At 40.4% G+C, this 44,262-nt stretch carries 39 protein-coding genes, 3 pseudogenes and 1 riboswitch (1 of these 43 cut by a window edge); of the genes and pseudogenes, 33 read left to right on the forward strand and 9 right to left on the reverse strand.

Annotation, left to right across the window (positions count from 1 at the left end; translation table 11 throughout):
- Positions 1–1,248 carry the 3' portion of a formate C-acetyltransferase gene (pflB, locus tag DSY56_RS05835; protein ID WP_000260631.1) on the forward strand. The gene continues 1,077 nt to the left of window position 1, outside the view, so only the last 1,248 of its 2,325 coding nucleotides appear in the window; its start codon lies off the left edge, out of view; the stop codon is at positions 1,246–1,248.
- Between the two features lie 330 nt (positions 1,249–1,578).
- Here pflB and DSY56_RS05840 read toward each other — a convergent pair whose 3' ends face one another.
- Both DSY56_RS05840 and trkA read right to left on the reverse strand, forming a co-directional pair.
- Complete coding sequence (locus tag DSY56_RS05840) at positions 1,579–3,018, reverse strand: TrkH family potassium uptake protein (protein WP_112444425.1); 1,440 nt, start codon at positions 3,016–3,018, stop codon at positions 1,579–1,581.
- Between the two features lie 3 nt (positions 3,019–3,021).
- Positions 3,022–4,371: a Trk system potassium transporter TrkA gene (trkA, locus tag DSY56_RS05845; RefSeq protein ID WP_112444427.1), complete on the reverse strand. Its 1,350-nt coding sequence runs from the start codon at positions 4,369–4,371 to the stop codon at positions 3,022–3,024.
- 188 nt (positions 4,372–4,559) lie between these two features.
- Between trkA and DSY56_RS05850 the strand changes: the two genes are divergently transcribed.
- The 13 genes from DSY56_RS05850 (at position 4,560) to DSY56_RS05910 (ending at position 15,623) form a co-directional block, all read left to right on the forward strand.
- Positions 4,560–5,408, forward strand: a complete 849-nt coding sequence (locus tag DSY56_RS05850) for an SAM hydrolase/SAM-dependent halogenase family protein (RefSeq protein WP_112444429.1) — start codon at positions 4,560–4,562, stop codon at positions 5,406–5,408.
- Between the two features lie 18 nt (positions 5,409–5,426).
- Positions 5,427–5,975, forward strand: coding sequence for an ECF-type riboflavin transporter substrate-binding protein (locus DSY56_RS05855; RefSeq protein ID WP_112444431.1), 549 nt, complete (start codon positions 5,427–5,429; stop codon positions 5,973–5,975).
- Between the two features lie 282 nt (positions 5,976–6,257).
- Entirely contained in the window at positions 6,258–7,940 is a 1,683-nt protein-coding gene (locus tag DSY56_RS05865; protein WP_112444433.1) for an ABC transporter ATP-binding protein, read from the forward strand.
- Positions 7,925–8,755 (forward strand): energy-coupling factor transporter transmembrane component T family protein, encoded by an 831-nt coding sequence (locus DSY56_RS05870; RefSeq protein WP_112444435.1) that lies wholly within the window; start codon positions 7,925–7,927, stop codon positions 8,753–8,755. Before DSY56_RS05865 ends, DSY56_RS05870 begins: the two co-directional genes overlap by 16 nt.
- Before the next feature lie 316 nt (positions 8,756–9,071).
- Entirely contained in the window at positions 9,072–9,584 is a 513-nt protein-coding gene (locus DSY56_RS05875) for a GNAT family N-acetyltransferase (protein ID WP_112444436.1), read from the forward strand.
- A gap of 283 nt (positions 9,585–9,867) precedes the next feature.
- Positions 9,868–10,371: a tRNA (cytidine(34)-2'-O)-methyltransferase gene (locus tag DSY56_RS05880; RefSeq protein WP_000181383.1), complete on the forward strand. Its 504-nt coding sequence runs from the start codon at positions 9,868–9,870 to the stop codon at positions 10,369–10,371.
- Positions 10,372–10,424: 53 nt separating this feature from the next.
- Positions 10,425–10,643: riboswitch (FMN riboswitch) on the forward strand.
- Between the two features lie 163 nt (positions 10,644–10,806).
- A complete protein-coding gene (locus DSY56_RS05885) occupies positions 10,807–11,370 on the forward strand; it encodes an ECF transporter S component (RefSeq protein ID WP_000185834.1) in 564 nt (187 codons plus the stop codon).
- Positions 11,360–12,010 carry a phosphatase PAP2 family protein gene (locus DSY56_RS05890; RefSeq protein ID WP_112444438.1) on the forward strand — a complete coding sequence of 217 codons (651 nt, stop codon included), beginning with the start codon at positions 11,360–11,362 and terminating at the stop codon, positions 12,008–12,010. Before DSY56_RS05885 ends, DSY56_RS05890 begins: the two co-directional genes overlap by 11 nt.
- Before the next feature lie 27 nt (positions 12,011–12,037).
- Entirely contained in the window at positions 12,038–12,457 is a 420-nt protein-coding gene (locus DSY56_RS05895) for a chromosome partitioning protein ParB (protein ID WP_112444440.1), read from the forward strand.
- A gap of 4 nt (positions 12,458–12,461) precedes the next feature.
- Positions 12,462–12,911 (forward strand): GNAT family N-acetyltransferase, encoded by a 450-nt coding sequence (locus tag DSY56_RS05900; protein ID WP_173233514.1) that lies wholly within the window; start codon positions 12,462–12,464, stop codon positions 12,909–12,911.
- 127 nt (positions 12,912–13,038) lie between these two features.
- Positions 13,039–13,626: a DNA-directed RNA polymerase subunit delta gene (gene rpoE / locus DSY56_RS05905; protein ID WP_173233508.1), complete on the forward strand. Its 588-nt coding sequence runs from the start codon at positions 13,039–13,041 to the stop codon at positions 13,624–13,626.
- A gap of 135 nt (positions 13,627–13,761) precedes the next feature.
- Positions 13,762–13,887 (forward strand): hypothetical protein, encoded by a 126-nt coding sequence (locus tag DSY56_RS12575; RefSeq protein WP_000693061.1) that lies wholly within the window; start codon positions 13,762–13,764, stop codon positions 13,885–13,887.
- 128 nt (positions 13,888–14,015) lie between these two features.
- On the forward strand, positions 14,016–15,623 hold the full coding sequence (locus DSY56_RS05910; RefSeq protein ID WP_112444446.1) for a CTP synthase: 1,608 nt from the start codon (positions 14,016–14,018) through the stop codon (positions 15,621–15,623).
- Between the two features lie 368 nt (positions 15,624–15,991).
- Here the strand turns inward: DSY56_RS05910 and DSY56_RS05915 are convergent, their stop codons facing one another.
- On the reverse strand, positions 15,992–17,623 hold the full coding sequence (locus tag DSY56_RS05915; protein WP_112444448.1) for a Na/Pi cotransporter family protein: 1,632 nt from the start codon (positions 17,621–17,623) through the stop codon (positions 15,992–15,994).
- Positions 17,624–17,926: 303 nt separating this feature from the next.
- Here DSY56_RS05915 and DSY56_RS05920 point away from each other — a divergent pair.
- Positions 17,927–22,943: pseudogene (locus tag DSY56_RS05920) on the forward strand (endo-beta-N-acetylglucosaminidase).
- Positions 22,944–23,021: 78 nt separating this feature from the next.
- On the forward strand, positions 23,022–24,230 hold the full coding sequence (locus DSY56_RS11860; protein ID WP_160109913.1) for a G5 domain-containing protein: 1,209 nt from the start codon (positions 23,022–23,024) through the stop codon (positions 24,228–24,230).
- Between the two features lie 54 nt (positions 24,231–24,284).
- Here the strand turns inward: DSY56_RS11860 and DSY56_RS05935 are convergent.
- Together DSY56_RS05935 and DSY56_RS05940 are read right to left on the reverse strand one after the other, a co-directional pair.
- Positions 24,285–24,797, reverse strand: a pseudogene (locus tag DSY56_RS05935) (transposase); the annotation flags it as partial.
- Positions 24,798–24,953: 156 nt separating this feature from the next.
- A pseudogene (locus DSY56_RS05940) lies at positions 24,954–25,475 on the reverse strand (biotin--[acetyl-CoA-carboxylase] ligase); the annotation flags it as partial.
- 211 nt (positions 25,476–25,686) lie between these two features.
- Here DSY56_RS05940 and DSY56_RS05945 point away from each other — a divergent pair.
- The 12 genes from DSY56_RS05945 to dnaJ all read left to right on the forward strand — a co-directional run bounded on the left by DSY56_RS05945 (position 25,687) and on the right by dnaJ (position 36,717).
- Positions 25,687–26,883 (forward strand): phosphoglycerate kinase, encoded by a 1,197-nt coding sequence (locus DSY56_RS05945; protein ID WP_049496377.1) that lies wholly within the window; start codon positions 25,687–25,689, stop codon positions 26,881–26,883.
- Positions 26,884–27,018: 135 nt separating this feature from the next.
- The gene (locus DSY56_RS05950) at positions 27,019–27,546 is read left to right on the forward strand and encodes an FUSC family protein (protein WP_054393254.1); all 528 of its coding nucleotides are present in this window, start codon (positions 27,019–27,021) and stop codon (positions 27,544–27,546) included.
- A gap of 76 nt (positions 27,547–27,622) precedes the next feature.
- On the forward strand, positions 27,623–27,979 hold the full coding sequence (gene glnR, locus DSY56_RS05955) for a transcriptional repressor GlnR (protein ID WP_112444452.1): 357 nt from the start codon (positions 27,623–27,625) through the stop codon (positions 27,977–27,979).
- A 36-nt stretch (positions 27,980–28,015) separates the two neighbouring features.
- Entirely contained in the window at positions 28,016–29,362 is a 1,347-nt protein-coding gene (glnA, locus tag DSY56_RS05960; protein WP_001122886.1) for a type I glutamate--ammonia ligase, read from the forward strand.
- A 120-nt stretch (positions 29,363–29,482) separates the two neighbouring features.
- Entirely contained in the window at positions 29,483–29,803 is a 321-nt protein-coding gene (locus tag DSY56_RS05965) for a PadR family transcriptional regulator (RefSeq protein WP_112444454.1), read from the forward strand.
- On the forward strand, positions 29,803–30,378 hold the full coding sequence (locus tag DSY56_RS12670) for a DUF2812 domain-containing protein (protein WP_200832377.1): 576 nt from the start codon (positions 29,803–29,805) through the stop codon (positions 30,376–30,378). The genes DSY56_RS05965 and DSY56_RS12670 overlap by 1 nt, the downstream gene beginning before the upstream one ends.
- A gap of 34 nt (positions 30,379–30,412) precedes the next feature.
- A complete protein-coding gene (locus DSY56_RS05975) occupies positions 30,413–30,916 on the forward strand; it encodes a DUF2812 domain-containing protein (protein ID WP_112444458.1) in 504 nt (167 codons plus the stop codon).
- Between the two features lie 160 nt (positions 30,917–31,076).
- Positions 31,077–32,111 carry a heat-inducible transcriptional repressor HrcA gene (gene hrcA / locus DSY56_RS05980; RefSeq protein WP_112444460.1) on the forward strand — a complete coding sequence of 345 codons (1,035 nt, stop codon included), beginning with the start codon at positions 31,077–31,079 and terminating at the stop codon, positions 32,109–32,111.
- 26 nt (positions 32,112–32,137) lie between these two features.
- Positions 32,138–32,662: a nucleotide exchange factor GrpE gene (gene grpE / locus DSY56_RS05985; RefSeq protein ID WP_112444462.1), complete on the forward strand. Its 525-nt coding sequence runs from the start codon at positions 32,138–32,140 to the stop codon at positions 32,660–32,662.
- Positions 32,663–33,029: 367 nt separating this feature from the next.
- Entirely contained in the window at positions 33,030–34,853 is a 1,824-nt protein-coding gene (gene dnaK / locus DSY56_RS05990) for a molecular chaperone DnaK (protein WP_112444464.1), read from the forward strand.
- Positions 34,853–35,308, forward strand: a complete 456-nt coding sequence (locus tag DSY56_RS05995; protein ID WP_050242236.1) for a hypothetical protein — start codon at positions 34,853–34,855, stop codon at positions 35,306–35,308. Before dnaK ends, DSY56_RS05995 begins: the two co-directional genes overlap by 1 nt.
- Positions 35,309–35,577: 269 nt before the next feature.
- Positions 35,578–36,717: a molecular chaperone DnaJ gene (gene dnaJ / locus DSY56_RS06000; RefSeq protein WP_112444466.1), complete on the forward strand. Its 1,140-nt coding sequence runs from the start codon at positions 35,578–35,580 to the stop codon at positions 36,715–36,717.
- A gap of 396 nt (positions 36,718–37,113) precedes the next feature.
- Here the strand turns inward: dnaJ and DSY56_RS06005 are convergent, their stop codons facing one another.
- Positions 37,114–37,401, reverse strand: coding sequence for a hypothetical protein (locus DSY56_RS06005; protein WP_112444468.1), 288 nt, complete (start codon positions 37,399–37,401; stop codon positions 37,114–37,116).
- A gap of 9 nt (positions 37,402–37,410) precedes the next feature.
- Positions 37,411–37,821: an HIT family protein gene (locus DSY56_RS06010; RefSeq protein WP_112444470.1), complete on the reverse strand. Its 411-nt coding sequence runs from the start codon at positions 37,819–37,821 to the stop codon at positions 37,411–37,413.
- Between the two features lie 67 nt (positions 37,822–37,888).
- Here DSY56_RS06010 and DSY56_RS06015 point away from each other — a divergent pair, with 67 nt between their 5' ends.
- Both DSY56_RS06015 and DSY56_RS06020 read left to right on the forward strand, forming a co-directional pair.
- Positions 37,889–38,620, forward strand: a complete 732-nt coding sequence (locus DSY56_RS06015) for an ABC transporter ATP-binding protein (protein WP_112444472.1) — start codon at positions 37,889–37,891, stop codon at positions 38,618–38,620.
- Entirely contained in the window at positions 38,617–39,666 is a 1,050-nt protein-coding gene (locus DSY56_RS06020; RefSeq protein ID WP_112444474.1) for an ABC transporter permease, read from the forward strand. Before DSY56_RS06015 ends, DSY56_RS06020 begins: the two co-directional genes overlap by 4 nt.
- A gap of 61 nt (positions 39,667–39,727) precedes the next feature.
- Here the strand turns inward: DSY56_RS06020 and DSY56_RS06025 are convergent, their stop codons facing one another.
- Complete coding sequence (locus tag DSY56_RS06025; protein WP_004257513.1) at positions 39,728–40,057, reverse strand: hypothetical protein; 330 nt, start codon at positions 40,055–40,057, stop codon at positions 39,728–39,730.
- Positions 40,058–40,352: 295 nt separating this feature from the next.
- Between DSY56_RS06025 and DSY56_RS06030 the strand changes: the two genes are divergently transcribed.
- From DSY56_RS06030 to DSY56_RS12730, 3 genes are all read left to right on the forward strand, one after another.
- Positions 40,353–41,090: a response regulator transcription factor gene (locus DSY56_RS06030; RefSeq protein ID WP_112444476.1), complete on the forward strand. Its 738-nt coding sequence runs from the start codon at positions 40,353–40,355 to the stop codon at positions 41,088–41,090.
- Positions 41,091–41,103: 13 nt separating this feature from the next.
- Positions 41,104–42,453, forward strand: coding sequence for a sensor histidine kinase (locus DSY56_RS06035; RefSeq protein ID WP_112444478.1), 1,350 nt, complete (start codon positions 41,104–41,106; stop codon positions 42,451–42,453).
- Positions 42,454–42,650: 197 nt separating this feature from the next.
- On the forward strand, positions 42,651–42,878 hold the full coding sequence (locus DSY56_RS12730; RefSeq protein WP_373455504.1) for a hypothetical protein: 228 nt from the start codon (positions 42,651–42,653) through the stop codon (positions 42,876–42,878).
- 445 nt (positions 42,879–43,323) lie between these two features.
- Here the strand turns inward: DSY56_RS12730 and DSY56_RS06045 are convergent.
- Positions 43,324–44,262: tyrosine-type recombinase/integrase (locus DSY56_RS06045; RefSeq protein ID WP_160109914.1), on the reverse strand; the 939-nt coding region annotated here is incomplete at its 5' end.

Consider the following 44,262-nt stretch of genomic DNA (forward strand, 5'->3'; position numbering starts at 1 on the left):
ATCGGTAACTCTCCAGAACCAAACTTGACAGTTCTTTGGACTGACAAATTGCCATACAACTTCCGTCGCTACTGTATGCACATGAGCCACAAACACTCTTCTATCCAATACGAAGGTGTAACAACAATGGCTAAAGACGGATATGGTGAAATGAGCTGTATCTCATGCTGTGTGTCTCCACTTGACCCAGAAAATGAAGAACAACGCCACAACATCCAGTACTTCGGTGCGCGTGTAAACGTATTGAAAGCCCTTCTTACTGGTTTGAACGGTGGTTACGACGATGTTCACAAAGACTACAAAGTATTTGACATCGAACCAATCCGTGACGAAGTTCTTGAATTTGAATCAGTTAAAGCTAACTTTGAAAAATCTCTTGACTGGTTGACTGACACTTACGTAGATGCTTTGAATATCATCCACTATATGACTGATAAGTACAATTACGAAGCTGTTCAAATGGCCTTCTTGCCAACTAAACAACGCGCTAACATGGGATTCGGTATCTGTGGATTTGCCAACACTGTTGATACATTGTCAGCTATCAAATACGCTACAGTTAAACCAATCCGTGACGAAAATGGCTACATCTACGATTACGAAACAATCGGTGAATACCCACGTTGGGGTGAAGATGACCCACGTTCAAACGAATTGGCAGAATGGTTGATCGAAGCTTACACAACTCGTCTACGTAGCCACAAACTTTATAAAGACGCAGAAGCTACTGTATCACTTTTGACAATCACATCTAACGTTGCTTACTCTAAACAAACTGGTAACTCACCAGTCCACAAAGGTGTATACCTCAACGAAGATGGTTCTGTAAACTTGTCTAAACTTGAATTCTTCTCACCAGGTGCTAACCCATCTAACAAAGCTAAAGGTGGCTGGTTGCAAAACTTGAACTCACTTTCTAGCCTTGACTTTAGTTATGCAGCTGATGGTATCTCATTGACTACTCAAGTTTCACCTCGCGCTCTTGGTAAGACTCGTGACGAACAAGTTGATAACTTGGTAACAATCCTTGATGGTTACTTTGAAAACGGTGGACAACACGTTAACTTGAACGTTATGGACTTGAACGATGTTTACGAAAAAATCATGTCAGGCGAAGACGTTATCGTACGTATCTCTGGATACTGTGTAAACACTAAATACCTCACTCCAGAACAAAAAACTGAATTGACACAACGTGTCTTCCACGAAGTTCTTTCAATGGATGACGCCTTGGATGCATTGAGCTAATCAAGTGTTTAAGTAATGAAATAAGGAACCCTCGGTCAGTCGACTGAGGGTTGTTTTTTGGGATCTTAAATTCCTTAAGTCAGGTACTGAAATGTCTGACCGGGATTCAAAGATACTTGTTGAGTTGCGGGAGGTATTTGATACTCAATGAAAATCAAAGAGCAAACTAGCCGCAGGTTGCTCAAAGCACCGCTTTGAGGTTGTAGATAAGACTGACAAAGTCAGTCACACATATACGGCAAGGCGAAGCTGACGTGGTTTGAATTTTATTTTCGAAGAGTATGAAAATAAAAACACCACACTTTGTAAGACACAAGGTGTGGTTGTATTTTATCTCTTAGACCAAGTTCTCTTCATAAAGAGAAGGAGGATTGGGTAAATCTCCAAACGACCTGCAATCATTGCAAAGGAGAGGAGAATTTTTGAGATGGGACTAAAGATTGAGAAACTAGAAGTGGTTCCTAGGATAGGCCCGATATTATTGAAGCAGCTAAAGACAGCACTGGTAACGACTAGGAAATCATTGCTATCTAGGCTGACAATAAAGATAAGTGCTAGCAAAATCATAGCATAGATGACAAAGTACTTGAGAATCTTATGCTGGGTATCTTTATCAATCACCGTTTTATTAACATGGAGGGTCAAAACACGGTGGGGCGATAGGATTGACAAAATCTGGTTTTTGGCAATTTTTGAAAGGATGAGGCCTCGAATAACCTTGAGTCCACCTGCGGTTGATCCAGCAGAGCCACCGATTGCCATGAGAAAGAGGAGGATAAACTGGGAGAAGAGGGGCCAGTTGGTAATATCTCCATATCCAAAACCAGTTGTTGTAATGATGTTGGAAACTTGGAAGAAGGCCATTTCAAAGCTCTTTGAAAATCCTGGGTAGAGATAGAGGGTATTAAGGCTAATCAAGCCTGTAGAAACCAGCACGATGACCAAGTAAGCCCTAAGCTCTTCATCTCTAAAGAAGGCCTTGATGCGACGGAGCATAAGGAAGTAGTAGAGATTGAAATTTACCCCAAAAACTAGAACTCCTATACTAACTAGATAGGTAATCAGTGAGCTACCATAGTGAGCAATTCCGTCGTTATAGACGGTAAATCCTCCTGTACCTGCTGTTCCCATGGCAATGACAAAACTATCAAATAGGGGCATGCCAGCCAGATAATAGATGATGACAAAGAGGGAGAAGAGAGCTAGATAAAGGAGATAGAGAATCTGGGCAGTATTTTTTAGCTTGGATACTACTTTACCGAAAACAGGGCCAGGAACCTCAGCCTTCATCACCTCTAGGTGGCTATTTTTGGCATTATCCATAATAGCAAGTGCAAAAACAAGCACTCCCATCCCTCCAATCAAGTGGGTAAAACTTCGCCAGAAGAGGAGGGAACGACTGAGAACCGAAACGTCGTTCAAAATAGTTGCTCCAGTAGTTGTAAAGCCAGAACTGATTTCAAAAAAGGCATCGATAACGCTGGGAATTTGTCTAGCAAAGACAAAGGGGAGACCACCAAAGAAAGACCAAAGGATCCAACAGAGGGCCACAATCAAGACTCCCTCCTTGGCATAAATCCGTTGATTTTTGGGCTTTTGTAAAATTCCTGAACCGCCTAGTAATACGAGAATCCCAATCGTTGTAAAGAGAGCTGTAAAGACTTGGCTCGATTCACGGTAATAGATAGCGACAGACACAGGAACCAAAAGAAGAACAGCTTCAATCAAAAGTAATTTTGAAAGGAGGTAACGAATCATACTTTTATTCATTTCTTACCTCGCGATCAAGTCATAAATCTTGGTGATGTTTGGCAACAAGGTTGTTACTAGGAGCTTGTCTCCAACTTCCAACATATCCTCCCCGGTAGGGAAAATAGTCTTGCCCTTTCGAATGATGGCTGCAATAAGAACCCCTTTTTTCAATTTCAGTTGAGAAAGAGGTTTGGCAGTCATCTTATTAGCTTCCTTGATATGGAATTGCAGAGTTTCGATTTGACCATTGGCTAGATGGTGCATGGCTTGAAGGTCTGAATACTGGGCATTAACCCGACCACGAATAAAGTGCATGATTGTATCTACAGCGATGCTTTTAGGTGTGATGATACTTGAAAAATCAGGCGCATTGATAATCTCGAGTAGACTGGTTCGATTGACCTTGGTAATATTTTTCTGTACACCTACTCTGTCAAGGAACATCGAAGTAATCAGATTTTCCTCATCGACTCCTGTTAGAGTCGCAACGGCATCATAGTGTTGAGCACTTTCTTCTAGCAGGATATCTTTTGCAGTACCATCTCCTTGGACGATATGAAGATTTGGAAATTTCTCGCTAAAGAAGCTAGCGATTTCAGGATTGATTTCAATAACCTTGGTATCGATACGACTGTCTTTGAGGATACCTAGTAGATAATAGGCAATTCTACCAGCTCCAACAATGAGAAGGCTCTTCACGGCACGAGACTTGAAATAATTATGGAAGAGCATCATGTCAACACGGTTACCAGTGACAAAGATTCTATCTTTATCCTGTACAGTCATGTCACCGCTTGGAATGATAATTTGATGATCCCTCTCTATCGCACATACAATGACATTGCCAAATTTTTTCCGAAAATCAGAAATGGGCATTTGGCAAAGACCACTGGAAGATTTTACAGTGAATTCCATCAAGCTGACCCGTCCCCCAAAGAAACGTTCGACAGATAGGGCGTTGGGGAAGTCAATGATATTCGCGATAGCGCGGGCAGCCAAGAGCTCAGGGTTAACGATAAGAGAAAAACCGAGAATATTCTTTTCCTTGAAATAAGAGTTAGAATATTCAGGGTTCCGCACCCGAACGATGGTCTCTTTAGCTCCCATTTTTTTGGCTAGAACGGCTGCAATCATGTTCACTTCATCGTATTCAGTCAGGGCGATAAAGATATCACAATCCTGGACACTGGCTTGCTCAAGGATGGTAAAATCGGCCCCGTTACCAAGGATACCCATGATATCAAAGCGATTAACAATATGATTGAGGACAGCTTCGTCTTGCTCAATCAGCAAAACATCATGCTTTTCTGCAACCAAGGAGCGACAGAGGGCAAAACCAACTTTTCCCCCTCCGACAAGGATAATTTTCATAATAAAACCTACTTTTTCATGATGTAACTATCATACCTTTTTTCAAGAAAAAATGCACCTACTAGCTAATCACCAGAGTTTTTAGTAGGAAATTTGCTATAAGGTAAAACTATACCCTAATCAATTGAAATAGCTATTAGCACCTTTCTCTGAAATATGGTATGATAAAGGATATACAAGGAGATAAAATGAATAATAATTTACTGGTATTACAATCAGACTTTGGTCTGGTTGATGGTGCGGTATCGGCTATGATTGGAGTGGCTTTAGAAGAGTCTCCAACCTTAAAAATCCATCACTTGACGCACGATATCACGCCTTATAATATTTTTGAGGGGAGCTATCGTCTCTTTCAGACGGTGGATTACTGGCCTGAGGGAACGACTTTTGTATCGGTTGTCGATCCAGGTGTCGGCTCGAAACGTAAGAGTGTGGTTGCCAAGACTGCAAAAAATCAATACATTGTCACGCCAGATAATGGAACGCTTTCTTTTATCAAGAAACACGTTGGCATTGTAGCTATTCGTGAAATTTCTGAAGTGGCCAATAGACGTCAAAACACAGAGCATTCTTATACCTTCCACGGTCGTGATGTTTATGCTTATACTGGTGCTAAACTGGCCAGCGGTCACATTACTTTTGAGGAAGTGGGGCCAGAGCTCAGTGTAGACCATATTGTAGAGCTTCCAGTCGTAGAGACCATCATTGAAGATCATTTGGTGAAGGGAGCTATTGATATTCTGGATGTGCGTTTTGGTTCGCTTTGGACCTCTATCACGCGAGAAGAATTTTACAAACTGGAACCAGACTTTGGTGACCGTTTTGAAGTGACTATCTATCACGCTGATATGCTGGTCTATCAAAATCAGGTTGTTTATGGCAAATCATTTGCGGATGTGAGAATTGGGCAACCCATCCTTTACATCAACTCTCTCTATCGTTTAGGTCTGGCTATCAACCAAGGTTCTTTTGCCAAGGCCTATAATGTGGGTGTCGGTTCATCTTGGACCATTGAAATAAAGAAAATAGAAGGATAAAATAGGAGAATAAATAGTATGGAAATCAAATTTACAATTAAACAAGTTGTTGCTGTCGGAATTGGCGCTGCCCTCTTTGTCGTCATCGGGATGATCAACATTCCGACCCCTGTTCCCAATACAAGCATCCAGCTTCAGTATGCGGTACAAGCGCTACTTTCTATTATTTTTGGACCGATTATCGGTTTGCTTGTCGGGTTGATTGGTCATGCAATCAAGGACTCTCTTGCTGGCTACGGTCTTTGGTGGACTTGGATTATTGCTAGTGGTCTCTTTGGTCTAGCTGTCGGACTCTTTAGAAAATACATTCGAGTAACACAGGGTGTTTTTGAGTTGAAGGATATTGTCTTCTTTAACCTCATTCAGATTGTTGCAAATGCCCTTGTTTGGGGTGTCTTGGCACCACTTGGAGATGTTGTGATTTATCAAGAAGCGGCAGAAAAAGTATTTGCCCAAGGGATTGTTGCTGGAATTGCTAATGCTGTAACTGTAGCTATTGCAGGTACCCTTCTCTTGCTAGCTTATTCACGTACGCAGACTCGTTCAGGAAGTTTGAAAAAGGATTAACATAAAGGAAAAGGCTGGGCAACCAGTCTTTTTCGATGTTTATAGACTAGTCAGGCAAGCAAGCTGGGATAGGAATCTTTTTGGCGCTAAGTTTTTAAGAGAAGAGTCTGCAAGAAGGGTTCGATTTATGATAAAATAGAAGTCTAATACTCTGCGAAAATCTCTTTAAACCGCGTCAGCTCTATCTGCAACCTCAAAACAGTGTTTTGAGCAACCTACGGCTAGCTTCCTGGTTTGCTCTTTGATTTTCATTGAGTAGAAGAAGCGAATGAAGAGAGTAAGATGAAAGAAGCTATAATTGAGTGGAAGGATTTCTCTTTCCAGTATGAAACGCAACAAGAACCAACCTTGCAAGGGGTGGACTTGACCATTTATAAGGGAGAGAAAGTCTTAATTGTTGGGCCATCTGGGTCAGGTAAGTCGACCTTGGGTCAATGTTTGAATGGGATTATTCCCAATATTTACAAGGGTCAGATGTCTGGAGAATTTTTGATCAAGGGGCAAGCAGCATTTGATATGAGCATCTATGATAAATCTCATCTAGTCAGCACAGTTTTGCAGGATACAGATGGGCAGTTTATCGGGTTATCCGTGGCAGAGGACTTGGCTTTTGCTCTAGAAAATGATGTAACAGCACTAGATGAGATGAAAAATCGTGTTCATAAATGGGCTGAAAAGCTGGACCTTCTTGATTTACTAGCTCAGAGACCTCAGGATTTGTCTGGTGGACAAAAGCAGCGAGTTAGTCTAGCTGGTGTCTTGATTGATGAGAGTCCGATTCTTTTGTTTGATGAGCCACTCGCCAATCTGGATCCCAAGTCAGGTCAGGATATTATCGAATTGATTGACCAGATTCATAAGGAAGAGGGGACGACGACTCTTATTATCGAGCACCGTTTGGAGGATGTTCTGCATCGCCCTGTGGATCGGATTGTCTTGATTAATGATGGTCATATCCTATTTAATGGGAGCCCTGATCAGTTACTAGCGACTGATTTATTGACACACAATGGAATTCGGGAACCCCTTTATCTAACCACTCTCCGTCAATTGGGTGTGGATTTAGTCAAGGAAGAACAATTAGCAGATCTGGATAACTTGTCTATCTCAAAAGGTCAGGTTCAGTTGCAGAATGAACTGGCAAAAGAAACCGTAGAATTGCAGTCACTCTTTAAATTAGAGGATTTGTCTTTTTCTTATGATGATAGACCGATTTTAAAATCCATTTATCTGGATATTAAAAAGGGCGAAAAGATTGCCATTGTCGGGAAAAATGGAGCAGGGAAATCAACCCTAGCCAAGGCCATAAGTAGCTTTATCCAGACGGAAGGTCGCTATCTGTGGGAAGGGCAGGAGATCAAAGAAGATTCTGTTGCAGAGCGGGCGGAACGAGTAGGCTATGTGCTGCAAAATCCTAATCAAATGATTTCAACCAATATGATTTTTGATGAGGTGGCTCTGGGACTTCGTTTGCGAGGTGTGGACGAGCAGGAAATTGAAACGAGAGTCTATGAAACTTTGAAAATCTGTGGTCTTTATGAATTCCGTAATTGGCCTATTTCTGCCCTTTCGTTTGGACAGAAAAAACGTGTCACTATTGCCTCGATTTTGGTTTTAGGAGCTGAAATTATCCTCTTAGATGAACCAACTGCAGGTCAAGACCAGAAGAACTATACTGAGATTATGGAATTTCTCGAAGAGTTGCATCAACAAGGGCATACCATTGTCATGATTACCCATGATATGCAATTGATGCTGGATTATTCAGACCGGGCCTTTGTCATGGTGGATGGGGAACTGATTGCCGATACCGATCCAGCTAGTTTGTTGAGCAATCCTGAGCTGTTAGTAAAAGCCAATCTAAAAGAAACTTCTATCTTCAACTTGGCTAAGAAACTCGACGTGGATCCACTTGCTTTAACGGCATTTTACAAAGAAAGGAGAGAAGGATGCAAGCAAAATTAATTGGTTACCAGCATAGAGATACTGCGATTCATCGCTTGTCAGGAGCTGGTAAACTCCTCTTTTTCATCCTCGTGTCATTGGCGGCCATGATTAGCTATGATACCAGACTGCTTGTTCTGATTGCTATCTTTTCGGTCTTTTTCCTCTATTTGTCAGAAATCCGTTTTAAAGATGTTTCCTTTGTGGCCGTTTTTGCGACGGTATTTGCGATTTTGAATGTCTTGATGGTCTATCTCTTTTCTCCCGAGTATGGGGTTGGACTTTACGGAGAGAGAAGTGTGATTTGGCAGGGAATCGGAGCCTACACTCTGACCAGCCAAGAGCTCTTTTATCTTCTAAATCTAGCCATTAAGTATCTTTGCACCATTCCTCTGGCTATTATCTTTTTGATGACAACTCATCCTAGTCAGTTTGCTTCTAGTTTAAATCAAATTGGTGTGCCTTACAAGATTGCCTATTCAGTCAGCCTGACCTTGCGCTATATTCCAGATTTGCAGGAAGAATTCTTTACCATCAAGATGTCTCAGGAAGCGCGTGGGATGGAATTATCCAAGAAGGCTTCTCTTATGCAACGAATCAAAGGAAATCTGCGCATTATTACACCCTTGATTTTTAGCTCGCTAGAACGCATTGATACCATTGCTACAGCTATGGAGCTTCGACGCTTTGGGAAAGAGAAAAAACGGACTTGGTATAGTTATCAGGCCTTGAAAAAAGGAGATTATATTACCTTGCTCTTGGCAGCTGCTTTTTTAGTAGCTAGTTTACTACTTATCTTGCAGAATCAGGGACGATTTTACAACCCTTGGAAATAATATTGTCAAAGTTTTTATTAGATAAGTGAAGAGAAATTATTCTATAACTTTTTATTGATAGATTGTATGAGAAATAAAGTTAATAATTGTATGCTTGAAACTTTTTGATAAAATATGAATTAGTTTGTACACTTTATAGTAGAATTTACACTACAAAATCAAAGTTATTCAAATATAATCATTTTTAACTAAGTTCAGTGTCACAATGTAGAGACGATATAAAATAGTAAAAGTATTTAATTTAAATCGTGTTAATTTCATTTTGTATAAACATGGGAAAATATTGAATGTATATAATGACGGGAGATGATTTACAATGATAAGTTTAGAGCTGTTGTCTGAAGAAAATAGTTTAGACGTCTATTTTTTTGAAAAAGAGAATCAAGAGTATTTTGAGCGGAATTTACCTCCTAGACCAGCTAACTATTTTGATTTAGAAGGTTTTAAAGAAATTACGAGGGAATTGTTAAGGGAACAAGAGAATCATGATGTCTACATGCATCTTATTAGAGATGCACAAGGAGTTATGGTCGGAAGAATCAATTTAAGTGTTTTAGAGAATAATCGAAAAACAGCAGAGCTTGGGTATAGGATTGGGGAAAATGTTAGCAATTTAGGTTATGCCAGCGAAGCGGTTAAACTCGTTTTAGAAAAATCCTTCACGACTTATGGTTTCAATAGAATCATTGCAGGAACGGCAACAGGTAATCTAGCCTCTCAGAAGGTGCTTTTAAAAAATGGCTTCATCTTTAGTAGGGTTATAGAAAATGACTTACAAATTCATAATGAGTGGCTTCATACAGCAGTATTTGAAATAACGAGGTCATAATATCATCATTCCCAGTCCACAGATAGGTATAAAAGAGTAAGCAATTTTTGCAGATATTTAAGAATTTTCTCCTAGAACCCCCAAGAAATAGCTTGAAAAAATTGAAAAAATCAAGTCGTTTCTATTGACAATGATTCTGAAAGTGTTATACTAAGAAAGTAGTTTCGCTGATTTACTTCAAACCTGTTGTGAGGTAAGTTAACGATGCCTTAACCACGCTGTTTGCTGAGCTTGACTCCGGGCAGTGTGGCTATTTTTTTGCAATGGTGAAAGGAAGCAAGTCATGACAAATCACATTGTATTATTTGAACCACAAATTCCACAAAATACAGGCAATATCGCGCGTACTTGCGCTGCGACCAATTCTCCCCTCCACATCATCAAGCCAATGGGCTTTCCTATTGACGACCGCAAGATGAAGCGAGCTGGATTGGATTATTGGGATAAGCTAGAAATTTATTTTTACGAGAGTTTGGAGGATTTCATGTCTCAGATGAAGGGCAAACTTTATCTGATTTCTAAATTTGCTGAGAAAGTGTATTCTGATGTGGATTTATCGACTAACGAAGACCATTATTTTCTCTTTGGACGTGAAGACAAGGGTTTACCTGAGGACTTTATGCGAGAACATCCTGAAAAGGCTCTCCGTATTCCTATGAATGATGAACATGTCCGCAGTCTCAATGTGTCTAATACCGTCTGCATGATTGTCTACGAAGCTCTTCGCCAGCAGAACTTTGCAGGTCTTGAGCTTGTTCATACCTATGAAGTGGATAAATTGAAATAAAAAATGAAAATGAACAAAATGCTTGCGCTTGCAAGCGTTTTTTGTTATGATAAAAGAGTCTTCAGGGCAGGGTGAAATTCCCGACCGGCGGTAAATTTGACTATCTATTTTAGCTTTCTCGTCGTTGTCTTGTCTCGATATACTTTAAGTATTATCTTTGACTGCGACGCCTAGATAAATCTAAAATATCTTAGCTAAATAAGTCCGCGAGCGTAAGCTGATGTGGTGAGATTCCACAACCGACAGTATAGTCTGGATGGGAGAAGACGAAAGAATAGCTTTGTCTGTTCTGATAGATTTATAGCTAAACTGTAACCGCTTGCTTGAATTTCCTTAGTAGAGTGAGAGGGAACTTTTGGGATATAAAAAGATAGAATAGATAGAGAAATCCTTTCTAACTTCTTCTGATTTTATAGAAAATTGGAGGAACCTGTTATGACAAACACACGTCGACTTTCGACCATTGCAATTCTATCAGCCATTTCATTTGTGCTGATGTACTTTGACTTTCCGCTTTTGCCAGCGGCATCTTTCCTCAAGATCGAATTTAGTATCTTGCCAGTCCTTGTGGGCTTGGTGGTCATGGATTTGCCTGCTGCTCTAGGAGTTCTCTTGCTTCGCTCACTCTTGAAATTGCTTCTTAACAGCCAGGGAGTGAATACTTACATTGGTTTGCCAATGAATATCGTAGCTTTGGGAGTTTTTGTCATCGTATTTGCTTTGATTTGGAAAAAGGAACGGACAACCCTTCGTTTCCTACTAGGATCTCTAGCTGGAACTATTGGCTTGACCGTGGCTATGTTGGTTCTCAACTATGTTTATGCTGTTCCTTTGTACGCTAAGTTTGCTAACTTTGATATTGGAAAAATTTTGGGACTGTCCAACTACCTAATGACCATGGTATTACCTTTTAACTTGATTGAGGGTGTAATCTTTTCCGTTTCATTCTGGTTGTTGTACGTCCTTTTGAAACCAACCTTAAAACACTATGAAAGATAAACAAACATTTTTAATGAAGGGCAGTTTTGCCCTTTTACTTTTCGTTATTCTTGGCTACATGGTCAAATTTTACCCTGAAACGCTGGTCGGTTTTGACCAACCGATACAGACTGCCGTTCGAGGAGACTTACCAGATTATTTGACTATTCTTTTCCGAGCCATCACACGCTTGATTGATATTCCGGTGATTATCACTTGGGTTGTTATTACAGCTTTTGTCTTTTATCGTAAGCGGTGGAAGATAGAAAGTTTCTTCATGCTGGGAAATCTGGCTTTGGCAGGTCTTTTAATCGTGACCTTTAAAAATATTTACCAGCGCCCACGACCAGCTATTTTACACTTGGTAGATGAGAAGGGATTTTCCTTCCCAAGTGGCCATTCTCTGGCTGTAACCTTGATGGTCGGTTCTCTGATTGTTATTCTTAGTCAGCGGATTAAAGATTCGGTCGAGAGAAAAATCGTACAAATCGTCCTTGGCCTCTACCTAGTCAGTGTGTTGGTATCAAGGGTCTATCTGGGAGTTCATTATCCATCAGACGTTCTTGCCAGTCTCTGTGTGGGCTTGGGAGTCCTGTTTATAGAGTTTCCCTTCTATGACAAGCTCCGCTTCCAATGGCGATTTAAAGGCAAGCAGAAGTGAGTATCGAATTCCCTTGAGGAGAAAGAAATGAAAGTCAATATAAAAGATCTCCATCCGACTCAACTATACTTATCAGAAAAGAAACTAGCAGGCATCCAGACACTTTATCAGTCGGCAGAAATAATCAATGTTGCTCCAATCAGTATTCTTGCGTTCGGAGATTGCTTGTTGATTACAGATGGGCATCACAGGGCTTATCAGGCTTTATTGGCAGGTCGGGATACGATTTCTGCTGAGTGGGATAGAGACGGCGGTGATGAACTATATCATCTCTATGCGCAAGCTTGTGAGGAAAGAAAGATTTACTCTGTTCTGGATTTAAAAAATCATATCTTAGCTCAAGATGAGTATGAAGCAAAATGGTATAACTGGTGTGATGGTTTTAATCAAGCAGCAACTCTCTTATTGAAAAGGAAAGCAGATGAAAGAGATCTTACAAATAGATAATGCACTGCGTCTTGTTCCTTATTGTAAGGTCAATCATTGTGAGGAAGCTTTTGCTTGGTATCAGAATGTGGACTTGGTTTACCTCGTAGATGGGGTGAAGCTTCCTTATAGTCAAGAAACTTTGGAAGCCATGTATTCCTATTTGGATCAGCATGGTGAACTTTTTTGGATTGAAGTCAAGGAGAAGGGAGAATGGTTTCCAATTGGGGATGTTACACTATCTCAGGATAATCTCCCCATTGTGATTGGGAATTCCGCTTACCAACATCGAGGACTTGGAAAAAAGATTCTAAGTACTTTGATTGAATTGGCTCGAGTAAAAGGATGGAAAGAATTGAGAGTCAAGGAAATCTACACCTACAATCATGCTTCTAGGAGGTGTTTCAAGTCGCTTGGATTTGTGGAAAATGGAGCAACAGAAAAAGGAAGGAGTTTTGTACTGAAATTAGTCTAATCCTGCCACTTTCTCCCCCTTAACCTTTGACTATTCCGCAAAATTATCGTAAAATAAAGAGTAAATGATAAAATGAGGTCAGAGTCTGTTCGCTCTGGCGATAGTAGTATAAATGAGGAGAAACGCTTTGGAATTAGAAGTATTTACTGGGCAAGAAAAAAGTGAACTATCTATGATTGAGGTAGCGCGTGCTATCTTGGAACTTCGTGGTCGTGATCATGAGATGCATTTTAGCGATCTTGTAAACGAAATTCAAAACTACCTTGGAACATCAAACAGCGATATCCGTGAAGCCTTGCCTTTGTTCTACACAGAGTTGAACTTTGATGGTAGCTTCATCTCGCTTGGAGACAACAAATGGGGGCTTCGTTCATGGTATGGTGTGGACGAAATTGACGAAGAAATCATCGCTCTTGAAGAAAATGATGACGATGAAGTGGCACCAAAAGCTAAGAAAAAACGCGTCAATGCCTTTATGGACGGCGATTCAGATGCTATTGACTACAATGCAGATGATCCAGAAGACGAAGATGCATACGAAGCAGATCCAGCTCTTTCATATGATGATGAAAATCCAGATGATGAGAAAAATGAAGTGGAAGCTTATGATGCAGAAATCAACGAAATCGCCCCTGATGACTTGGGTGAAGACGTGGATCTCAACGAGGAGGATGACGAGTTCTCAGAAGATGATGCTGAAACCAGCGAGGAATAAAAGTTAGGTATTGACAATTATCCTATTTTTAGGTATCATATTGTTCGGGCACCTCTTTTAGAGGTCGGGGCTCCCTAGTTCTTAGGGAGCTATTTTTGTTTTTTCAAGAAGTTATCTTCTTGTATTTTATACTCAATGAAAATCAAAGAGCAAACTAGGAAACTAGCCGCAGGTTGCTCAAAACACTGTTTTGAGGTTGTAGATAAGACTGACAAAGTCAGGAACACATATCTACGGCAAGGCGACGTTGACGCGGTTTGAAGAGATTTTCGAAGAGTATTAGTTGTGAATCTGGTGCAGTTGTCCCAGATTATTCTTATTAGTAGGGTCTTGTTTTCTATGTCCCCACGTAGTTAGCAAGACCTTGAGCATTTTAGAAAGAGGAATCTATGTCTACGAAATATATTTTTGTAACTGGTGGTGTGGTGTCGTCTATTGGGAAAGGGATTGTCGCAGCGAGTCTGGGTCGTCTCTTGAAAAATCGTGGTCTCAAAGTAACCATTCAAAAGTTTGACCCTTATATCAATATTGATCCGGGAACTATGAGTCCTTACCAGCACGGGGAAGTTTTTGTGACAGATGACGGAGCTGAGACAGATTTGGACTTGGGTCACTATGAACGTTTCATCGATATCAATCTCAACAAATATTCCAACGTGACAACTGGTAAAATTTACAGTGAAGTGCTTCGTAAAGAACGCCGTGGAGAATACCTTGGGGCAACCGTTCAGGTCATTCCTCATATCACAGATGCTTTGAAAGAAAAAATCAAGCGTGCCGCTCTAACGACCGACTCTGATGTCATTATCACAGAGGTTGGTGGAACAGTAGGAGATATCGAGTCCTTGCCATTCTTAGAGGCCCTTCGTCAGATGAAGGCAGATGTGGGGGCGGATAATGTTATGTACATCCATACAACCTTGCTTCCTTACCTCAAGGCTGCTGGTGAAATGAAGACCAAACCAACTCAACACTCTGTAAAAGAATTGCGTGGATTGGGAATCCAACCAAATATGTTGGTTATTCGTACAGAAGAGCCGGCTGGTCAAGGAATTAAAAACAAACTAGCCCAGTTCTGTGATGTGGCACCAGAAGCCGTTATCGAATCGTTGGATGTTGAACACCTTTACCAAATTCCATTGAACTTGCAGGCTCAAGGTATGGACCAAATTGTTTGTGACCACCTGAAATTAGATGCACCAGTAGCGGATATGACAGAATGGTCAGCCATGGTGGACAAGGTCATGAACCTTAAGAAACAAGTCAAGATTTCCCTTGTCGGTAAGTATGTTGAGTTGCAAGATGCCTACATTTCTGTGGTTGAAGCCTTGAAACACTCTGGTTATGCCAATGACGCAGAAGTTAAAATCAATTGGATTAATGCCAATGATGTGACAGCAGAGAATGTGGCAGAGCTTTTGTCTGATGCGGACGGAATCATTGTACCAGGTGGTTTTGGTCAACGTGGTACGGAAGGGAAAATCCAAGCCATTCGCTATGCGCGTGAAAAGGATGTTCCAATGTTAGGTGTCTGCTTGGGAATGCAGTTGACTTGTATCGAATTTGCTCGTCACGTTTTAGGTCTCGAAGGTGCCAATTCTGCAGAGCTTGCACCAGAAACAAAATACCCTATCATTGATATTATGCGTGATCAGATTGATGTTGAGGATATGGGGGGCACCCTTCGTTTGGGGCTTTATCCATCTAAGTTGAAACGTGGCTCTAAGGCAGCAGCTGCATATCACAATCAAGAAGTGGTGCAACGCCGTCACCGTCACCGCTATGAGTTTAACAATGCATTCCGTGAGCAGTTTGAGGCAGCAGGCTTTGTCTTTTCAGGAGTGTCTCCAGACAATCGTCTGGTAGAAATCGTGGAAATTCCTGAAAATAAATTCTTTGTAGCGTGTCAGTATCACCCTGAACTGTCAAGTCGTCCAAATCGTCCAGAAGAACTCTACACTGCCTTTATTACTGCAGCGGTTGAGAACAGCAATTAGCAAAATCAGAACCTTTGAGAAGAATCTCAGAGGTTTTTTGCATACAATGATATTGCAGTATATCTGAGTTAGGAGTCCTCTGTATGTACCTGCTACCGTTGAAATCAATAGCGACTCCCTCTTGCCCTGTGCTAGTGAATGGATTTATCAGTATATTGAAGTGAAATAAAATCTGAACAAATTAATTCGGAAAGCCAAATCAATTTCTAGAAATATTTTAGCAGTCAAGGTGTACTGTTATAGATTCAATACACTATACTTTTTTAATTTAATCCACTATATCTGCAGAATACTCTCTCAGTTTCATTCAGCCTAGTCTTGCTTAGGAAAAGCAAAAAGCCATCCCATTCAGGATAGCTTCTTGGTTTTTAGATTTGTTCTGCAAAAACCTTTTCAGCAAGGTTCATAGCGTGGTCTGATACACGAGTGTAGTGTGAGATGATATCGATAAAGTTTACCCCAGCTTGTGTTGAACATTCGCCTTTATTGAGGCGTTTGATGTGGGTTTTTCTGAGAACACGTTCTATCTTATTGATTGCTTCATGACGTTCTACAAGACTGCGTGCTTTTTCAATATCATTGTTTTCCACACTATCCAGAGCATCTTTGATAAAGTCACTAGTTTGGCGGTAAACTTCCTCTAATTCTTTCAAGGCGGCATCAGAAAATTCAACATTTTTCCGTTGAAGATAGTCAGTCAGATTGAGTAGAGCCTCCGCGTGGTCTCCAATCCGTTCCAAATCACGGGAGGAATCAAGGATATTGGTGAGTACTTCGCTTTCTTTTTGACTGAGAGCTTCGCTTGAAAGGGCAATGAGATAACGTGTTAATTGCTCATCGATGGTGTTAATTGCTTCTTCGGTTTTATGCCCTTTTTCAGCAACTTTTTCATCCAAGTCAATGATATACTTATAGGAAAGGTCAAAGGCTTTAGCAGCGTAGTTTCCTAAGTGCAAGAGCTCTTTCTTAGCATTTCCGAGAGCGATAGATGGGGCTTGTTTGATGAAATGTTCATCAAGATATAAGGGTTCGTATTTGACAATCTCGTCCTCTCCAGGAATAATCTTGGTTACAAAGTAAGCCAGAGCTCCGATAAATGGAAATTGGACAATGGTATTGGTAATATTAAAGGTTCCATGAGCAAAGGCGATGGTCATTTCCGGTGCTAGATTTAGCGTAGATTCAAACCAATGAATCAAGCCAGTGAAAGGTACAAGGAAGACAATACAGATAACCGTACCAATCACGTTAAAGGCGACATGGGCACCTGCTACCCGTTTAGCTGCAATATTAGCACCTAAAGAGGCAATGATGGCTGTAATGGTTGTCCCGATATTGTCACCAAATAGAACTGGCAAAGCTCCTTGCAGGTCAATGAGGTTGCTGGCGTAGAGGTTTTGTAAAATCCCGATGGTAGCCGAGGAAGCTTGAATCAGTAAGGTCAAGCCGGTACCGACAAAGACACCCAAAACAGGATTCTTACTTAGCTCAATCATATAGTCTTTAAAGACCTGTAAATCTTTGAGTGGAGCCATTGCGCCACTCATGAGATTGAGGGCAAAAAAGATACCACCGACACCAAAGAGGATGCGTCCGATATTATTGACTGTCCGATTTTTTGTAAAGAAGAGGCAGACAGCACCGATAAAGAGCATAGGCAGGGCATAGTCACCTAGTTTAAACCCAATAAGAAAGGATGTGACTGTTGTCCCAATATTAGCCCCCATGACAATCCCGATAGCCTGACGTAAGGTTAGGAGACCGGCACTGACCAGACCGACTGTGATAACTGTTACACCAGAACTAGACTGAATTAGAGCAGTCATCCCAATACCAACCAGAACTCCAAAGAAAGGATTACTAGTATACTTGTCAATGTAAAAACGAAGGCGATCTCCAGCAGCTTGCTGCAAACCGTCTCCCATGGTCTTGATACTATATAAGAATAGTCCCAGACCACCTAAAAAGTGAAATAAAATTTCCTGCCAATTAATGGACATTTCTTTTTCCTCCGAAAAATAATAACGGAATTTCTCCTATTCTATTTTAAAGGATAAAAGTAAATCTAACAAGTGTTAAGCTAAGATTTTAGAAAGAAAATTCGTGAGAAAAGGCCTTAATTATATTAATTTTACCAATTTCTAACCTAGATATAGATATTTCCTTTTATATATTGACATTTAAAAGAAATATTTTAAAATTAGGGAGAAATTATCTTAATCCCTGTGATTGGGATAAAAATTTTACGAAGAAAGTTAAGCGCTTTCTTTAAAATAATAAAATCAATCTTTTAGGAGGAGAAAATGAAGAATTCATTTTTTGAAAGACGTTGTCGGTACAGTATTCGTAAGTTATCAGTAGGAGCCTGCTCGCTGATGATTGGGGCTGTTTTATTTGCTGGTCCAGCCTTGGCAGAAGAAACTGCAGTTCCTGAAAATAGCGGAGTCAATACAGAGCTTGTTTCAGGGGAGAGTGAGCATTCGGCCAATGAAGTTGATCAGCAGAATGAAGGAGAACATGCTAGAGAAAATAAGCCAGAAAAGGCAGAAGGAGTAGCGACAGCATCTGACACTGCTTCGCCAGCAAGCAATGAAGCTGCAACTACTGAAACTGCAGAGGCAGTAAGCGTAGCTAAATCAGAGGAAAAACCAAGTGAGGTGGCTGCAGAAACACCATCTGCAGAAGCAAAACCAAAGTCTGACAAGGAAACGGAAGCAAAGCCTGAAGCAACTAGCCAAGGAGATGAGTCTAAGCCAGCAGCAGAAGCTAATAAGACTGAAAAAGAAGTCCAGCCAGATGTCCCTAAAAATACGGACAAAACATTAAAACCAAAGGAAATCAAATTTAATTCTTGGGAAGAATTGTTAAAATGGGAACCAGGTGCTCGTGAAGATGATGCTATTAACCGCGGGTCTGTCGCCCTCGCTTCACGTCGGACAGGTCATTTGGTTAATGAAAAAGCTAGCAAGGAAGCAAAAGTTCAAGCCCTATCAAACACCAATTCTAAAGCAAAAGACCATGCTTCTGTTGGTGGAGAAGAGTTCAAGGCCTATGCTTTTGACTATTGGCAATATCTAGATTCAATGGTCTTCTGGGAAGGTCTCGTACCAACGCCTGACGTTATTGATGCAGGTCACCGTAACGGGGTTCCTGTATATGGTACACTCTTCTTCAACTGGTCTAATAGTATTGCAGATCAAGAAAAATTCGCTGAAGCTTTGAAGCAAGACTCAGATGGTAGCTTCCCAATTGCCCGTAAATTGGTGGATATGGCCAAGTATTATGGCTATGATGGCTATTTCATCAACCAAGAAACAACTGGGGATTTGGTTGAACCTCTTGGAGAAAAGATGCGCCAGTTTATGCTCTATACCAAGGAGTATGCTGCTAAGGTAAACCATCCAATCAAGTATTCTTGGTACGATGCTATGACCTATAACTATGGACGTTACCACCAAGATGGTTTGGGAGAATACAACTACCAATTCATGCAACCTGAGGGAGATAAGGTTCCAGCAGATAACTTCTTTGCTAACTTTAACTGGGATAAGGCTAAAAATGATTACACTATTGCAACTGCCAACTGGATTGGTCGTAATCCTTATGATGTATTTGCAGGTTTGGAATTGCAACAGGGTGGTTCCTACAAGACCAAGGTTAAGTGGAATGACATTTTAGATGAAAATGGGAAATTACGCCTTTCTCTTGGTTTGTTCGCCCCAGATACCATTACAAGTTTAGGAAAAACTGGTGAAGATTATCATAAGAATGAAGATATCTTCTTTACAGGTTACCAAGGTGATCCTACTGGCCAAAAACCAGGTGATAAAGATTGGTATGGGATTGCTAACCTAGTTGCGGACCGTACGCCAGCAGTAGGTAATACTTTTACTACTTCTTTTAATACAGGTCATGGTAGAAAATGGTTCGTAGATGGTAAGGTTTCTAAGGATTCTGAGTGGAATTACCGTTCAGTTTCAGGTGTTCTTCCAACATGGCGCTGGTGGCAAAAATCAACTGGCGATAAGTTGAAAGCAAGCTATGATTTTGAAGATGCTTATAATGGTGGAACTTCTCTCAAATTTGCAGGGGATCTTTCAGGTGCGACCAAGCAAGATGTGAATTTGTACTCTACTCGCTTGAAGGTGACAGATACCACCAAATTGCATGTTGCCCACAAAGGAGGCAAAGGGACCAAGGTTTATGTAGAATTTGCAACCAAGAAAGATTATACCTACGGTGATGAAGCTGCCCGTAAAGAATTGACAGTTTCAGATAACTGGACTACCGATGATTTTGATTTGAGTGCCTTGGCAGGTAAAACAATTTACGGTATTAAACTCTATTTTGAAAATGATAAAGACTTAAAAGGTTATCAATTTAACTTGGGGCAATTGACCATCAGCAATAATCAAGATGCTCCTCAGGCACCAACCACAGTAGCTGTAGCCAAACAAGTCCTAAAAAATGCCCAAGAAGCAGAAGCAGTCGTGCAATTTAAAGGCAACAAGGATGCAGATTTCTATGAAGTTTACGAAAAAGATGGAGACAGCTGGAAATTACTAACTGGCTCATCTTCTACAACTATTTATCTACCAAAAGTTAGCCGTTCAGCAAGTGCTCAAGGTACAACTCAAGAACTGAAAGTTGTAGCAGTCGGTAAAAATGGAGTTCGTTCAGAAGCTGCAACCACAACCTTTGATTGGGGCATGACTGTAAAAGATACCAGCCTACCAAAACCATTAGCTGAAAATATCGTACCAGGTGCAACAGTTATTGATAGTACCTTCCCTAAAACAGAAGGTGGGGAAGGCATAGAAGGCATGTTGAATGGTACCATTACCAGTCTGTCAGACAAGTGGTCTTCTGGACAATTAAGTGGTAGTGTGGATATTCGTTTGACCCAGCCACGTACAGTTGTTAGATGGGTGATGGACCATGCTGGAGCTGGTGGAGAATCTGTAAACGACGGTTTGATGAACACCAAAGATTTTGACCTCTATTATAAAGATGCGGATGGTCAATGGAAGTTGGCTAAGGAAGTCCGTGGCAATAAAGCCCATGTTACAGATATTACCCTTGATAAACCAATCACAGCTCAAGATTGGCGCTTGAATGTTGTCACTTCTGACAATGGAACTCCATGGAAGGCTATTCGTATCTATAACTGGAAAATGTATGAAAAGCTTGATACAGAAAGTGTCAATATTCCGATGGCCAAGACTGCAGCTCGTACTTTAGGCAATAACAAGGTACAAGTTGGCTTTGCAGATGTACCAGCTGGAGCTACCATTACCGTTTATGATAATCCAAATTCTCAAACTCCGCTTGCAACCTTGAAGAGCGAAGTTGGAGGAGACCTAGCAAGTGCACCATTGGATTTGACAAATCAATCTGGTCTTCTTTACTATCGTACCCAGTTGCCAGGCAAGGAAATTAGTAATGTCCTAGCAGTTTCTGTTCCAAAAGATGACAGAAGAATCAAGTCAGTCAGCCTAGAAACAGAACCTAAGAAAACAAGCTACGCCGAAGGGGAGGATTTGGACCTTAGAGGTGGTGTTCTTCGAGTTCAGTATGAAGGAGGAGCTGAGGACGAGCTCATTCGCCTAACTCACGCAGGTGTATCAGTATCAGGCTTTGATACGCATCATAAGGGAGAACAAAATCTTACTTTACAATATTTGGGACAACCAGTAAATGCGAAGTTGTCAGTGACTGTCACTAGCCAAGATGAAGCAAGTCCGAAAACTATTTTGGGAATTGAAGTGAGTCAGGAACCGAAAAAAGATTACCTAGTTGGTGATAGCTTAGACTTGTCTGAAGGACGCTTTGCAGTGGCTTATAGCAATGACACCATGGAAGAACATTCCTTTACTGATGAGGGAGTTGAAATTACTGGTTACCATGCTCAAAAGACTGGTCGTCAAACCTTGACTCTTCGTTACCAAGGTCATAAAGTCAACTTTGATGTTTTGGTATCTCCAAAAGCAGCATTGAACGATGAGTACCTTAAACAAAAATTAGCAGAAGTTGAAGCGGCTAAGAACAAGGTGGTCTATAACTTTGCTTTACCAGAAGTAAAAGAAGCCTTCTTGAAAGCAATTGAAGCGGCTGAACAAGTGTTGAAAGACCATGAAACTAGCACCCAAGATCAGGTTAATGACCGACTTAATAAATTGACAGAAGCTCATAAAGCTCTGAATGGTCAAGAGAAATTTACGGAAGAAAAGACAGAACTCGATCGCTTAACAGGTGAGGCTCAAGAACTCTTAACTTCAAAACCAAACCATCCTTCAGGTTCCGCCCTAGCTCCTCTTCTTGAGAAAAACAAGGCCTTGGTTGAAAAAGTAGATTTGAGTCCAGAAGAGCTTGCAACAGCGAAACAGAGTTTGAAAGATCTGGTTGCCTTATTGAAAGAAGACAAACCAGCAGTCTTTTCTGATAGTAAAACAGATGTTGAAGTACACTTCTCAAATAAAGAAAAGACTGTCATCAAGGGCTTGAAAGTAGAGCGTGTTCAAGCAAGTGATGAAGAGAAGAAATACTTTGCTGGAGAAGATGCTCATGTCTTTGAAATAGAAGGTCTAGATGAAAAAGGTCAAGACGTTGATCTCTCTTACGCTTCTATTGTGAAAATTCCAATTGAAAAAGATAAGAAAGTGAAGAAAGTCTTCTTCTTACCTGAAGGCAAAGAAGCAGTAGAATTGGCTTTTGAACAAACGGATAGTCATGTCATCTTTACAGCACCACACTTTACTCATTATGCCTTTGTTTATGAATCTGCTGAAAAACCACGAGTAGAATCTAATGGTGCAAATGACCTTGTTACTATCTCAACTAAACCAGAACAACAAAACACAGTCCTTTCAAAACCTACTAATCAACCTCCTTCTGATAAACAAAAGGCTCCTAAATTGGAAGTTCAAGAGGAAAAGGTTGCTTTTGACCGTCAAGAGCATGAAAATGCTGATATGCTAGTTGGGGAACAACGAGTCATCATACAGGGACGAGATGGTCTGTTGAGACATGTCTTTGAAGTTGATGGGAACGGTCAGCGTCGCCTTCGTTCAACAGAAGTCATCCAAGAAGCGATTCCAGAAATTGTTGAAATTGGAACAAAAGTAAAAATAGAACCAGCAGTAGTAGCTACACAGGAAAAATCAGCTCAAAATACAGCAGTTAAATCAGAAGAAGCAAGCAAACAATTGCCAAATACAGGGACAGTTGCTACAAATGAAGTCTTAATAGCAGGATTGGCCAGCCTTGGCTTTGCTAGTTTAGCCTTGACATTGAAACAGAAAAAAAGAAGATGAAGATTAAATAAAAGATTTTTTTTTTTTTTGGTATAATAACTTTAAAATTATTTTTTTGAAAGGTTTTGTATTTATGAAAAATAAGATGTTTAGTGGGTATACTTTGCGCAAAAAATATGCTTTAAGAAAATTGACAGTTGGACTTTTTAGTGTAGCTGTTGGTTTGTTGAGTATTGGTCTTGTCGATGGTGTCAATTTTATTATGAATGACGATTATGGGACTGTTTATGCGGCTGAAAATTTTCATAGTATTGAAGTTGTCAATTATTATGATTATGATACTATTTATGAAGGTGATTCAAATTTGACAAAAGGTGACCATGAAGATGGTAGACAAGGTGAGAGTGGTAAACAAATCTTTGATATCGAACATGGTCTTAGTTCATCACCAATCTATAGTTTAGGTGATAATCTTAACGAAATCGTCTATCGACCTTATGAAGTGATCAAAGATAATAGGTCTAAACTTAAAGAACATTATGGTGATGGGAGTACGGGAGGGTGGGACTCTAATTATCCAGCCACTTATGATGAAATCCTAGCTGAGACTCGCACCCATAAGAAAATCTTGATTGACGATAATATTGAAGAGCCTATTTATAAGGATGACGGGACTGTTATTTTACCTCGAACTATCATTTCCAAAGTTGGTGTTAATTATCGAGGTTCTTCGTCTGAATATCTTTTTACTGAATCTGTCGAAAAAGAAGCTATTTCAAAAATCATTAAAGTTGGTAATGTGGAGAGGGTTCCTATTTCCAAAATAGCTGTAGAGACCGAATATGTTGCTAATAACACTTTGAATTACGGTGTTAGAAATATTAAATCTAATGGTAAAGAAGGTTTGCGTGAAAATGTAACGACTTATGAAGTCAATAAGTTCACTGGTGATTTGAGTAATCCAACTACTGTTGAAAATTATGTTCCGATGGAGAAGAAGGTTGTTGAAGTTGGGACTAAAGGTGATGTGGTTTTTACTAAAGTCGGAAACGATGTTGTGAAACGCACTACATCTTATACGGTAACCCCTGAGAACGGTGATGTCACACCAAGTACTTCAGAATATAAAAATTCGTCTAAATTGACTAATACAAATAACACAAATAAACCAAACGACGTTAATGTTGAAGGTGAGATTCAGACAGGTGATAATTCTCGAACTAACTTGACTGGCAAAAAAGTTTTACCAAACACAGGTGGATCTGACTCAGTTGCTATGAATTTGTTAGGTGCGTTAACACTCACTTCTGTTCTTGGTTTGGCTGCGACTAAACGCAAAACGGAAGATAATTAATCTTTAAAGAGATACCTTTGGGCTCTTTGTCAACTGTAGTGGGTTGAAGAAAAGCTATGATCGAGAAAGGACAAATTTCGTCCTTTCTTTTTTGATGTTCAGAGCGATAAAAATCCGTTTTTTGAAGTTTTCAAAGTTCCGAAAACCAAAGGCATTGCGCTTGATAAGTTTGATAAGATTATTGGTTGCTTCCAGTTTGGCGTTTGAATAGGAGAGTTGAAGAGCGTTGACGATTTTCTCTTTGTTCTTTAGAAAGGTTTTAAAGACAGTCTGAAAAAGAGGATGGACCTTCTTTAGATTGTCTTCAATGAGACCGAAAAATTTGTCAGCTTCCTTATTCTGAAAGTGAAAAAGCAAGAGCTGATAGAGCTGATAGTGGTGTTTCAAGTCTTCTGAATAGCTCAAAAGCTTGTCTAGGATTTCTTTATTGGTTAAGTGCATACGAAAAGTAGGGCGATAAAAACGCTTATCACTGAGTTTACGACTATCCTGTTGAATGAGCTTCCAGTAGCGCTTGATAGCCTTGTATTCATGGGATTTTCGCTCAAATTGATTCATGTTTTGTATAAATCTTATGGGACTTTTTTCTACAACAAAATAGGCTCCATAATATCCATAGGGGATTTACCCACTACAAATATTATATAGCTGAAAAGCTAAGCTCTAGAAAGGACAAATTTCTTTCTTTTTATATAGTTTATTTTTTGTTATATAACTTTACTATTATTTCCAAGTTTTTAGTGAAATTTCTCCGCTATTTAGCCAGATTTCTTTTCCGTTATCACATTGAACTAAAAGTTTACCACTTTCAGAGATATCTTTAGCAAGTCTCTTGTAGTCTTTTTGCCCTAGTGTGAAAGTGACTTCTTTTCCAAGAACGAATGACTGTTTTTTGTATAGGTATAATAGCTCTTCTGCTGGTGTTTCGAAGAAAGCACGCCATATTTCGATAATTAATTCATTTCTTGTTATAGGTGCTGGTACTTTAAATAAACTATCAGCTTTTTCTTTTAATTCCTGAGGGAAGTCTTTAATAGTGAAATTGATACCTACTCCAATAATGATATCTGTGACTAAGCCAGTTTCTACAGAGGTCATTGCTTCAGTAAGGATTCCTCCAATTTTATGATTTTTGAGGTAGATATCGTTGACCCATTTTATGTCGACATCTATTAAAGTTAGGTTCTTAATAGCTTTGTAGATAGCTCCAGCTACAAGTAGTGTGTAGGATGCTATTTTGTCATAGTGGACCTCATTTCTAACTCAAACGTCTCATACTTAATTCCACCATAAAAATCCGTTTTAGACTAATTTCCACTTTGGTCATCCAAGTGGAAGTTACTTTGAGAAGTTACCATGGAGATTAAATATCGAAAAATATTGTGAAATCTTTCCTTATATTCCCAAAGTGTGATATAATAGTTTCGAATAAAATAAATAAAGGGGGTTTTGTAACATGGCAAAACTTACTGTTAAAGACGTTGACTTGAAAGGTAAAAAAGTCCTCGTTCGTGTTGACTTCAACGTACCATTGAAAGATGGCGTAATCACTAACGACAACCGTATCACAGCAGCTCTTCCAACTATTAAGTACATCATCGAACAAGGTGGACGTGCAATTCTTTTCTCTCACCTTGGACGTGTGAAAGAAGAAGCTGATAAAGCTGGTAAATCACTTGCTCCTGTAGCAGCTGACTTAGCAGCAAAACTTGGTCAAGATGTTGTGTTCCCAGGTGTCACTCGTGGTGCTGAATTGGAAGCAGCTATCAACGCTCTTGAAGATGGACAAGTTCTTTTGGTTGAAAACACTCGTTACGAAGATGTTGACGGCAAAAAAGAATCTAAAAACGATCCTGAACTTGGTAAATACTGGGCATCACTTGGAGATGGTATCTTCGTAAACGATGCATTCGGTACAGCTCACCGTGCACACGCATCTAACGTTGGTATCTCAGCAAACGTTGAAAAAGCAGTTGCTGGTTTCCTTCTTGAAAACGAAATTGCCTACATCCAAGAAGCAGTTGAAACTCCAGAACGTCCATTCGTGGCTATCCTTGGTGGTTCAAAAGTTTCAGACAAGATTGGTGTTATCGAAAACTTGCTTGAAAAAGCTGATAAAGTCCTTATCGGTGGTGGTATGACTTACACATTCTACAAAGCACAAGGTATCGAAATCGGTAACTCACTTGTAGAAGAAGATAAATTGGATGTTGCGAAAGCTCTTCTTGAAAAAGCAAACGGTAAATTGATCTTGCCAGTTGACTCAAAAGAAGCAAATGCATTTGCTGACTACACTGAAGTTCGTGATACTGAAGGTGAAGCAGTTTCTGAAGGCTTCCTTGGTCTTGACATCGGTCCAAAATCTATCGCTAAATTTGACGAGGCTTTGACTGGTGCTAAAACAGTTGTATGGAACGGACCAATGGGTGTGTTTGAAAACCCTGACTTCCAAGCGGGTACAATCGGTGTGATGGATGCTATCGTGAAACAACCAGGTGTTAAATCAATCATCGGTGGTGGTGACTCAGCTGCTGCAGCGATTAACCTTGGCCGTGCAGACAAGTTCTCATGGATTAGTACGGGCGGAGGTGCTTCAATGGAACTTCTCGAAGGTAAAGTATTGCCAGGTTTGGCTGCACTTACAGAAAAATAAGATTAACTAAATGAATCAAATAAGAGAGGGATGAAAGTTCCTCTTTTCTTTTGCTTAAAATAAAAACGCTTCCTCTCAACTATTGCTCATAAAATCAGCCAATTTATGATAAAATGGAAATAGAAAGTTGAGATTATGAGTTATTTTAAAAAATATAAATTCGATAAATCCCAGTTCAAACTTGGTATGCGAACCTTTAAAACAGGAATTGCTGTTTTTCTAGTTCTCTTGATTTTTGGCTTTTTTGGTTGGAAAGGTCTTCAAATCGGTGCTTTGACAGCCGTTTTTAGCTTGAGGGAGAGTTTTGATAAGAGTGTTCATTTTGGGACTTCGCGTATTTTAGGAAATAGTATCGGTGGCCTCTATGCCTTGGTTTTCTTCCTAATAAATAGTTTTTTCCACGAAGCCTTTTGGGTAACCTTAGTTGTTGTTCCAATCTGCACCATGTTAACCATTATGACAAATGTAGCCATGAATAACAAAGCAGGGGTTATTGGTGGTGTAGCGGCTATGTTAATCATTACCCTATCGATTCCGAGTGGCGAAACAATTTTGTACGTATTTGCGCGTGTATCAGAAACGTTCATGGGTGTTTTTGTCGCAATTCTCGTAAATTACGATATTGATCGTATTCGGCTCCTTTTAGAAAAAAAAGAAAAATAATGTTACATTTTGTAACATTATCAATTGACGTTTGTCTTTTTTTAGACTATAATAGACAGAAAGAAGGAAATTGTAAATGAAGGAAAAAGAATTTCGCCGAAATATGGCTGTTTTTCCTATCAGCAGTGTTATGAAGTTGACCGATCTATCGGCGCGTCAGATTCGTTATTATGAAGATCAAGAGTTGATCAAGCCTGATCGAAACGAAGGGAACCGTCGCATGTATTCCTTGAATGACATGGATCGTCTACTTGAAATCAAAGATTATATTTCTGAAGGTTATAATATCGCTGCCATTAAGAAAAAATATGCTGAACGTGAAGCGAAATCCAAGAAAGCGGTGAGTCAGACTGAGGTGCGCCGCGCACTTCACAATGAACTCCTCCAACAGGGTCGCTTTGCTTCAGTACAGTCACCTTTTGGTCGCGGTTAGGCAACCGCAAGTAGTCATACATTAAGGAGAAAACTCATGCCAATCACAGCTGCAGATATTCGTCGTGAAGTCAAGGAAAAAAATGTTACCTTTATCCGTCTCATGTTCTCAGATATTTTGGGAACCATGAAAAACGTCGAAATTCCTGCTACAGATGAACAATTAGATAAGGTCTTGTCAAATAAGGCTATGTTTGATGGATCTTCTATTGAAGGGTTTGTACGTATCAATGAGTCAGATATGTACTTGTACCCAGACTTGGATACATGGACAGTCTTCCCTTGGGGAGATGAAAATGGAAGTGTTGCAGGTTTGATCTGTGATGTCTATACAACAGAAGGTGAACCATTTGCGGGGGACCCTCGTGGTAATTTGAAACGAGCTCTTCGTCACATGGAAGAAGTAGGATTCAAATCTTTCAACCTTGGTCCAGAGCCAGAATTCTTCCTATTTAAGTTGGATGAAAATGGAGATCCAACACTTGAAGTGAATGACAAGGGTGGCTACTTTGATTTGGCGCCTACTGACCTTGCGGACAATACACGTCGTGAGATTGTCAATGTCTTGACCAAAATGGGATTTGAAGTAGAAGCGAGTCACCATGAGGTTGCTGTTGGACAACACGAGATTGACTTCAAGTACGATGAAGTTCTCCGTGCTTGTGATAAGATTCAAATCTTTAAGCTCGTTGTTAAAACCATTGCTCGCAAACATGGACTTTACGCAACCTTTATGGCAAAACCAAAATTTGGTATTGCCGGATCAGGTATGCACTGTAATATGTCCTTGTTTGATGCAGAAGGAAACAATGCCTTCTTTGATCCAAATGATCCAAAAGGAATGCAGTTGTCAGAAACGGCCTACCATTTCCTTGGTGGTTTGATTAAGCATGCCTACAACTATACTGCCATCATGAACCCAACGGTTAACTCATACAAACGTTTGGTTCCGGGTTATGAAGCGCCTGTTTACATTGCTTGGGCTGGTCGTAACCGTTCGCCACTTGTGCGCGTGCCTGCTTCACGTGGTATGGGAACTCGTCTTGAGTTGCGTTCAGTGGATCCGATGGCAAACCCATACATCGCTATGGCGGTTCTGTTGGAAGTTGGTTTGCATGGTATTGAAAACAAAATCGAAGCACCAGCTCCTATCGAAGAAAATATCTACATCATGACAGCAGAAGAGCGTAAGGAAGCTGGTATTACAGACCTTCCATCAACTCTTCACAACGCTTTGAAAGCTTTGACAGAAGATGAGGTTGTCAGAGCAGCTCTTGGAGAACATATCTATACTAGTTTCCTTGAAGCCAAACGAATCGAATGGGCAAGTTATGCAACCTTCGTTTCACAATGGGAAATTGATAATTATTTAGACCTTTACTAATACTAATATAGAAGAAAGATTACCTGAGGGCGGTCTTTTTTTCTTGCGTTTTATATCGAACTGTGATATATTTTATATAACGAAGTGCGATATATCGATCTAAATAGGAGGTGGCTATAAATGGAATTAACGGATAAGATTCGTCGAGTTTATCTTCCGATGACGGAAACGGGTTTTTATATCTTGTTCTGTCTGCAAAAGGAAGGTCATGGGTATAGTATTACGCAAAAGGTCAAGGAGATGACAGATTCTCAAGTTTCGATTAGTCCTGGGACTATGTATGGAACCTTGTCAAAGATGGAAAAGGATGGTTTGATTTCCTTTGTCCGAGAAGAGGAGAAGCGTAAAATCTATCAGATTACAGACTTGGGACGAAAAGTCTTAGATATTGAATTGAAACGTATTGAACGCCTCTATAGAAACAGTCTGGAGGGAAGATGATGGAAAAGAAGGTTGTTTATAGAATTGCTACCATTGCGGATTATGATAGAGAGGCTTTATATCTTAGAAAAATGCATGCTGAGGGCTGGAAGCTCAAGGAAGTAACCTACTCTAACTTAGTAGTTGCGGTTAAGTATACTTTTGAACAGTGCCAACCGAAGCAGGTGTCTTATCAGTTGGACTTTTATCCCATGAAAAAATCAGAGAGAGCCTCCTATTTACAATTATTTAAAGACTGTGGCTGGGATCATATTACAGACTTTAATGGGTTTTCCTACTTTAGAAAGCTTCATTCTGGAATTGAGTCGGATGCCGAGTTTGAAATTTATAATGACGCGGCCGGGAAGTTAGCTATGGTCAAACGGATTTTAACGAGGCGGATGCTTCCTATTTTGCTTCTCTTTTTAGCTCTACTACCGGTTTTCTCAAAGTTTGTCAGTGGAGGTAGTTCTTTCAGTTGGGTAGTGTTTTTGATTTTCATAATAGATTGGGTTTTATTGATAGTTTTTGCGATTCAGATTTCTTATATTTTTTGGAGCTTGTTTCAAAAATGGAAAGAATTATCTGACAAATAAAACCATGTATGTTTTCTGATTTGGAGGTAAGGTAATGAATAGCAAAGTACAATTTCGGTTTTTCACCATTGTTGATTTGGACAAGGAAGAAGAATATTTACATGAGATGCATTTGAAAGGTTGGAGGTATAGAACGAGTCGTTTTGGTTTGTTCTATTTTGACCAATGTCAACCAGACGATGTCATCTACTGTATCTATGATTCTAGATTTCTTAAAAAATATAAGCATGAACTGCAAGATTTTAGAAATAGCGGTTGGGAATTGATAGAAGCAGGTTCTTGTTCGGTTCTTCGTAAATCATCTTTTGATTTACTTCCGGAGGATATGAGCAAGGGTCTTAGATGGGAAGTTATGCGATCTAGACTTCGTTCCTGTACAGCTACTTTCTTAGGCGGTCTTGTTGTTTGTATGAGTTTGTTTCGAGAAGAACTGTCGCAACCTTTCTCTGTCATTTTTGTTCTATATGCCTTTATGATTTCTTATCTAATCTATGGTTATTTCAGACTAAAAAGGAAATATCAAGTAGATGGAAGGTGAGTTTCTCGGTCTTCAGACCGATTTTTAGCACTCTTGGCAAAAGAGTGCTAATTTTTTGAGTTTTTATCTTGACATTCTCTTTTAAGGGTGTATAATAGAATCATGAGTTAGCACTTGAGTATGTTGAGTGCTAATCGATCAGACAGAGAGGAGTGATGAGGTGGTTACAGAGCGTCAGCAGGATATTTTAAATCTGATTATTGACATCTTTACCAAAACGCACGAACCTGTCGGATCCAAAGCCTTGCAAGAGTCTATTAACTCTAGCAGTGCAACCATTCGTAATGACATGGCGGCTTTAGAAAAGCAAGGTTTGCTTGAGAAGGCTCATACTTCAAGCGGTCGGATGCCAAGTATTGCTGGTTTTCAGTACTATGTAAAACACTCACTGGATTTTGATCGACTGGCTGAAAATGAGGTTTACGAGATTGTCAAAGCCTTTGATCAGGAATTCTTCAAGCTAGAGGATATTCTGCAAGAGGCTGCTAATTTACTGACAGACTTGAGTGGCTGTACGGTAGTAGCACTGGATGTTGAGCCGAGCAGGCAACGTTTGACAGCCTTTGATATCGTTGTTTTGGGGCAGCATACAGCCTTGGCGGTATTCACCCTAGACGAGTCTCGAACGGTTACCAGTCAATTTCTGATTCCAAGGAACTTTTTGCAGGAAGATTTGCTGAAGCTGAAGAGCATCATTCAGGAACGTTTCCTCGGCCATACCGTTCTAGATATTCACTACAAGATTCGGACGGAGATTCCGCAGATTATCCAGCGTTACTTTACAACAACGGATAATGTCATCGATCTCTTTGAACACATTTTTAAGGAAATGTTCAACGAAAACATCGTGGTGGCGGGCAAGGTCAATCTCTTGAATTTTGCTAATCTGGCAGCCTATCAGTTCTTTGACCAACCGCAAAAGGTGGCTCTAGAGATTCGTGAGGGGTTGCGTGAAGATCAGATGCAAAACGTCCGTGTTGCAGACAGTCAAGAGTCCTGTCTAGCTGACCTAGCGGTGATTAGTAGCAAGTTCCTCATTCCTTATCGGGGAGTTGGAATTCTAGCAATTATCGGTCCTGTTAATCTGGATTATCAGCAGCTAATCAACCAAGTCAACGTAGTCAACCGTGTTTTGACTATGAAGTTGACAGATTTTTACCGCTACCTCAGCAGTAATCATTACGAAGTACATTAAGATTGAAATCATTAAAGGAGGCGAAAATGGCCCAAGATATAAAAAATGAAGAAGTAGAAGAAGTCCAAGAAGAGGAAGTTGTGGAAACGGTAGAAGAAACAACTCCTGAGAAGTCTGAATTGGACTTGGCAAATGAACGTGCAGATGAGTTCGAAAATAAATACCTTCGCGCTCATGCAGAAATGCAAAATATTCAACGCCGTGCCAATGAAGAGCGTCAAAACTTGCAACGTTATCGTAGCCAAGACTTGGCAAAAGCAATCCTACCATCGCTCGACAACCTTGAGCGTGCACTCGCAGTTGAAGGTTTGACAGATGATGTGAAGAAGGGCTTGGAAATGGTGCAAGAAAGCTTGATTCATGCTTTGAAAGAAGAAGGAATCGAAGAAATCGAAGTTGACGGTGAATTTGACCATAACTACCATATGGCCATCCAAACTCTCCCAGCAGACGATGAACACCCAGCAGATACCATCGCCCAAGTTTTCCAAAAAGGCTACAAACTCCATGACCGCATCCTACGCCCAGCAATGGTAGTGGTGTACAACTAGGCAATTCTGACGGTAGCTAAAGCAACTCGTCAGAAAACGGCAATCGCTATGGCGTTTACCTAGCCTCCTTACTAACTCGTCGTCGAAATAAAATCGATTTCGACTTCTCGTGTCGCAATTTACATAATAGAAAACTTGTCCGAAACGACAATAAACTATGAAGAAAGATAAAAAGTAGTTCAGCTTTGCAATAGTGAGCGAAGCGAACCAAAGACGATACTCTTCGCCGTGGCGCTATCTGCGCAAACTTTGAGACCTTAGGCTCAAAGTTTAGTCAAAGAGATTGACGAAGTCAAGCTCTGACGGCGTCGCCACTTAAGAAGAGTATCAAAAAGAAAAAAGAAGATAAATTTAAGGAGAAAAACACATGTCTAAAATTATCGGTATTGACTTAGGTACAACAAACTCAGCAGTAGCAGTTCTTGAAGGAACTGAATCAAAAATCATCGCAAACCCAGAAGGAAACCGCACAACTCCATCTGTAGTGTCATTCAAAAATGGTGAAATCATCGTTGGTGATGCTGCAAAACGTCAAGCAGTTACAAACCCAGATACAGTCATCTCTATCAAATCTAAGATGGGAACTTCTGAAAAAGTTTCTGCTAACGGAAAAGAATACACTCCACAAGAAATCTCAGCTATGATTCTTCAATACTTGAAAGGCTACGCTGAAGACTATCTTGGTGAAAAGGTAACCAAAGCAGTTATCACAGTTCCAGCTTACTTCAACGATGCTCAACGTCAAGCAACAAAAGACGCTGGTAAAATCGCTGGTCTTGAAGTAGAACGTATCGTCAACGAACCAACTGCAGCCGCTCTTGCTTACGGTTTGGACAAGACTGACAAAGAAGAAAAAATCTTGGTATTTGACCTTGGTGGTGGTACATTCGACGTATCTATTCTTGAATTGGGTGACGGTGTCTTCGACGTATTGTCAACTGCAGGGGACAACAAACTTGGTGGTGACGACTTTGACCAAAAAATCATTGACCACTTGGTAGCAGAATTCAAGAAAGAAAACGGTATTAACTTGTCTACTGACAAGATGGCAATGCAACGTTTGAAAGATGCAGCTGAAAAAGCGAAGAAAGACCTTTCTGGTGTAACTTCAACTCAAATCAGCTTGCCATTTATCACTGCTGGTGAGGCTGGACCTCTTCACTTGGAAATGACCTTGACTCGTGCGAAATTTGACGATTTGACTCGTGACCTTGTAGAACGTACAAAAGTTCCAGTTCGTCAAGCACTTTCAGATGCAGGTTTGAGCTTGTCAGAAATCGACGAAGTTATCCTTGTTGGTGGTTCAACTCGTATCCCAGCCGTTGTAGAAGCTGTTAAGGCTGAAACTGGTAAAGAACCAAACAAATCAGTAAACCCTGATGAAGTAGTTGCTATGGGTGCTGCGATCCAAGGTGGTGTGATTACTGGTGATGTCAAAGACGTTGTTCTTCTTGATGTAACACCATTGTCACTTGGTATCGAAACAATGGGTGGTGTATTCACAAAACTCATCGACCGCAACACAACAATTCCAACATCTAAATCACAAGTCTTCTCAACAGCAGCAGACAACCAACCAGCCGTTGATATCCATGTTCTTCAAGGTGAACGCCCAATGGCAGCAGATAACAAGACTCTTGGACGTTTCCAATTGACAGATATCCCAGCTGCACCTCGTGGAATTCCTCAAATCGAAGTAACATTTGATATCGACAAGAACGGTATCGTGTCTGTTAAGGCTAAAGATCTTGGAACTCAAAAAGAACAAACTATTGTGATCCAATCTAACTCAGGTTTGACAGATGAAGAAATCGACCGCATGATGAAAGATGCAGAAGCTAATGCTGAAGCAGATAAGAAACGTAAAGAAGAAGTTGACCTTCGTAACGAAGTAGACCAAGCCATCTTTGCGACTGAAAAGACAATCAAGGAAACTGAAGGTAAAGGATTCGACGCAGAACGTGACGCTGCCCAAGCTGCCCTTAATGACCTTAAGAAAGCGCAAGAAGACAATAACTTGGACGAAATGAAAGCAAAACTCGAAGCTTTGAACGAAAAAGCTCAAGGCCTTGCTGTTAAACTCTACGAACAAGCTGCAGCAGCCCAACAAGCTCAAGCAGGAGCAGAAGGCGCACAAGCAACAGGAAACGCAGGCGATGACGTCGTAGACGGAGAGTTTACGGAAAAGTAATGAGTAGTAATATTAATCTTTTTGAAGTAGTTGATTCTAAGGAACAGTACGAAAAATTCACTGCTTTGGCACGTGAAAGCTATACTGAGTTACAGAGTCAGATAAAAAATAAATTCCAATCTGGTCAAAAAGAAGAACTATTAGAATACAAAGTAAATATTTTAGCAGAGCATGCGAATAAGGAAAATGATATAAGTATTATTAGTAATTTGATTTTTGGTATTTTTCTACCAGCAATTGTAACGTATGTGACAGCGCTTATTCTTAATAATTTTGATAAAGATATTAGTTCTAACTCATTTCTTATCTCTCTAATTCAAATGATTTTATCAACTTTTGTTATTTTTTCAGCTATCTTTAATCTAAATAGATATAACAAGACTCTTATGAAGAGGAGAGCTAATATTTCTTTGAAAAGAGCTATAGTGTTTTTAGAAAATTATGAAGTTGATTAATAGCTTAAAGAAATCCAGAGGTTGCAACCCAGCCTCTGTTTTTCGGTAAAAAGGAACGACACTAATATTTTGATTCGTTTCGCAATACTAACAGAAAGGAACAAGGGTGTTCGTAACTGAACACGGGTTCCCAAATTTCTTACTCAATATAACAGAAAGGAATTGAACCCGACCTAAATTCTCGGAAAAAAGATAAATCTGCCTAGGAGCATCGCTCCAGCGTCAGATTTCCTATTTTTCAGTCGAATTTTACGGTCTTGGTATCTTGTATGAACAATACTGAATTTTATGATCGTCTGGGGGTGTCAAAAAACGCTTCGGCAGACGAGATCAAAAAGGCTTATCGTAAGCTTTCGAAAAAATACCACCCAGATATCAACAAGGAGCCTGGTGCTGAGGAAAAGTACAAGGAAGTTCAGGAAGCCTATGAGACTTTGAGTGATGACCAAAAACGTGCTGCCTATGACCAATATGGTGCGGCTGGAGCCAACGGTGGATTTGGAGGCTTCGGTGGTGGAGCTGGCGGTTTCAACGGGGCAGGTGGCTTCGGTGGTTTTGAGGATATTTTTTCAAGTTTCTTTGGCGGAGGCGGAGCTTCGCGCAATCCAAATGCTCCTCGTCAGGGGGATGACCTCCAGTATCGTGTGAACTTGACCTTTGAAGAAGCTATTTTTGGAGCTGAAAAAGAAGTCAAATATAACCGTGAAGCTAGCTGTAGTACATGTAACGGTTCTGGTGCTAAGCCAGGAACAAGTCCAGTCACTTGTGGACGCTGTCATGGCGCTGGTGTCATTAACGTCGATACGCAGACTCCGCTTGGTATGATGCGTCGCCAAGTAACCTGTGATGTCTGTCATGGGCGCGGAAAAGAAATCAAAGATCCATGTACAACCTGTCATGGAACAGGTCATGAAAAACAAGCTCATAGTGTACATGTGAAAATCCCTGCTGGTGTGGAAACCGGTCAACAAATTCGCCTAGCTGGTCAAGGTGAAGCTGGATTTAACGGTGGACCTTATGGTGACTTGTATGTAGTGGTTTCTGTGGAAGCCAGCGACAAATTTGAACGTGAAGGAACCACTATCTTCTACAATCTCAACCTCAACTTTGTCCAAGCAGCTCTTGGTGACACAGTAGATATCCCGACTGTTCACGGCGATGTTGAATTGGTTATCCCAGAGGGAACTCAGACTGGTAAGAAATTCCGTCTACGTGGCAAGGGAGCTCCGAGCCTTCGTGGTGGTGCAGTTGGTGACCAATATGTTACCGTTAATGTCGTAACACCGACAGGTTTGAACGAACGCCAAAAAGCTGCTCTTAAAGAATTCGCAGCTGCTGGTGATTTAAAAGTCAATCCAAAGAAAAAAGGCTTCTTTGACCATATTAAAGATGCCTTTGAAGGAGAATAAAAGTAAAGAGAGTCGTTGGGCTCTTTTTATTTATAGATTTTTTAAGACTTTCCTTAAGTAATGACGGACGGTAGCGACCTTCTTCGAAGTTCCATACCTAAACTTTGAGTCTAGGTATCAAAGTTTCCGAACACCTGAAACCAAGCTGTTTCAGGTGTTTTCATTACGGTGGACAGTCTGGGGAAGTATTCGATTTATACTCAATGAAAATCAAAGAGCAAACTAGGAAACTAGCCGCAGGCTGTACTTGAGTACGGCAAGGCGACGTTGACACGGTTTGAATTTGATTTTCGAAGAGTATTAGTTGTGAAATGGTGAATGAGTTTTCTAAATTATGATGTATAGTTAATGGGATATAACTTGTTTACCTTTTAAAAAAGAGCCGTTGGGCTCTTTTTACTTATCTTCGATTTCCTGTGTTTCTTTGATCACAGCTAGTCTAGTCTGGATATCTTTTTCCAAGACCTTAAACTTGTAAGTCAGGTCTTCTTGGTATTCCTTGATGAGTTCTTTTTGCTGGTCAATGATTTGCAGGCTGTTTTGGATAATATCCACATCGTCCTTGATAGCTTGAACGCGGTCAGTGGTATTCAAGACTTCATCTGTGATGGTTTGGCGATTTTTTGTGACCAGATAACTTCCGGCTGCAGCTCCTACAAATAGCAGTAGATTGGATAATTTCATAGCAACTCCTTAGGCGTTTTTGATGGTTTCAGCGACTTGAGCAAGTTTGTCAAAGTCTGGTTCGTGTGCGATAAAATCAATCTTGAGGTCATCGTTCGCACTGTAGCGAGGTACGAGGTGAACGTGGGTATGAAAGACTGTTTGCCCTGCAATTTCTTCACAGTTGGCAATGATATTCATACCAACAGCCTTGGTAGCTTTCGTGACTTTTTGAGCCACTTTTGGTACTTGGGCAAAGAGTTGGCTGGCGCTCGTAGCGTCCATTTCCAAGAGATTACGATAGTGTTCTTTGGGTACGACCAAGGTATGTCCTGGTGTCACTTGAGAGATATCAAGAAAGGCAAGAACCTGCTCATCTTCATATACTTTTGAAGCAGGAATTTCCCCTGCGATGATTTTACAAAAAATGCAATCTGACATAAAATCTACCTCTACTGTATTGAATTTTGATATAATATAGCTACATTATACCAGATTTGGAGAAAATATGTTAGAAATTAAAAACCTGACAGGTGGTTATGTCCATGTCCCTGTCTTGAAAGATGTGTCTTTTACTGTTGAAAGTGGGCAGTTGGTTGGTTTGATTGGTCTCAATGGTGCTGGGAAATCAACGACAATCAATGAGATTATCGGTCTGTTGACACCTTATAGTGGCTCCATCAATATCAATGGTCTGACCCTGCAAGAAGACGCGACTAGCTACCGCAAGCAAATTGGCTACATTCCTGAAACGCCCAGCCTGTATGAGGAATTGACCCTCAGAGAGCATATCGAAACGGTTGCTATGGCTTATGGTATTGACCAGAAAGTGGCTTTTGATCGAGTGGAACCTTTGTTAAAAATGTTCCGTCTGGACCAGAAATTAGATTGGTTCCCTGTTCATTTTTCCAAAGGGATGAAGCAGAAGGTCATGATTATTTGTGCTTTTGTGGTGGATCCGAGTCTTTTCATCGTGGATGAGCCTTTCCTTGGGCTCGATCCGCTGGCTATTTCTGACTTGATTCAGCTTTTGGAAGTGGAAAAGCAAAAGGGCAAGTCCATTCTCATGAGTACCCACGTGCTGGATTCGGCGGAGAAGATGTGTGATGCCTTTGTCATTCTCCACAAAGGGGAAGTGCGTGCTAAGGGAAATCTCCTGCAACTGCGCGAAGCCTTTAACATGCCTGAGGCTAGTTTGAATGATATTTACTTGGCTCTGACCAAAGAGGAGGAGCTATGAAAGACTTGTTTTTAAAGAGAAAGCAGGCTTTTCGTAAGGAGTGTGTCGGTTATTTGCGCTATGTTCTCAATGACCACTTTGTCTTGTTCCTGCTTGTCCTGCTGGGCTTTCTAGCCTACCAGTACAGTCAACTCTTGCAACATTTTCCTGAAAATCATTGGCCTATCCTTTTGTTTGTAGGAATTACGTCTGTTTTACTTTTGCTTTGGGGAGGAATTGCCACCTATATGGAGGCTCCAGACAAGCTCTTTCTCTTGGTCGGAGAAGAGGAAATCAAGCTTCATCTTAAGCGTCAAACTGGCATTTCCCTAGTCTTTTGGCTCTTTGCCCAGACCCTTTTCTTGCTGTTATTTGCGCCTTTATTTTTGGCAATGGGTTATGACTTGCCAGTTTTTCTGGTCTATGTGCTTTTATTGGGGGTAGGTAAATATTTCCTCTTTCGTCAAAAGGCCAGCAAATTTTTCACTGAAACTGGACTAGACTGGGATTATGTTATTTCCCAAGAAAGCAAGCGCAAGCAAGTCTTGCTTCGTTTCTTTGCCCTCTTTACCCAGGTAAAGGGAATTTCAAATAGCGTCAAGCGGCGTGCCTATCTGGACTTTATCCTAAAGGCTGTTCAGAAGGTGCCTGGAAAGATGTGGCAAAATCTCTATCTGCGTTCTTATCTGCGAAATGGAGATCTTTTTGCGCTCAGTCTCCGTCTGCTCTTGCTTTCCATACTGGCACAGGTCTTTATCGAGCAAGCTTGGATTGCGACAGCAGTGGTGGTTCTCTTTAACTACCTCTTGCTCTTCCAGTTGCTGGCCCTATATCATGCCTTTGACTACCAGTATTTGACCCAACTCTTTCCGCTGGACAAGGGGCAAAAGGAAAAAGGCTTGCAGGCTGTAGTCAGAGGATTGACCAGTTTGGTCTTAGTAGTGGAATTAGTTGTTGGGTTGATTACCTTCCAAGAAAAACTAGCCCTTCTAGCCTTACTGGGAGCTGGTTTGGTTTTACTAGTCTTGTACTTACCTTATCAAGTAAAACGTCAGATGCAGGACTAAGATGCTTATATGATATTAAAAAAGAAGTTGAGTTCAGTTTGTCTCAGCTTCTTTTTAGTTGCTACAGGATAATGGTTGGCCCGTAGAGACTCAACTTGGTCTTGACCTGGTCAAAGTGGAAGCGGTCATAGGCCCGCCAAGCGGCGCGAGTTGGAGCATCTGGATTGAGGGCGCTGAGTCCCATGAGAAGACTGGAAGTCTGGTAAAATTTTTCCAGTTCAATCAAGACTCGATTATCCACTGTCTCAGCCTTGGCTAAAAAACCAAGAATAGAGTTTAATTGCTCCTGAAAGCGGACGTCGTCAGCGGTTGCCTGTTTGCATGCTTGGTAGGCTTTGTTTAAGTCAGTAATCAAAGTCTGAGCTCTTTTGATAGGGTCTGTATCTGTCATGAGAATTCCTCCTTTAATCTGGGTGCTAGTCTTGTTTCTAGCAACTGTGTTTTGATACTGTCAGTTTATCACTTTTATCTCCTTTTTTATCTACAAATCTTTAATTGTTCTTGAAATTTCCTGAATGGTCCTGTTAAAATTTTATGATAAAATAGTGGTAAGATTATCATGCTTATTTGAGGAACAAGCTACCCTTCAGGAGCGTTGAAGGCCTGTTTAGGATTTGGTGGGTTCGTATCATAGTATTTTTGCTATTCTCTTTTTAGGAAGAAATTAAAATAAGGAGAGTAAGAAGATGAGAATATTTGTTTTAGAAGATGATTTTTCCCAGCAGACTAGGATTGAAATGACCATTGAGAAACTCTTGCAAGAACATCATATCACTCCCAGCTCTTTTGAGGTCTTTGGCAAGCCAGACCAACTGCTGGCAGAGGTGCATGAGAAGGGAGCCCATCAGCTATTCTTTTTGGATATTGAGATTCGAAATGAGGAGATGAAGGGGCTGGAAGTGGCTAGAAAAATTCGGGATCGAGATCCTTATGCCCTGATTGTTTTTGTGACGACTCACTCGGAGTTTATGCCCCTGTCTTTTCGCTACCAAGTGTCTGCTCTGGACTACATTGATAAGGCCTTGTCAGCAGAGGAGTTTGAATCTCGTATCGAGACAGCCCTCCTCTATGCCAATAGTCAAGATAGTAAAAGTCTGGCGGAAGATTGTTTTTACTTTAAATCAAAATTTGCTCAATTCCAGTATCCTTTTAAAGAAGTTTACTATCTCGAAACGTCGCCCAGAGCCCATCGTGTTATTCTCTATACCAAGACAGACAGACTGGAATTTACAGCGAGTTTAGAGGAGGTTTTCAAGCAGGAACCCCGTCTCTTGCAGTGCCATCGCTCTTTTCTCATCAATCCTGCCAATGTGGTGCGTTTGGATAAGAAAGAAAAACTCCTTTTCTTTCCCAATGGTGGAAGCTGTATGATTGCGCGTTATAAGGTCAGAGAAGTGTCTGAAGCTATTAATAACTTACACTGAGCTAGGAGAGTTTATGAATATTGCTTGGATATTGTTGTATACACTTGTTACTCATGGGCTAGAAATTGTCATTTTCTTTAAGGTGGATGGAATTGGTCTCACTTTTGAGAGGATTTTTAAGGCTTTTCTTTTTAAGCTACTTTTGGCAGTTGTTTTTGTAATGATTAGCTATATAGTAGGAAATGATTATCTATCTTATTTTATGGAACCCTTGTACGGTATAGGTTTGTCTTTCTTACTGTTAAGAGGGCTTCCTAAAAAACTCCTTTTCTTTTATGGTCTCTTTCCAATTATATTGGTGAATCTCTTTTATAGAGGGGTCTCCTATTTTGTGCTTCCATTTTGGGGACAAGAAATTGTAGATAAAGGTAGCAATCCTATCTTTTTATTGATGACGATATTCGTTTGCTTCATAGTTTTAGTCTTTTTGAAATGGTTGGACTATGATTTCACTAACTTGAGAAAGGAGATTCTCGATAAAGGTTTTCAAAAGTCCCTGACCAGGATTAACTGGATAATGGGGGCTTACTATCTAGTGATGCAAAGTCTGTCTTTCTTTGAATATGAACAAGGTATTCAATCAACGACTGTTCGCCATCTCATCCTAGTCTTTTACCTGCTCTTTTTTATGGGGATTATCAAGAAATTGGATACCTATTTGAAGGACAAACTTCATGAGAGACTGGACCAAGAGCAGGCCTTGCGCTACAGAGATATGGAACGCTATAGTCGGCATATAGAGGAACTTTACAAGGAAGTACGGAGTTTTCGCCATGACTACACCAACCTCTTGACCAGTTTACGTCTGGGCATTGAAGAGGAGGATATGGAGCAGATAAAAGAGGTCTACGACTCGGTCTTAAAGGATTCCAGTCAAAAATTGCAGGACAATAAATATGACCTTGGACGATTGGTAAATGTTCGGGACCGTGCCCTCAAAAGTCTTCTGGCAGGAAAATTTCTAAAAGCCAGAGATAAGAACATTGTCTTTAATGTCGAAGTTCCTGAGGAGATTCAGGTTGAGGGAATGAGCCTACTTGATTTTCTAACCATTGTGTCTATCCTTTGTGATAATGCTATTGAAGCCAGTGCAGAGACTAGTCAACCTCATGTTTCAATCGCCTTTTTAAAAAATGGGGCACAGGAGACCTTTATCATTGAAAACTCCATCAAAGAAGAGGGTATAGACATTTCTGAGATTTTCTCCTTTGGAGCCAGTTCTAAAGGGGAGGATAGAGGAGTTGGTCTCTATACCGTCATGAAGCTTGTGGAAAGCCATCCCAATACCAGTCTCAATACCACCTGCCAAAATCAAGTATTTCGTCAGATTTTAACAGTTCACTCAATGTCAGTTGATGATTAGAAGATTTGTGGAAAGAAGTACTGCCTGTAGTCATCAATTAAAATGCCATAGTATATGAGGTATCCTATATGAATAAGAAATCCTTTTTTATCATCTGTTCTACGTTGATTATAGCATCGAATCTTCTCATGATTTCCGTGGTGAATAAGGGAGAAGAAACGGGGAGTAATCTGTTTGTGATTGCTATAGCCTGTGTTATGTTACCATCATTTTTGTATGCGGTTGAGAACCGAATGGCTTCTTTAATTAGGACAGGGTCAGTAGCTTTACTCTTATTGACAGTTATATCCCTACTCCGTCTTATCAACAGAATAGGGAGTACGCCTGAAATCCTCAACATTATCATTACCCTTATCGCTTTGGCAAGTGGGACAGCTGCTATCCTTGTTGCGATCATGAGAATATATGAGAACAGACGGAAGTAAGGCTGAATAGCTTTCGATGTATTTTCACATTGTTAAATTCCCCTAGGGCAAGTATGTTTTTCATGCTTGCTTTTTAAATTTTTTACAATTCAAGATGTTTTGATGACCATTTGTGATTTGGATGGAAAATTTTAAAAAATAGTAGTATACTAACCTTATTAAGGTTGTAATAGGACGAAAGTAAAAAGAGGTATTCCTCGTGAATGCAAAAACAATGTTACAATTGGCTATTATGCTTGCTTAAAGACTTGAGCTTGTGTACTTGGAGGTAATTATGGATTTCATAATAATCTCCCTTAACTCCACCCAATCGGGTGGAGTTTTTTGGCTCTATTTCAGGCTTTTGGGGACTATTCTAAAAATCATTTTTCGATATTTTTCGGTATTTTTCGGATTTTGGTCGGGGAATTGGCGGGGACTTTTTGAGATTTTGGTGGGGATTTTTTTAGCGAATATGACTAAGAAATAGGTCTGTTGTCGCTTCAGCAAGTTCGTCCTCTACTTGATTGTAACGATCGGTCATATAGACTTTTGTATGGCCCAGCGCCTGGCTTAATTGTTCAAGAGGAACCCCTGCAATAATGCTTTGAGTCGTGAAGAAGTGGCGCATCATGTGAGGTGTTACATGCAATCCTGTCGCTTCATTCACTAGATTGAAGTTTCTATTTAATTGGTTTGGATTGATGAGACCACCTTTTTCGTTCAGGGTGATATAATCTTTTTGTTGTTCCTTGATAATTCCTAACTTTCGCTTAATCTTAGAAGCTTCAGCTATCAGATAATAGATAAGGTCCGTTCCGATATCATCAAGGCAAACGTAGCGCTCTGAATCTTTCGTTTTAAGCCCTCCTTTCCCTTTCAAGGTCTGATTGCTTCGACTATCTCTAAGATGCAGTATAGCCCGTCCGCTGTCGTTCTGAGTGATGTCCATTGGACGCAATCCAAAGACTTCCCCTCTTCTCAATCCAAAAATGGTAAGATAGGTCAGAGCGTAGAATTGTTTTGACATGATTTCTTCCGCTTTTGCTATCCAAGTCTTAAACTCTTTGAGAGTCACTTTCTTGTTTGCAGCAGGAATATCACTCTGGCCAATGAAGACACCTTTCAAGCGATTTGAGAGCAGATTCCCATTTTTGACGGCATCATTCAGCAATGCCATGAAGCTGGAATTGAGGGTTTGAACAGTGTATCTTGTATGGTTCTGCAACTTTTCAGAGATAAATAGTTCATACTCATTTCTATCCAAATTTTTAAGCAGGATAGAACCAAATTTGGGTTTGATATGATTCTTATAGAGATTATCATTGAGGTAGTAGGAAGTGTCATTCCAGCGCCCTGTTGACAATCTCTTTTCGGAATAGATATCCCAATACTGATCAAGCGT

The organism is Streptococcus sp. 596553, from assembly GCF_900411395.1.
Lineage (GTDB): Bacteria > Bacillota > Bacilli > Lactobacillales > Streptococcaceae > Streptococcus > Streptococcus mitis_BA.

Bases quoted from the DNA above. Each gene is read 5' to 3' on its own strand.
- DSY56_RS05840 (WP_112444425.1), bottom strand. From the start codon at position 3,018: ATGAATAAAAGTATGATTCGTTACCTCCTTTCAAAATTACTTTTGATT.
- trkA (WP_112444427.1), bottom strand. From the start codon at position 4,371: ATGAAAATTATCCTTGTCGGAGGGGGAAAAGTTGGTTTTGCCCTCTGT.
- DSY56_RS05850 (WP_112444429.1), top strand. From the start codon at position 4,560: ATGAATAATAATTTACTGGTATTACAATCAGACTTTGGTCTGGTTGAT.
- DSY56_RS05855 (WP_112444431.1), top strand. From the start codon at position 5,427: ATGGAAATCAAATTTACAATTAAACAAGTTGTTGCTGTCGGAATTGGC.
- DSY56_RS05865 (WP_112444433.1), top strand. From the start codon at position 6,258: ATGAAAGAAGCTATAATTGAGTGGAAGGATTTCTCTTTCCAGTATGAA.
- DSY56_RS05870 (WP_112444435.1), top strand. From the start codon at position 7,925: ATGCAAGCAAAATTAATTGGTTACCAGCATAGAGATACTGCGATTCAT.
- DSY56_RS05875 (WP_112444436.1), top strand. From the start codon at position 9,072: ATGATAAGTTTAGAGCTGTTGTCTGAAGAAAATAGTTTAGACGTCTAT.
- DSY56_RS05880 (WP_000181383.1), top strand. From the start codon at position 9,868: ATGACAAATCACATTGTATTATTTGAACCACAAATTCCACAAAATACA.
- DSY56_RS05885 (WP_000185834.1), top strand. From the start codon at position 10,807: ATGACAAACACACGTCGACTTTCGACCATTGCAATTCTATCAGCCATT.
- DSY56_RS05890 (WP_112444438.1), top strand. From the start codon at position 11,360: ATGAAAGATAAACAAACATTTTTAATGAAGGGCAGTTTTGCCCTTTTA.
- DSY56_RS05895 (WP_112444440.1), top strand. From the start codon at position 12,038: ATGAAAGTCAATATAAAAGATCTCCATCCGACTCAACTATACTTATCA.
- DSY56_RS12575 (WP_000693061.1), top strand. From the start codon at position 13,762: ATGAAAATCAAAGAGCAAACTAGGAAACTAGCCGCAGGTTGCTCAAAA.
- DSY56_RS05910 (WP_112444446.1), top strand. From the start codon at position 14,016: ATGTCTACGAAATATATTTTTGTAACTGGTGGTGTGGTGTCGTCTATT.
- DSY56_RS05915 (WP_112444448.1), bottom strand. From the start codon at position 17,623: ATGTCCATTAATTGGCAGGAAATTTTATTTCACTTTTTAGGTGGTCTG.
- DSY56_RS11860 (WP_160109913.1), top strand. From the start codon at position 23,022: ATGTTTAGTGGGTATACTTTGCGCAAAAAATATGCTTTAAGAAAATTG.
- DSY56_RS05945 (WP_049496377.1), top strand. From the start codon at position 25,687: ATGGCAAAACTTACTGTTAAAGACGTTGACTTGAAAGGTAAAAAAGTC.
- DSY56_RS05950 (WP_054393254.1), top strand. From the start codon at position 27,019: ATGAGTTATTTTAAAAAATATAAATTCGATAAATCCCAGTTCAAACTT.
- glnR (WP_112444452.1), top strand. From the start codon at position 27,623: ATGAAGGAAAAAGAATTTCGCCGAAATATGGCTGTTTTTCCTATCAGC.
- glnA (WP_001122886.1), top strand. From the start codon at position 28,016: ATGCCAATCACAGCTGCAGATATTCGTCGTGAAGTCAAGGAAAAAAAT.
- DSY56_RS05965 (WP_112444454.1), top strand. From the start codon at position 29,483: ATGGAATTAACGGATAAGATTCGTCGAGTTTATCTTCCGATGACGGAA.
- DSY56_RS12670 (WP_200832377.1), top strand. From the start codon at position 29,803: ATGGAAAAGAAGGTTGTTTATAGAATTGCTACCATTGCGGATTATGAT.
- DSY56_RS05975 (WP_112444458.1), top strand. From the start codon at position 30,413: ATGAATAGCAAAGTACAATTTCGGTTTTTCACCATTGTTGATTTGGAC.
- grpE (WP_112444462.1), top strand. From the start codon at position 32,138: ATGGCCCAAGATATAAAAAATGAAGAAGTAGAAGAAGTCCAAGAAGAG.
- dnaK (WP_112444464.1), top strand. From the start codon at position 33,030: ATGTCTAAAATTATCGGTATTGACTTAGGTACAACAAACTCAGCAGTA.
- DSY56_RS05995 (WP_050242236.1), top strand. From the start codon at position 34,853: ATGAGTAGTAATATTAATCTTTTTGAAGTAGTTGATTCTAAGGAACAG.
- dnaJ (WP_112444466.1), top strand. From the start codon at position 35,578: ATGAACAATACTGAATTTTATGATCGTCTGGGGGTGTCAAAAAACGCT.
- DSY56_RS06005 (WP_112444468.1), bottom strand. From the start codon at position 37,401: ATGAAATTATCCAATCTACTGCTATTTGTAGGAGCTGCAGCCGGAAGT.
- DSY56_RS06010 (WP_112444470.1), bottom strand. From the start codon at position 37,821: ATGTCAGATTGCATTTTTTGTAAAATCATCGCAGGGGAAATTCCTGCT.
- DSY56_RS06015 (WP_112444472.1), top strand. From the start codon at position 37,889: ATGTTAGAAATTAAAAACCTGACAGGTGGTTATGTCCATGTCCCTGTC.
- DSY56_RS06020 (WP_112444474.1), top strand. From the start codon at position 38,617: ATGAAAGACTTGTTTTTAAAGAGAAAGCAGGCTTTTCGTAAGGAGTGT.
- DSY56_RS06025 (WP_004257513.1), bottom strand. From the start codon at position 40,057: ATGACAGATACAGACCCTATCAAAAGAGCTCAGACTTTGATTACTGAC.
- DSY56_RS06030 (WP_112444476.1), top strand. From the start codon at position 40,353: ATGAGAATATTTGTTTTAGAAGATGATTTTTCCCAGCAGACTAGGATT.
- DSY56_RS06035 (WP_112444478.1), top strand. From the start codon at position 41,104: ATGAATATTGCTTGGATATTGTTGTATACACTTGTTACTCATGGGCTA.
- DSY56_RS12730 (WP_373455504.1), top strand. From the start codon at position 42,651: ATGTTACCATCATTTTTGTATGCGGTTGAGAACCGAATGGCTTCTTTA.